We start from the raw sequence: 57,671 nt of genomic DNA on the forward strand, positions 1-57,671 counted from the left end.
TTTTCGGCCGAGCCAAAATGCTCAAGTAGGTCATATTTTTTTAGCGCAAATTGAAAAGATTGATAAAAAATTAGATGCTGCTTTTTTGAATCTTGGGTTTGAAAAGGGCTTCCTACATTTAAAAGACTTGCCTGAATACGTTGCCGCAACGCAAGGCGCACGTTTGCTTGTACAAGTTGTTCGAATGGGGTCGAAAACAAAATTGCCTCTTGTTACGGGGATTGTCGAGGTTTCAAATTCTTATTTGGTTTATATGAAAGGAAAATCATATGTATCGGTTTCAAAGCGCATAACTGAAAATGAGAAAACGAGGTTACGGGACACAGTGACCAATATTTTAAAGCCAGAAGAAGCGGTTATTATCCGTTCTGATGCGGAAAATTTGGCGGAAGCGGAGCTTTTTTCGCACTTGGAAGAATTGCGCGGGGAATTCGCTTTGCTTGAGCAGAAAGCGGCGAAACAAAAGCGTCCGGGACTTATTCATGCATCAGAAGATTTATTTTTTGAAAAAATCACACGTTTTATCGAGGCTTATCAGGTGAAAGAAGTTTTTTCTGATGTTTCCTTTCCGTTTGCTACAAAGTTAGTGGCAGACGATGATATTTTTGATACGTTTAAGCTGAGCGGGAGCCTTGTCAAATTGTTGCAGCCTATCGTTCATCTAAAAAACGGGTCTTCCTTGTTTATTGAAAAAACCGAAGCAATGTGGGTGATTGATGTGAATTCAGGGAGCTTTTCAGGTGATTTCACGAAGGAAAAAACAGTATCAAAAGTGAATTTTGAAGCTATTCCTGAAATTTTACGTCAAATGCGCCTGCGACAAATTAGTGGGTTTATTGTGATTGACTTTATTGGTGGTATGTCTGATGTTGATCATGCAAAACTTTTGGAGGAAATGGAACGTTTGGTGAGAGAAGAACTCGTGACAACACAAGTTGCTGGTTTTTCGAAAACAGGGCTTATGCAACTAACACGGCGAAAAAAAGAGGCCTCTCTTCTTGAAATCACTTCTGATGTATGTCCAAGTTGCAAAGGGATAGGGCATGTGAAATCTGCCAATTCACTTGCGTATGAACTCGAACGAGAGCTTAAAACATATAACCTTAGTTCGCTTAATTTTATTTTAATCATCACAACGGAAGCTGTTTTATCTGCTTTTTTAGATTTAGGCGTTTTAGCTGACGCACCAATTGACTGGGAAATTGCAGATGAAACGGTATCTTTTTATCAAATTGCGCGAGTAGAATAAAGATTGACACTAGAGACTCTGTATGATATTATTTTACTGTTATGTTTGTAGCGCACCACGCTACAACCGCACAGAATTGGGTCAAGTGCATTTTTGCCCCCAACGATGGCGAGTCTGAGTATGAGGAGGTGCAAGTATGTACGCAATTATTGAAACTGGTGGGAAACAAATCAAAGTGGAAGCTGGCCAAGAAATCTATGTTGAGAAATTAGCAGGAGAAGTTGGTGATGTGGTAACTTTTGATAAAGTTCTTTTCGTAGGCGGCGATGCAGCTAAGGTGGGTGTTCCTTTTGTTGAAGGAGCAACTGTTACGGCTAAGCTTACAAAACAAGGTCGCGCTAAGAAACTTACGGTTTATAAATATAAACCTAAGAAGAACTACCACAAAAAACAAGGTCATCGTCAACCTTACACAAAATTAACGATTGATGCAATCAATGCTTAATTTGAAAGGACGAAACCATGATTCAAGTCAATATTAATTGGAAAAATGAACAAATTGTTTCGTTTACAATGAGTGGACATGCTGATTTTGCGGAAAATGGGAGAGATCTTGTTTGTGCAGGGGCGTCATCCATTGTTTTTGGAATGATTGGTGCTTTAGAAGATATGGAAGGTGTTCCCCCGATTTTTGAAGAGGAATCCGGTTATCTTTTTTACACAGTTCCAGAAGAATTTGTAGCAAACAGTAATGTTCAAATCCTATTAAATGGAATGGTGAATCAACTTAGGTCATTAGCGTACAGCTATCCTGATCATATTAAAATAAACTCCAAATAGGAGGTGTATTTCATGTTAAAATTTGATATTCAACATTTTGCCCACAAAAAAGGCGGTGGTTCCACTTCCAATGGTCGTGATTCCGAGTCTAAACGTCTAGGAGCGAAACGTGCAGACGGTCAATTCGTTACTGGCGGTTCCATCCTTTATCGTCAACGTGGAACAAAAATTTATCCAGGAACTAACGTTGGTCGTGGAGGCGATGATACACTTTTCGCTAAAACTGACGGCGTCGTACGTTTTGAACGTATGGGTCGTGACAAGAAAAAAGTTAGTGTTTATCCTGCTGCGCAAGAAGCGTAAAATCAAAACCGAGGTGTTTATCACCTTGGTTTTTTTATGTGAAAATATTTCTGTCATAGCTGAAAATCGTTACATAAGAATGAAATATATCCTTCCCACATGTGAAAAATATAGCAAGTTCATTCGTTGACAGCGCTTTCCTAGTGTGATTTAATAGAACCAAGTTAATCAACTTGTCAGGAGAAGAGATGACAATCAGAACGGCAATTTTCATAATTTGCCAATGTTTTGGTTGTCATTCTTTTTTTGAAATAAAATGAAGTTTGGCTTGTTCGTTAAGGGGAATAAAAGAAAGACGGACCAAACTTAAGGATAAAAAGGAGATGTTCTAAATGATTGACACTAGTTTAGGCACACAGTTCTTAGGAGAGTTACTGGGGACTGCTGTACTGGTACTTTTTGGGGGAGGCGTTGTAGCTGGCGTTTCACTCAAATGGTCTAAAGCTGAGAATGCAGGCTGGGTCGTTGTTGCGATTGCCTGGGGACTCGCCGTTACAATGGGCGTTTATGTTTCCGGTTACATGAGCATGGCGCACTTAAATCCTGCTGTAACCGTTGGAATGGCGCTTGCAGGAGCATTCCCTTGGGACTATGTTCTCCCGTATATTGCCGCTCAGTTTATCGGCGCATTTATTGGGGCAACACTCGTCTGGTTACACTACTACCCGCACTGGAAAAAAACAGAAGATAAAGCGACAAAATTAGGCGTTTTCTCAACTGCACCAGCAATTCGGCATTATACATCTAACTTTTTTGGTGAAGCATTAGGTACTTTTATTTTAGTTTTTGGGTTATTATCTTTAGGAGCGAACCAATTTGCTAACGGCTTGAATCCACTTGCTGTTGGCGGACTAATCGTTGTAATTGGTATGAGTCTAGGTGGAACGACAGGTTATGCCATTAATCCCGCTCGTGATTTAGGACCGCGTATTGCTCACTTTGTTTGGCCAATTTCGGGAAAAGGTGGCTCAGATTGGTCTTATTCTTGGGTCCCAGTCCTTGGACCAATTTTAGGCGGAGGACTTGGAGCACTTGTTTATAACGCTGTCGTAAATAAAGACATGGGTGTCTGGTTATGGGTTTTTGCGGCATTATTCGTACTCGTTTTAATTTTTGCAATGACAATCGACAAGAAAAAAGATTTAGTATAATACACATAAGATAATCTGGGGATGAGCGTATCCCCAAAATACTTAAAGGAGGCAATTGTAGTGGAAAAAAAATACATTTTAGCGCTCGATCAAGGGACAACCAGTTCACGGGCAATGATTATTGATAGTGACGGCGAAGTTATTGGGGTAGAACAAGAAGAATTTGAACAAATTTTCCCAAAGCCAGGTTGGGTGGAACATAATGCAAACGAAATTTGGGCTTCCATACTAGCCGTCATTGCAGGCGTTCTGTTGAAAACGAATATTTCCTCTAAACAAATTGCGGGTATCGGGATTACTAACCAACGTGAAACAGCTGTTGTTTGGGATAAGGAAACTGGAAATCCAATCTATAATGCAATTGTTTGGCAATCGCGCCAAACGGCAGACATTTGTAAGGAGCTAAAAGAAGCAGGCAAGGAAGATATGGTTCGTGAAAAAACGGGTCTTTTAATTGACGCTTATTTTTCAGGTACGAAAGTTCGGTGGATTTTAGACAATGTGGAAGGCGCACAAGAACGCGCTGAAAATGGGGAATTACTATTTGGAACGATTGATAGTTGGCTTGTTTGGAAATTAACTGGCGGAAAAGCTCATGTCACAGATTATTCTAACGCATCACGTACACTGCTCTACAATATTTATGATTTGAAATGGGACGATGAACTACTGGATATGTTAAATATTCCAAAATCGATGCTTCCTGAAGTTCGTCCTTCTTCTGAGGTTTATGAAACAACCGTACCTTACCATTTCTTTGGCGAGGAAGTCCCAGTGGCAGGCATTGCCGGTGACCAGCAATCTGCTTTATTCGGACAAGGTTGTTTTGAAAGTGGTATGGCGAAAAATACGTATGGAACGGGTTGCTTCTTGCTCATGAATACTGGAGAAAAGGCAGTTCGGTCTGAAAATGGCTTGCTGACAACACTTGCATGGGGATTAGATGGAAAAGTGGAGTATGCGCTAGAAGGTAGTATTTTCGTTGCTGGATCAGCTATTCAGTGGTTACGCGATGGTTTACGTATGTTACGTCAATCAAGCGACTCACAAGGCTATGCAGAAAAGATTGAGTCCTCTGATGGTGTTTATGTCGTACCGGCGTTTGTTGGACTAGGCGCACCATATTGGGATTCAGATGTGCGTGGTGCTGTTTTCGGATTAACGCGCGGCACAGAGAAAGAGCAATTTGTTCGGGCGACTCTTGAATCACTGGCGTATCAAACACGTGATGTGCTTCATGCGATGGAGGAAGACTCGAAGATTAAGCTTAAAGCCCTTCGTGTTGATGGAGGTGCTTCCGCAAACGATTTTCTGATGCAGTTCCAGGCGGACATTTTGAATGTTCCAGTTGAGCGGCCAGACAATTTGGAGACGACCGTTTTAGGCGCTGCGTATTTGGCGGGTCTTGCGGTTGGTGTTTGGGAAGACAAAAACGAAATCGTCAAACGTTGGAAACTCGACAAGAAATTTGAAGTTGAAATGAAGGACGATGAACGCGAAACGCTATATGAAGGCTGGCACAAAGCTGTTAAAGCGGCGCAAGCATTTAAATAAGAAAAGAAGAGGTGTTAGGATGTTTCTAGCACCTTTTTTTGTGCGCGTAAATAAAATGTTGTGTGATTGGCAATTTTATTGATATAATGTTAAATAAGACTTTTAAAGAACGGGAGATTAAAACGATATGTTTGTAGATCAGGTTAAGATAAATGTAAAAGCGGGGAATGGCGGCGATGGTATGGTTGCTTTTCGTCGCGAGAAATTCGTTCCAAATGGTGGACCTGCTGGTGGCGACGGTGGCAAAGGGGCCAATGTTGTTTTTCAAGTAGATGAAGGATTGCGTACTTTAGTCGATTTTCGTTTTAAACGCAAATTTAAAGCGGAACACGGAGAAAACGGAATGAGTAAAAGTATGCATGGACGTGGTGCAAGCGATTTAGTTATCCCTGTCCCGCCTGGTACGCTTGTGAAAGATCTTGATACGGACGAAACGATTGCAGATTTAGTGGCACACGGACAGCGTGCTATTATCGCCAAAGGTGGACGCGGGGGACGCGGAAATAAACGTTTTGCAACACCAGCGAATCCTGCACCAGAGCTATCTGAAAACGGAGAACCGGGACAAGAACGCAATATTCAGCTTGAATTAAAAGTGCTTGCTGATGTGGGGCTAGTTGGATTCCCAAGCGTTGGGAAATCAACACTACTTTCAATTGTTTCTGCGGCGCGCCCAAAAATTGCTGCGTATCATTTTACGACGCTTGTTCCAAACTTAGGTATGGTGGATACAGGCGATGGTCGTAGTTTTGTAATGGCTGACTTGCCGGGGCTCATTGAAGGCGCGAGCCAAGGTGTTGGTTTAGGACACCAATTTTTACGCCACATTGAACGGACGCGTGTCATTGTACACGTCGTAGATATGTCTGGTGCGGAAGGCCGCGAACCTTATGAAGATTTCGTGACGATAAATAAGGAGCTTGAAGACTACAATTTACGCCTTTTAGAGCGTCCGCAAATCGTCGTGGCGAACAAGATGGATATGCCGGATGCTGAACTTAATTTGCAAAAATTCAAAGAAAAACTAGACGAGGATATTCCCGTTTTTCCAATCTCAGCTTTAACTAAAACAGGGTTGAATGCTCTCCTACTCGCTATCGCTGACAAGCTGGAAACAACGCCTGAATTCCCGCTCGATGAACTGCTCGAAAAAGAAGAAGAAAATACGGTGTTATATAAATTTGAAGCAGAAGAACCTGATTTTGTCATTTCACGTGACCCAGACGGCGCTTTTGTGTTAAGTGGTGAAAAAGTAGAGCGACTATTTGCGATGACAAACTTCGAAAGAGATGCTTCGATTAATCGCTTTGCAAGACAGCTCCGTGCGATGGGCGTTGATGAGGAACTCCGTAAGCGCGGTGCGGAAGATGGCGACACCGTTCGCCTGCTTGATTTTGAATTCGAATTCCAAGAGTAACCGGCGCCGTTTTGGCGTAGAAAACTAAAATCAGGCTGATAAACATGTTTATCAGCCTGATACTTGGTTAGAAAGGAGCGTTTACCTTATGAAAATTGCTTATCTTGGACCTGCGGCTTCTTTTACGCATAGTGCGGCGAAGAGTGCTTTTCCTACGGCTGATTTAATTCCTGCTGCCTCTATTCCAGAGTGCATTATGACGATTCAAAATAACGAAGTCGATGCGGCTGTCGTTCCTGTTGAAAACACGATTGAAGGTGGCGTAAATATTACGCTTGATTACTTGTTTCACTTTTCAAATGTGCCTATTCAGGCGGAACTTGTTTTGCCCATTGCCCAACATGTTATGGTACATAAAATGAATGCGGCTTCTTGGCAGTCTGTTCAAAAAGTCATGAGTCACCCACAAGGGCTCGCACAATGTGAGACTTTTTTGAAAGAAGAATTATACGGCGCGGTGCGCGAAGCAACTCCTTCTACGGCTTATGCTGCTAAATGGGTGAGTGAACATGAAAATGAACTTGTGGCGGCTATTGCACCGCGTATGGCGGCTTTAGAATACGGACTTCAAATTGTGAAGGAAAATGCGCAAGATATCGAGTTAAACCAAACGCGTTTTGTCGTTTTAAGTAGGGAAAAGATGTCGATTCCTTTAAAAAAAGAAGAGGAAAAAACGTCCGTGAGCGTTCTTCTACCAAACAATATTCCCGGTGCCTTACATAAAATTTTATCGACGTTTGCTTGGCGGAATATTGATATGAGCAAAATCGAATCGCGTCCGCTGAAAACGGCGCTTGGGGAATATTTCTTTTTAATTGACTTGTTATCGGAAGACAAGGCGGAGCTCGTTCAAAATGCACTCGAAGAAATTCGCTTGCTAGGCGGGAAGGCAAGTGTTTTGGGGATTTATAACGTGTATCGGATTTTAAATTGAAGGGAGGCAATGTGAGATGGAAATTTTAATTGAGAAGATGCAGCAAGATGATTATGTAGAGGTTGCGGCCATTCATTTAGAAGGCATTAAATCAAAAAATGCCACGTTTCTCACTGAGCCGCTCACCTTTTATGAATGGGATGCAAAATACCTCAAGGACTGCCGCTTCGTTGCGAAAAAAGCGGGGGAAGTCATTGGCTGGGCAGCACTTTTGCCTTTTTCAAGCATGCCAAGTTACCGTGGTGTTGCTGAAATAAGTATTTATATTGCGAAGGCTGCACAAGGAATGGGCGTTGGCAAGGCGCTTATGAGAAGCTTGATTACGGAGAGTGAAAAAGCGGGCTTTTGGACGCTGACATCGCTTGTTTTTCCGGAAAATCAGGCGAGCATTGCGCTCCATCACAAATTTGGTTTTGAAACACTTTGTATACATAAAAATTTAGGGAAGATGGATGGTGTTTTTCGGGATGTTGCTCTTTTAGAACGCCGAAATCAAGCTTTTTAAGCGAATTTTTGAAGGAAACGGAGAAACAAAAAATGAAAATTTTATTCATAGGTGATTGTGTCGGTTCGATTGGTCGTGAGATGATTACGGAATATTTGCCGAAATTAAAGCAGAAATACAAACCTACTGTGACGATTGTGAATGGTGAAAATTCTGCATCTGGTCGTGGTATCACAGAAAAAATTTATAAAACCTTTTTAGAGCAAGGGGCGAATGCCGTTACGCTTGGCAATCATGGTTTTGATAATCGTGATGTGTTTGAGTTTATTGATGAGGCGAAATATTTAGCGCGCCCAGCAAACTACCCGGCAGGTACGCCTGGAACGGGCATTGTGTATGTGAAAGTAAATGAAACGCTTGTTGCGGTGATTAACTTGCAGGGGCGCACGTTTATGGGGCAAGATTTGAAAGATCCATTTGAAATGATTGATACGCTCGTTACTGAAGCCACTAAAAAAACGAATGTCATTTTTGTTGATTTCCACGCGGAAACAACGAGTGAAAAAGAAGCGATGGGTTGGCATTTAGATGGACGTGTTTCAGCTGTTGTTGGTACACATACGCATGTGCAAACTGCGGATAATCGCATTTTGCCAGAAGGCACGGCCTATTTAACAGATGCGGGAATGACTGGACCGTATGATGCGATTCTTGGTATGAATAAAGAAGCGGTGCTGCGCCGCTTTAAAACACAGCTGCCAACGCGATTTGAAGTACCAAAAGAAGGACGCGGCGTATTATCTGGTTGCTTAATAACTTTAGACGAAAAAACAGGACGTGCTTCCAAAATTGAACGTATTTTAATCAATGATGATCATCCATTTTATGAATAAAAGAGGGGTGTAAGCATGCCGTATAAGAAAGAAGATATTTTGAAAAAAGCTGCGGAATTAAAAGAAGCGCTTGAACATACAGAGGAAATCGAATTTTATAAAAAAGCGGAAGAGCAAATTAATGCGAACCAAAAAGTGCAGGCTAAAATCGCAGAGATTAAACAGCTGCAAAAACAATCCGTCAACCTTGAACATTACGGAAAGTATGAAGCAATGAAACAGTCAGAAGCAAAAATTGAAGAATTAAAAAAAGAAATTGATGATTTGCCTGTTGTGAGGGAATTTAGACGTGCCCAAAGCGACGCCAATGATTTGCTCCAAACGATTACGGATTCGATTTACAGTGAATTGAAAAAAGATCTAGACTGATGACAAAAAACGTCATCAGTCTGTTTATTTTTTAATCGATAAAAAATTTATGGTATAATATAAAGATGAAAAAAACGCGATGAAGTAAGGGATGATGTAGAAAATGACAACGTACACACCAATGATGCAACAATACTTGAGTATTAAGGAGAACTATCAAGATGCTTTCCTTTTCTTTCGCTTAGGTGATTTTTATGAAATGTTTTTTGAAGATGCGTTAAATGCATCGCAAATTTTAGAAATTACACTAACTGGGCGTGAAGGCGGAGGAGAAGGTAAAATCCCAATGTGTGGTGTACCTTATCATTCAGCAAGTGGCTATATTGATACATTGATTGAAAAAGGTTATAAAGTAGCGATATGCGAACAAGTAGAAGACCCAAAAACGACAAAAGGCATGGTAAAACGAGAAGTTGTTCAGCTGATTTCTCCCGGGACCGTGATGGACGAAAAAGGGTTGAAAGAGAAGGAAAACAACTACATCGCGGCTTTTTATTTATACGAGGATAAAGAATTTGGCTTTGCCTACTGTGACCTATCAACCGGGGAACTCAAATCGACCGTTTTAGAATCACGCGAAGATCGTTTATTAAATGAACTCACAACGCTTTCTGCAAAAGAACTTGTGGCTCGTAAAGATGACGCGCTCCTTCTATCTGAGGAACTGACTAAACAAATGGGGCTGCTTATCTCAAATCATGAAGAAACGGAAGGCTGTGAGCTGGCGAATAAACTTATTGACCGCATCACTGCTCTTTCGGAGAAAAAAGCGATTGCCTTATTACTGAACTACCTTTCTGATACACAAAAACGCGATTTAGGGCACCTTCAAAAAGCTGTTCACTACGAAACGAGCCACTTCATGAAAATGGACTACTATTCTAAGCGCAACTTGGAACTCTCGGAATCGATTCGTGGCAAAGGACGCGTGGGGACGCTTTTATGGTTGCTAGACCATACAAAAACAGCAATGGGCGGACGCTTACTCAAACAATGGATTGACCGCCCGCTTATTGATCATGAAATGATTACTGGGCGTCAAAATGATGTAGAAGAATTGATGAAACATTTCTTCGAGCGCGTTGAACTTGTTGAAAACTTAAAAAATGTCTATGACTTGGAACGCTTATCTGGCCGGGTTGCATACGGAAATGTCAATGCTCGCGACCTAGTTCAGCTCCGCAATTCACTGTTTCAAATTCCGAAGATTAAAGCTGTACTTACGAACATGGAAGGCGCCAAACATTTAAATAGTTTAGGTGAAAAACTTGATCCATGTGAGGACCTTACTGACTTACTTGAAAAAGCTGTAATTGATTCCCCGCCGATTTCGATTCGGGAAGGGGGCATTATTCGCGATGGCTACAACGATGAACTTGATACATACCGCGATGCCAGCCGAAACGGGAAGACTTGGATTGCTGAACTGGAACGGAAGGAGCGCGAACTCACGGGGATTAAATCGCTTAAAGTGGGCTTCAATCGGGTGTTCGGCTACTATATTGAAGTGACTCGCGCCAATACCCATTTATTACAAGAGGGGCGTTATGAGCGAAAACAAACGCTGACGAATGCCGAACGTTATATTACTCCAGAGCTAAAAGAGAAGGAAAAACTGATTTTAGATGCGGAAGAAAAAAGTGTTGAGCTTGAGTACAAATTGTTTACGGAAGTTCGGGAAATTGTCAAAGACTACATCGAGCGGCTTCAAGCGCTTGCAAAGGCGGTAAGTGAAATTGATTGCTTGCAAAGCTTTGCTGAAATTAGCGAAAAAAACCGCTTTATTCGCCCGGAGTTAAGCGCAGACGGCAAGCTCGAAATTGTTCAAGGTCGCCATCCGGTCGTTGAAAAAGTAATGGGCGCACAGAGCTATGTCGCCAATGATTGCCTGATGAACGAGAATCGCGAAATCCTGCTCATTACAGGACCGAACATGTCGGGGAAAAGTACGTATATGCGTCAAGTCGCGCTAACGGCAATCTGCGCGCAAATTGGCTGTTTTGTTCCTGCAGAGCGTGCGACACTTCCTATTTTCGATCAAGTCTTCACACGAATTGGGGCGGCAGACGATTTAATCGCTGGCCAGAGTACCTTTATGGTGGAAATGCTTGAAGCGCGCAATGCGATTGTGCATGCAACAGCAAATAGCTTAATTTTATTCGATGAAATTGGTCGCGGGACGGCAACTTACGATGGTATGGCGCTCGCTCAGGCGATTATTGAGTACATTCACAGCGAAGTCCATGCCAAAACGTTATTTTCAACCCACTACCATGAACTGACGGTTTTAGATGACGAATTACCAAAACTGCGCAATATTCATGTTAGTGCGGTAGAGGAAAATGGAAAAGTCGTTTTTCTTCATAAGATTAATGAAGGTCCAGCAGATAAGAGTTACGGGATTCATGTAGCGGAGCTTGCGGAATTGCCGGCCCCTTTAATTAAGCGTGCTTCCGAGATTTTGGCAACGCTTGAAGCGGAAGGGAATCAACTGGTCGCTGCTCCAAAAGAAGAAACTAAGGCTGATGTATCTGACGATATGCAGTTGCCGCTGTTTGAAATGGAAACGCCGGTTAAGCAGCAAGCAGCAAGTAGTTTGGTTGAAAAAGAAATTAAAAAATTGAATTTGATGCAGATGACGCCAATGGACGCAATGAACAAATTGTATGAACTACAAAGCAAATTATAAAGGGTTGTGATTTTATGGCCAAAATTATTGAATTAACAGACGACCTATCGAACAAAATTGCTGCAGGTGAAGTGGTTGAACGACCTGCTTCGGTCATCAAGGAACTCGTAGAAAACGCGATTGATGCGGGAAGCACTGTCATTGACATCTTAATAGAAGAAGCTGGTCTGACAAAAATGACGGTCATCGATAACGGCGCAGGCATTGATCCAGAAGACGTTTCAACAGCCTTTTTGCGCCATGCAACGAGCAAAATAAAAAACGAAAATGATTTATTCCGTGTGCACACGCTAGGGTTTAGAGGAGAAGCTCTTCCGAGTATCGCTTCTGTGGCTCGCGTTGAAATGACAACTTCAACGGGGGAAACTGGGACAAAAATTGTCATCGAAGGTGGTCGCGAAAAAGAAAAGCATAGTGATTCGGCAAGGCGCGGGACGCAAATTGAAGTAAGCGATCTTTTCTACAATACGCCAGCGCGCTTAAAATATTTAAAAAGTTTGCCAACTGAACTCGGAAACATTACAGATGTTGTCAACCGTCTAGCGCTTGCGCATCCTGAAATTAGTTTCCGCCTGAGTCATAATGGCAAGCCACTTTTAAATACGAGCGGCAATAATGATTTACGCCAAGTCATTGCGGCGATTTATGGCGTGCAAATTGCCAAGAAAACTGTGCCGATTTCTGCTGAATCACTCGACTTTAAAGTGAGCGGGTACGGGGTTTTACCGGAAGTCAATCGCTCGAATCGCAATTATATTTCAACGATAATTAACGGACGTTTCATTAAAAATTTCGCACTTGTGAAAGCCATTCAGGAAGGCTACCATACGCTATTGCCAATTGGGCGTTTTCCGATTATTGTTTTGCAAATTGAAATGGATCCGATTATCATTGACGTCAATGTGCACCCCGCAAAATTGGAAGTCCGCCTAAGCAAAGAAAAGGAACTCGGTCAGCTGATTACAGCGGCCATCAAAGAAGCTTTTCATAAGCTACAGCTCATTCCAGACGGGAGCGTGTCCAAACGCGAGAAGCTCATTTCGGAACAAACGCAGATTGACTTTGAAGCAGAAAGCGAACCGAAGCGCCAAGAACCACCCACTTTGTTTGAAAAGCCAAATGTCCCAGACTTTATTCCTGAAGAAAAAGGTGTTGAGAATTGGGATTCGATTTTAAAAGAACCGCCTGAAGAGTACGTAACGGACGCGGCCCCTGTGCCAGAAGAAAAGAAGGAGCGCATTCCAAAAATGTATCCGATTGGGCAAATGCATGCGACGTACATTTTGGCGCAAAACGAAGAGGGGCTCTTTATCATCGATCAACATGCGGCGCAAGAACGCATTAAGTACGAATTTTTCCGTGAGAAAATTGGTGAGGTGGAACGCGAGCTACAAGAATTGCTCGTCCCGATTGTCTTAGAATTTTCCAATGATGAATACATTCGTCTAAGTGCTGAAACGGAGCGGCTTAAAGAAGTCGGCGTTTTCTTAGAGTCTTTCGGCCAAAATAGCTTTATTATTCGCGCTCATCCAACCTGGTTTCCAAAAGGAGAAGAGGAGGAGACGCTTCGGGCAATTGTGGATGAGGCGCTCCATGCTCCAAACATTAGCATTCATAAGCTCCGTGAAGACACTGCGATTATGATGAGTTGTAAAAAATCCATCAAGGCGAATCACTATTTGACGACCGCTGATATGGAAGCACTGCTTGATACGCTCCGCGAGGCTAGTGATCCGTTTACTTGTCCGCACGGGAGACCTGTTATTATTAAATATACGACCTATGAGCTTGAAAAAATGTTTAAGCGGGTCATGTAAGGAGAACAATGTGAAGGAATTATTTGGCGGACAAAAAATTATTCCGGCTGCTCATCATCAACGCGATATTGAAAAAATCGCTGAGCAATCTGTGCAGTATATGGTAATGCTTGAAACACATGTGGCACAAGTGAAATCACTCGTTGATTTTGCGAAGTCTACGGGAAAAAAAGTATTGCTCCATGCGGATTTAATTAATGGTTTGAAGAATGATGACTATGCGGTTGATTTTATTTGCCAGCAAATTCGTCCAGATGGCATTATTTCCACACGTGGAAATGTCATTTTAAAGGCCAAACAACATAAAGTCCTGGCCATTCAGCGTTTATTCATGATTGATTCAAGCGCCTACCAAAAAGGCATGAAATTGGTTGAAAAAGTGCAGCCTGATGCGATTGAACTTTTGCCAGGGATTTTACCTGAACAAATTGCAAACATGCATGAAAAGCTTCAAATTCCCATTATTGCTGGCGGATTGATTGAACGGCAAAGCCAAATTGATGCCGTCTTAGCTGCTGGCGCGACTGCAATTACAACTTCTAATAAAGAATTATGGACGAAACAACTCTAAACTAATGCGTATCGTATCAGACTGATGACAAAGGGAAGCTTTACCTCGTCATCAGTCTGTAGTTGTTTTCATGAAAAACAATTATATGAAACAGAAAGCGGTTTCTAAAACTGTACTATAACAAAAATGGTGCTTTTTACTAATACAGGCAAATTAAAATCATTTTTAAAATAAAAATATTTTTTTCCACTAAAGTTAAAACACCTTTAAAACAAGCGATAATAAAGCCATTTGTGCATTATGTAACATAAATGTAATAGAAAAGATTGAAAAAAGATGCGCAAAACTGTAGCATTTTTTTTATTTTATGTTATGATAACAGTATAAATATAACTAACTTTGCTCACTAACAAACGCTCGAAGATGAGCAAAATAACAGGAGGGTTTCCATAATGACTGAACAATGGTATGAATTTACTGGTGGTAACTGGCAAGAAGAAGTAGACGTACGAGATTTCATTTTGAAAAACTATCGCTTATATGAAGGGGACGACAGCTTTTTAGTTGGCCCAACAGACGCAACAAACAAGTTATGGGATCAAGTTATGGACTTAACAAAGCAAGAACGTGAAAACGGCGGCGTTTTGGATATGGATACAAAAATCGTATCGACCATCACTTCACATGACCCAGGATACTTAAACAAAGACTTAGAAAAAGTTGTTGGTTTCCAAACGGACAAACCATTTAAACGTGGTTTACAACCATTCGGTGGTATCCGTATGGCGGAAGTAGCTGCAGAATCTTATGGCTTTAAAGTTGATGAAGAAATCAGCCATATTTTCTCAGAATATCGTAAAACACATAACCAAGGTGTATTTGATGCTTACACTGCTGAAATGCGTGCTGCTCGTAAATCTGGGGTTATTACTGGTTTACCAGATGCTTATGGCCGTGGTCGTATTATCGGGGACTATCGTCGCGTAGCTCTTTACGGCGTTGACTACTTAATTAGCCAAAAGAAACAAGATTTAAATAACACAGGTCTTCGCACTATGAGCGATGATATCATTCGTTTACGCGAAGAAATCAACGAACAAATTCGTGCTCTTCAAGAACTTAAAGTTTTAGGGGAAAAACACGGTTTTGATATTTCTAAGCCAGCAAAAACTGCTCAAGAAGCGTTCCAATGGTTATACTTGGGCTATCTAGCAGCAATTAAAGAACAAAATGGTGCGGCAATGAGTTTAGGACGTACTTCTACATTCCTAGACATCTATGTAGAGCGTGATTTGCGCAACGGCGTTCTTACTGAAGAAGAAGCACAAGAAATTGTGGATCACTTCATCATGAAACTTCGTCTTGTTAAATTTGCTCGTACACCTGACTATAATGACTTATTCTCTGGAGACCCTACTTGGGTAACTGAATCCATCGCCGGAATTAGCGAAGATGGTTTACCGCTTGTAACGAAAAACTCTTTCCGTTTCTTGCATACATTAGACAACTTAGGACCAGCTCCAGAACCAAACTTAACTGTACTTTGGTCTACTGAACTTCCATCAGGATTTAAAAAATTCTGTGCAAAAATGTCGATTAAAACATCTGCTATTCAATATGAAAATGACGATGTTATGCGTCCTAAATGGGGCGACGACTATGCAATCGCATGTTGTGTATCTGCCATGCGTGTTGGTAAACAAATGCAATTCTTTGGCGCTCGTGCGAACTTAGCGAAAACATTGCTATACGCAATTAACGGTGGCGTTGATGAAAAATCAAAAGCACAAGTTGGCCCAGCTTTCCGTCCAATCGAGAGCGATGTTCTTGAATACGACGAAGTAATGGAAAAATATGATGCGATGATGGAATGGATTGCAGAACTTTACCTTAATACATTAAATGTTATTCACTATATGCATGACAAATATTCTTATGAACGCATTGAAATGGCCTTACATGATACACATGTCTTACGTACAATGGCAACTGGTATTGCCGGCTTATCTGTTGCAGCTGACTCACTTTCTGCAATTAAATATGCTAAAGTAACGCCAATTCGTGACGAAGATGGTATCGTGACAGATTACCAAATCGAAGGTGAATACCCTAAATATGGTAACAATGATGACCGTGTAGATGAAATTGCAGTTGACTTACTAAAACGCTTCATGACAAAAGTTAAAAAACACAAAACTTACCGTGATTCTGTTCATACAACTTCTGTTCTTACAATCACTTCGAACGTTGTTTATGGTAAGAAAACTGGTAATACACCAGACGGACGTCGTGCTGGCGAACCATTTGCACCTGGTGCGAACCCAATGCACGGACGCGACACTAAAGGAGCACTTGCTTCCCTTTCTTCCGTAGCAAAATTACCATATGAATATGGTCAAGATGGTATTTCTAACACATTCTCTATCGTACCAAAAGCACTAGGTCGCGAAGATGAATCTCAAATTAATAACTTAGTTGCGATGTTAGACGGTTATTCTAGTAAAATGGGGCATCATTTAAACATCAACGTATTCAATCGTGATACGTTAATGGATGCAATGGATCACCCAGAAAAATATCCGCAATTAACCATTCGTGTTTCTGGATACGCAGTTAACTTCATCAAACTTACTCGTGAACAACAACTAGACGTTATCCACCGTACAATGCACGAAAGCATGTAATTAAAACATTAGATTTCAAAAAAGGGGATGCTAGGCGAGAAGCAGCATCCCCCTTTTTAAAGCCAATCGAAAGGAAGAGGTTAGTAATGTCAGAAGTAATGGGACGCGTACATTCAGTTGAATCAATGGGGACGGTTGACGGTCCGGGAATCCGTTTTATTGTTTTTATGCAGGGGTGTTTGCTGCGTTGCCAGTTCTGTCACAACCCCGATACTTGGAAAATTGGCACAGGCACAGAACGTTCCGCACAAGACGTGTTTGATGAGGCCATTAAATACCGTGAATTTTGGGAGGCTTCAGACGGCGGTGTTACTGTGAGTGGTGGTGAACCACTTCTGCAAATTGATTTCTTGATTGAGTTCTTTACTTTATGTAAAAAAGCTGGGATTCATACGACCATCGATAGTTGTGGTGGTTGTTTCACACGAGAACCCGAATTCATTGAAAAGTTAGACCGGCTCATGGAAGTGACCGATTTAATCTTGCTTGACATCAAACAAATGAATCCTGAGAAGCACTTAAAACTTACAACGAAATCCAATGCCCCCATTTTAGATTTTGCACATTATTTACGCGATAAAAATCAACCCATATGGGTGCGCCACGTCTTAATCCCAACAAAAACAGATGATCCTGCTGATTTAACTTCTTTACGCGACTTTATCGATACGTTGCCAAACGTAAAACGCGTTGAAGTGTTGGCATATCACACGATGGGCGTCTATAAATGGAAAGAACTTGGTATTCGTTATCCGCTTGAAGGAATTGAACCACCTGATGAGGAAACGATTAAAATGGCCAATGAGATTTTAAAAACGGCCACATACGCATAAAAAATAAGCCTTCGCTATAGGAGGCTTATTTTTTATGTTTTAAAATATCCCGGCACCAATCGATTTCAGCGCGAATTAAGTCGCGTTTTCGCAAATAAATTTGGTAGGACATGTTATTTACAAAATCATTTTTTGTGGCTAATCCTAAAAGTTGCTCGAAATGGACTAAACTATCTTCTGTCAATCGCAGTTGGCCCTCTAAATAGGTCATGCGTTCTTCTAAAAGAATTGCCGTTCGTTCAGGGTTCAGCCAATCCAGTTGCAGTTTAATAATAAATTCATCACGCGTCACTGGTATTTTAAGTGCCGTTTCGGACCATTCTTTTAATAAAAAAATGCCGTTTTCTGTGATGGCGTAAATCTTTTTATTTGGTTTACCTTCTTGCAGCTGCGTGTGAACGGTCAAATAGCCTTCATCTTCGAGCCTTGCGAGCATTGGGTAAATCTGACTGTGATTTGTATTTTGCATGATGCGCAGGCGATTAGCGAGGTCATAGCCGCTTGAAGCTTCACGGGCAATCATCTCAAGCAAAGTATAGCCGAGCAAATTAATATTTGACTTCACAAAATTTACTTCCTTTCTCGTAGCTTTCTTCTTGCTCATTGTAATCTATTTCGCAGATTTGTGCAAAGAATTCGCCAAAAATAACATATGTAAATATTGACATATAAATAAAATAGCGATACACTAATAAAGTCGAAAAAAATAGAAAGAAGTTGAACGAACATGTTAACTGAACAACAGAAAAATACTGGTAAGTGGATTACTTTTGCGGCTTCGCTACTTGCCTTCATGGGGATCGGCATTGTCGATCCAATTTTACCGAGTATCGCTTCAAGTATTGGTGCCACACATTCACAAGTTGAAATGCTGTTTACAGCCTATATTTTCACAATGGCCATCATGATGATTCCAATCGGGATTATTGCCAGTAAAGTAGGAGATAAGAAGCTCATAGTTGGTGGTCTTTTCTTAGTAACAATTTTTGCACTCTTATGTAGTTTTTCAAATAGCATTGGTGCTTTATCCATTTTTAGGGCAGGGTGGGGATTCGGAAATTCGATGTTTCTAGCGACCGCTATGACGCTTTTAATTTCACTTTCTCATACAACCTCACACGCCATTGGCTTATATGAATCGGCGATGGGGCTCGGAATGGCATTTGGTCCATTGCTTGGTGGTGTTTTAGGGAATCTTTCATGGCGTTATCCGTTTTTAGCAACTGCTATTTTAATTTTCATTGCGTGTTTACTCATTTTATTTAAAGTAAAAGCGCCAAAAAACACTACAGCCACGGTGGATAAAAAGCAAGTTCCAATTAAGCAAATGTTGCATTTGTTTACCTATAAACCATTCCTACAAATTTCGTTAAGTGGGATGTTCTATTATTATTGTTTCTTTACGATTCTCGCTTTTTCACCACTTGTCCTTGGATTATCTGCAATCAAAATTGGTTTTGTCTTTTTCGCCTGGGGTTTAGGCCTTGCATTTGGCTCCGCCAAAGTTGCGCACGATTTAGAATCCAAATACAACTCTAAAACCATATTAAAGTTCACATTAATAGCCTGTGCGATCATTTTAATTTTATTAGGCCTTATTAACATTCTATGGGTTAGAATCGTCTTAATCGTCATCTCAGGCTTAATTTTAGGAATAAACAACGCATTGTTTACCACAACCGTTATAGAACATTCACCATATGCACGTAGCGTAACAAGTGGTGCATATAATTTTATTCGCTGGTTAGGCGCTGCATTTGCGCCGCTATGTTCAGGCATCATTAGCGAAGCATTCGGAACAAGTTATCCATTTTTAATTGCTGCCGTCTTAGCAATTGTTGGCATGGGCATTTTATTTTTGAAAGTACAACCTGTAGAACATGCCGTTGAAGCAATGGAATAAACAGTAAAAAACGTTTTCTTTTTAGAAGGCGTTTTTGTTTACAATAATTCTATACTTCCTATAATATATATTATGTAAACTAGAAAATATTTTTATTAGCAAGACAAAAGGTATTCTCTCGTCCTGCTTCAAGAATTTTATTTTTTATTAGGTCTTAATTGAAAATCTCTCACTCTTAGAAATCTTCTAGTGCGGTTTCTTGTTTTTCTAATACATCTGTTACTTTTTTTCCAAAATGCCCTTTGATTGAATCCCGCAAATGATTATTGGTTTTTGAAACAGATGCTTTAGCTATTTTTATTTCTTCTTTCCCTTTTTTCTGCACTTCTTTTTCAGCTGACTTACCTGCTTTAGCACTCATTATCCCTGTTGTTCGAACCTGTATTTTTTGATTGTTTTTCTGGTATTCTTTCAACATGTCATCTAACGCTTCAAACATTCTTCTATCACCTCATTTTTTACTTCTCTCTAAACGCTGTAGTTCATTTCGAAAGTGTTCCTCATTCGCTTCTTCTTTTTGTCCGACTTCCCGTTCTTTTAATCGCAGTCCTTCTTGAAATGCGGTTTCTAAATATTCAATTTCTTGACGAGCAATCCCTAAAACTTCTGTATAGTCCTCTTCTCTTTGACGAACATGGTAACTAATCTCTTCATAGGTTTGTTGCGCTATTTTTTCTCCCTTTTGTCGAAATTGATATATAGCGTTCAATTGTTCTTCCAATTCTTGTCTTTTAGAACGATAGACGCCTCGGAGTTCTTCTTCTGTTTTCATTCATTTTTCACCCCAACTGTTGTGCTAATTCGTAATCTTTTTGCAGTAATGTTTCAATGCTCACCTTGATTTCCTCGGCTAATTTATCAAATTTAACTCCCATTTTTTTTACCTTTTCAATTTTCCTTTGATATTTTTCACAGGGTTCAATGACCAATTTCTGTTCTGTACAACCTACATTTGATAATTCTTCCAAAATTTCACTTTCAGTTAATAAATCTGCCATTTGACGGGATTGCCGCAAAGTTTCTTTCCACAGATTTTCAGCTTCATCCATAGCGTCTTGATAAACCTTAATCACATTGCTTGTAACTGTCCTAAACTCTGCAACCGAAGTTTCTACAACAGCTAGCGATTGGCTATCATCTAAATAGATTTGTTCATTCGCGGAGATTGCTTCGCCACTTGCTTGAAATTTCTTTCGCATTACTTCAATTGCATATAACTTTGCAGTATATTCTGCCATAACATATCGCTCGGCTTGTTGGATAATAGCTTCTTTATTGTATTCATTATTTGGTATTTTCAACTTACCATCCTTGTCAAACTTCCAGTTACTTAATTGATGATAATCTATAGGGTTAAGACGTGCCCCCATTTCCATGCTCACCTTAATTTCCGCACCTGTCCCATTGCTCCCATAATTTCCAATCGTATCTGCACGATTACGATAATTCGTTAACATGCCCGGATTTTCTTCAATCCACATTTTCGCCTCATCTGATAAAATATTCGACGGGTCTGGTCCATTAACCCCTACATTTTGCCACTTATTTTCAGCAGCTACAGTCAAAGCCAAATATTCCCCTAATGAATGTCCAGTAGTCGTGATTTTTGCATTGGGATAGTCAGCTTTCACACCATCAGCAAATTCCCGTGCGGTTATCGCCTGCCCATCAACCTCTTTATTCTTAAAAGGATTTAATGGGTCTTGATCTAATTTTTCCTCCCCTTTTATAACCGTTTCTAAATCTGTATTTCGATCTAACTCATCGGAAAAATTTGTTCCTGCATAAGCAATCACGACTTCTGTTGTATCTATATTTCCATTCTTATCAACAGGTGATACTGCCATTGCTTGCATGCCATTTTTTTGATTATCCTCTGTTTTTAAGATTTTATATGTAGACCCTTTATAGTCAAACGCATTCCCTTGCTTCATATCAGGCGCATAGTTCTCATGCTCGGGGTCTAGCCAATATACTGAATCACTTAAACCTTTGTATTGCTTATCACTTATCATTAAATATCTTCCTCCGTCCCGTCAGAAAATATTGCTCTTATTTTAGTTGAAGTCATCCCTTTTTTCTGTACATTTTCATCAACCAAGCCATAACTACCTAATTCATCATCATTTTCTACAAAACCATATGAAAAATATGCTGATTGTCCTTGTTTGTTGGTCATTGTTACGACCATTCGATAAGAACCTGTCATATTATTATACCCTGTTCGTTCGATTTTCACTTTTGCTACATCTACAAAAGTATTTTTCAAAACTTCAATTGATTGCTTTTCTACTTCCAATGTTTTTTGTTCTTTCTGATTATCCATATACATTTTCCCTCCAACTAATCCTATAACAATTACAATAACTATGCCTAATAGCCACCACCATTTTTTTTTCAACAAACTCCCGCCTTTTAATATATGTATTTATATAACTATATTTTTAATTTACCACAAATATCCATAAAATGATATGGATATATTGTGTAGTTTTCATTTAATTATGTGCACATGAAAGCCAATAGGCAAAACTAGATATATACTAAAAATGCATTGGAAAAGGTATGCTCAACTAGAGGAGGAAAAACTAATCTAAAATAACGATTGCCATATTCACTCCACACTCTAACAACGATTAAAGGTGATTTCTTTGCTTCAACCATTGATTGTGCAAAGTTTTACAGGCGAATCGCTCGACGTATTATAATCCATTCAACGAAAATCCTCAAAGCGCAAGAAAGAAAATCATGCGTTTGACTAAGATGCATGATTTTCACCTCCAAAAAAGATTAGTTCTTAGTTGAACTAATCTAAAATAAATTCTTTATAAAAATTTTCTCAAGTTATATATTATGTAAACTAGAAAACTTGATATTAAAAGCTTGGAATGGTTATCTTTTTTCATTACCTGAAAATGACACACCACTCCAAGCCTATATGATAAGTCATGCTGAACATCTTATTTGATTAAAAAGTAAAAATAAATTTGTACTTCAATACTGCAATAATTCTTGCTCACTAGTTACGTTTACGATATAAGCGCCGCTATGCAATTTTTGTAAAACTGTTGCCATTTGACTTGTTGGTATAGCGACACAGCCAGCAGTTGGCGCACCATTGCTACAATGCAAGAAAAAACCTGATCCTGCGCCTTTTGTTCGGCTTGTATTATAGTTAATCACAACGCCATAACGATATTGCGCCGGATAGCTTGCCATATGTTCATCAGCATTGCTAGATGAATTTCGTTCTTGCCAAGTGTTGTACTGATTATCCTTTACATTTGAAATCCAGTAACTTTGATTGGTAATTTGTCTGAATGCTAAAGATGTACCCGGATTGCTTGTTCCAAAAGCAAAACCAAGGGAGTAAGCCCCTTTAGGTGTCCTGCTATGGTATTCATCCGCAGAACCAACGCCTTGCGAACCGACTTGGCCATAAGTAGAAAATACTTGCTTCCATGTTTCGCCTGATTTTTCCCAAAATTTCACATTTGCACTCGTTCCACTGGCTACGACAGTAATAATCTGATTCGTTTGTGAAGCAAGCTTCATTTTTGCAACACTCGGTATGTTCGTGCTTGATGCTGATGGTGCACCGGAAGAATTATTGGAATTCGATTTACTTGATTTCGATTCCGGACTTTCTTGGACACTTGTAGCAGACTCTTTGGCCGAAGATTGAACATCATTCGAATTTTTGTCTACCTGGCTTTCAGCTGAACTACTTGTAGCTGCTTTTTGCAATTCTTCGTTCCGAATAAGTAAATCATACGCTTTTTGTACATCTGCCAGCTGTTCTTTTTTTGATTTAGTCTGTAAAGTCCCATTAGTCACAGCTTTTTTCACACTATTAATGTCTTCACGAGTTACATTTTGCGCTAATGTTTTCTTCTGCTCATTTGAAAATAACGCATTCACTTTCAATTGGTTTGCAGAAATCTGGCTGACAAACTTATCTACGCGAGTTAATTTTCCTTTTAAATTGGCTTTCATTTTTTTATTAGCCAATTGTTGCACAAGTTGTTCAGCCTTCGTTTTAAGATCTTCGGAATACGTGTCACTCAATAATTCTTCAGTTTCAGATGCAAATAAGCGTTCCACTGCAGAAGTCGCATTTTTTTCTAATGCCATTTCTTGCTCCAATGCCACTTTTCTTGCCTCTTCTTTTTCTTCTACTGCCTGCACAGCTTCTTGATGTTTTACTAATACGACTGAAACTAAAACAACTAGCATCAAAAAGCCGCTAACAACGAACCAGATTATCTTCTTCCCCTTCATTCTTTCAACTCCTCGCCTAATATGTAAATTATTCCACTAATACTTATAAATAAAACAAATTATTTAATGTAACAATAGAAAAACCGACTTCTAATGTAAGAAGTCGGTTTTTCGTGACAGAAATGAGTTGGTAACTGTCTTGCAACGCCTGGTGAATACTTATATAATAGCATATTTTATATCGTAAAAGCTGTGAACAAAATACGAAAATTGCACATTAATTAGGTATAAAAATGGGTGTTTTACACATGAATTAATAAAGAGCATCTAGAATTGCTTTTCTAGATGCTCCAAATTGTTTAACTTCGCAACCCGCGCCCTTTTTCAATCAAATACCAGCAAATCGAGTAAAGTACGGCGATAAAGAGCACAAGAATGCCCACTGAAACCCAAAGTGATACATCGGTTTTTCCAAGAAAACCATATCTAAATCCTGAAATCATGTAAACAATGGGATTGATTTTTGAAACTGCTTGCCAAAACGGTGGTAGCATAGCAACGGAATAAAATACCCCGCCAAGATATGTTAATGGCTGCAAGACGAAGGTTGGTACAATAGATACATCATCAAAAGATTGAGCGAAAATACCATTTAATAAGCCTGCCAATGAGAATAAAATAACCGTCATCAGAAGTGAAATGATAATAATAGACCAAGAATACACTTGTAAAGGTACGAAGAAAAGGGAAATCATGGTAACGAGTGCGCTCACAAGGATGCTTCGCCCTAAGCCGCCAATAACAAAGCCCCAAATGATAACATGTGTGGGCACTGGCGCGATTAGCAATTCTTCAATATTTTTTTGAAATTTTTGTGAGAAAAAGGAAGATGACACGTTTGAATAGGAACTTGTGATGGCTGACATCATGATTAGGCCAGGCACGATAAATTCCATGTAGGAGAATCCCCCCATCTCCCCGATTCTTCCACCGATTAAATTGCCGAAAATGACAAAGTAAAGCGATGTCGTAATGACTGGTGGTACTAAGGTTTGCACCCAAATACGCATATAACGGTTCGTTTCTTTTACGGCTAAGCTTTTTAAGGCTGTATAATATAGATTAAACATGTTTCTCCTCCACTCGGTGCTCTTCTTCTGTGATTTTCAAAAACAGTTCTTCCAAGCGATTGGATTTATTTCGCATCGAAAGAACATTTATCCCTTGTTTCGAGAGCTGTTCAAATATTTCGTTGATTCCTTGATTGCGTTCCACTTCAACAGCGAGTGTTAACTCGTCTTCGAAAAAACTTTTATAGCCAGCAATTTCAGGCTTTTTATCATAAGGTGCCAGATCAAAAAGGAACGTTTCAAATTGGAGTTTCGCGAGTAGCGATTTCATGCTGGTGTTCTCGATTAGTTCGCCTGTCTGAATGATCCCGATGTTACGGCAAAGCATCTCTGCTTCTTCCAAATAGTGTGTCGTTAAAATAATCGTTGTTCCCTGCTCGTTCAGCTCTTTCAGGAACTTCCACATCTCACGTCGAAGTTCGATATCCACACCGGCAGTTGGTTCATCTAAAATAAGCAAGCGAGGCTCATGCATGAGTGCACGGGCAATCATTAGGCGACGTTTCATACCACCTGATAACATACGGGCGCGTACATTGCGTTTTTCCCATAAATCGGATTGTTTTAAATATTTTTCACTGCGTTTAAGCGCTTCTTTGCGGGAAACTCCGTAGTAACCAGCTTGGTTTACGACAATTTGTTGCACCGTTTCAAACGGATTAAAGTTGAATTCCTGTGGAACTAGACCGATTTGTTGCTTGGCACGAACTAATTCTGTATCTAAATCATAACCGAATACATTCACTTTGCCTGATGATTTATTGACAAGTGATGTAATAATCCCAATTGTTGTTGATTTTCCGGCACCATTTGGACCTAGTAGAGCGTAAAAATCACCTTCTTCTACAACTAAATTAATTCCACGTAAAGCTTCTACGCCAGTTGCGTATACTTTTCTTAAGTCTTTTATTTCAAGTGCATGTGTCATTTAGTGTTGATCTCTCCTTATTTTAAACAGCTCGCCCTGTTTTGGGCACTTTGCTATTATACCACATCATTTACGTAATTTTACAATAATGGAACCCCAAAAAGAGCCCCTTCCAAAAGGCTCTCTTTGAGTTTGTTTTCATCATCCCAAAAGATGATAAATTGATTCACCGTGATGTTGATGAATCATGTTCACTATATCACAAATTAAGTGTCAAAAACGTAAACTTCCCCAGAAACCCCATTTTTCGTCTTAAACGACCACATATACAGTGAATTTATACACTTTTTATGTATTTTTCTGAAAAGTAATTGCTAAAAAGCGTATGACTCTCGATTAACGACAGTCATACGCTTGCTTAGTTTATTTAAAATAAAATCCTTTAAAATCATACTTATACACGCGATAAGAGGTTACTCCGTTTCCGCTTAATTGATAAGTACGAATAACTTGATGATTTTTGTCATATTCAGTAAATATACCTTGTAAGCCTGGATTCACGAGTAGATTATCCCCCATTTCTTGAACGCTACTCACAAAGGCAGAGTACGGGACTTCTAATGAGTCGACCAGTTCATACGTGCCTTTATTCTCGTCAACTAAATATTTAGAATAGCGACTGTAATCACCATCAGTACTTTGGTCAGAGAAGCTATCAGGATATGCCGACCAATCGAAATTTGTTCGGGAATCCATTATTTTTGAATTATTGTTAAACATATATAAATAATACTGCCCCTCTTCCAATGTGGCATCTTCAACATATGTCACCGAATGTTGACCGAGTTGTGAAACAAAATCGCTTTCTTTTTCCAGTACAAAGTTAGAATAATTCCCTACACCTTTCCAAACACTCTCATCTGAAATAAAGTAATCGATTGACAAGGCGTCCTCGATATTACTGAGCTTCATAATTGTAGAAGTTTCTCGTGAGCTAACAATAATGCTACCATCTTCAACATATTGAATTGTATTTAAATGAATGGGATCCCATTTACCTGCATAGCTTGTGATAGTCTCAATTCCGGTTGCCAGTTGGTATAAATCAGGTAGCAACGCTTTAAAATCAGCAATTTGTTTGACCTTACCTGTTTTAGTGTTGATTTGAACAATTCTGTCCTCTACCAAATTGTCTTTTTCTTCTGCTTCTTCACTTGTTGCAAGCGCTAATAAATTGCCTTCTTTATCCAAAGTAAAGTCGTGGTGTAAGTTATAGCCCGCGCTTCCTACATCATAAACTTGTTCAACTTGCCCTAACTGATTAATACGAGCGATTTTTTCTGCTGAAATTCCGTAATACATGGACTGCTCATCAAACACAAAACGCATAGAGTTGTAAGAAAGAATGGGATATTCGCCTCTTATGATACCATCGTTATCCACTAAGTAAGTGGCTCTTTGTGATACATTTTTATCACCAAACACCGTGTACAAACCGCTTGTTAAGGCTTTTTCGCTTGTCCCATCAGTGACTTTTAATGTGTTTTTATCTTTACTTACTAATTTTGGAGGTGTATAGGTTAATGTTTTTGTCGTTTCATTTCCCTCCTTATCTGTTACTGTTAAGGTAATGGTATTTTTAACACCTGCTACAAAGCCAATCGCTTGGAATTCATGTTTTGTTTCGTATTCATTTTCTGAACTATTTGCCTCTCCTGCAAAATCGGGATAACCTGCTGCAGATATTTGGTAACTTACTTTACTGACTTTCTCAGTTTCAAAATATATGTATACACTCGTTGTATTCGTTAAATACGGATTTGATAATGCTAAAATTTGAGGGAATTTATAGTGACCTGCTGCTTTTTTTGCTGCAATTAATTGAGCAATTTGTGCTTGTTTAGCCGTATTGAAAATATCTTGATAGGCGTTTATTCCGATATTACTATAATCAAGTACTTCTACATCTTTTGAAGTTGCAACCGATAAACTAAATTTTGTTTTTTTATCTTCATTTTGATCAGCTTCTGCTTTAAGACTTTGGGAAAAGAGATAGGCGCAAACGATGCTACTTAGCCCTATTAACATGATAATTGTCCAAATAAGCGATTTTTTCCTCATTATAATTCCTCCTTGCCACTTCAGTATTTTTAGCTTAGCGTATAGATTTTAAAATTCTATGACAATATAGTGAATTTATTCATAAAAAAAACCATTCCAATTGGAATGGTTTTTCTTACGATTTAATTATACTTTCCGATAAACTCTCATACCTGCGATGTAAGAAATAACAAGTAAACCAGCAATCCAAGCAAGTGATAGCCAAGCATCGCTCGTAAGCGGCTGGGCGTTAAATAGGTCACGCAACGTCTGAATAATTGGTGTCATCGGCTGATTTTCTGCAAAAATCCGTACAAACTTGTTCATTCCTTCAACTGGAACGAATGCTGAACTAACGAATAAGAGCATTAAGATGACATAAGAGAATGCGCCTGCGCCTTCAATACTCCCTGCCATTAAGCCAAACGGGACTGAGAGCCATGTTAACATAAAAGCGAATAAAACAAGGAGTAAAATAATGAGTAGCCATTCTCCGAAGTTTGCATCTGAACGGAAACCAATTAGTAGTCCTACTAAAAGAACTGCTGCACAGGAAATCATCATAAAAATAACAGATGCTAACACGTGTCCACCTAAAACTGCTGACTTCGCGATTGGCATTGATTTAAAACGTTCAAACATTCCTGCCGATTTATCGAGATTTATTCGAAGCGATGTATAGGCTGAGCTTGACGCAATTGTAATAAGCAGAATCCCTGGCATAATGTAATCCACATAATCTTGATGGGATAAACCTTGAATCTGCACGGAACCACCGAAAATATATACCATACCTAGCATAATCATAATTGGCATAATCACAACTGTAATCATCGTATCAATACTACGTAAGTTGTGTTTAATAATGCGCCCTGATAGCGCGAAAATATCACTGAAATACTCTTTCATTATTGTTCACCCTTTCGTCAGTGTCACGAATACATCGTCAAGCGTAGGACGGATTGTCTCAAAATCAGTCGGCTCAAGGTGATGGTCGTTCAACACTTTTAAAATATTCAAAATCGTTGTCATTTCTTCAGTCAGTTCAATAGAAATTAGTTCAGGGGCAAGCACTTTTGGTTCGAAATCTATCAAAACTTCTTTTGCTTGCTTTAAATCCTCTGGGGAGAAAGTCAAATGTAGTCTGTTCTCACCCGCCAAGCGTTTCATTTCTTTAGGCGTTCCGGTTGCAATAATCTTTCCATCTTTCAAAAAGCCTATGGTGTCTGCCAATTGATCGGCTTCTTCCAAATATTGCGTCGTTAAGAAAATGGTTTTCCCACTACTTTGGAGTTTCCGAATTACTTTCCACAAATCAAGGCGGCTACTTGGATCAAGACCTGTTGTAGGTTCATCTAAAAATAAAATTTTAGCATCTCCTACTAAACTCATAGCCAAGTCGAGTCTTCGTTTCATTCCCCCTGAATACGTGGAAACAATTTTGTCTTTCGCATCTAACAAGCCAAATTGCTCTAAAAGGGAGAGTGCAACGGCTTTAGGATTTGAAACGTGTCGTAGCTTACCAATCAGTACTAAATTTTCTAGACCGCTTAATACCTCGTCAACACTTGCATGCTGGGCATTGTAACTAAACACTTTTTGTGCTTCGCGCGGGTCTTTATCAACTGGTAGTTGGTCAATTTCAACTTTCCCTCCGTCGCTATTTAAAAGCCCCGTCACAATTTTAAGCAATGTGCTTTTTCCAGCACCATTTGCACCAAGCAATGTATAAATACTACCTGCTTCTACTTGAATGCTCACATCTTCTAAAACTGTTTGTTTTTTGAAATTTTTCTTAATATTCCGAATATCGATAATAGGCATCATAGCCTCTCCTTTCTATTTAAGCGTTTTTCTAAGTGCATTCCGTTGTTTTTCCATCCAAGTTTCTTCTGGAAATTCATTTAATAAATTGTCTGCAAACTCTGCCAAATCATCACCAACAACATCGCGTACATCTAGCTGGTCCTCTACGGCACTTTCAAACATTTCAAGAACACTCGTTAAAATATCCATCATGCCTGAGCCTTTTGCGAAATTCCATAAATACGTTTGAATGCCCTCCATGACACGGCGATACTCAGTTGGTAAGGCAGCAACACGTTTTTTATAAGCTTTATAGGCACGCTTTTCCTCGCGGTATTTTTTATACCAATTCATCATTTCGTTCCCCTCCTTCGACCTCTACCATTTTAGCTGCAATAAAATCCCAACGTTTCCAAAAACTTGCTAATTCTTCTTTACCCGTATCATTTAACGTGTAAAACTTTCTAGCAGGTCCTACATCGGATTTTTTCTTTTCAACTTCTACAAGGCCTTTCTTTTCTACACGCATTAAAATCGTATACACAGTACCTTCGACAATTTCATCAAAACCTAAATCATTCAAATACTTAGTGATTTCATAACCGTATGTTTCTCCTTTAGAAATTTTCTGGAGGATCATGCCTTCTAAGACACCTTTTAACAGTTCTGTCAATCCTTTCATAAGGTCCACCTCTCTACTTTGTATTACTAGGTACAACTATATAGTAATACAAAGTAGTGGATTCGTCAACACTTTTTGTTTAAATTTTTTTATAAAAAAGAGCACTCTCACGAAAAAGGGGCTTCTTATGCCATTTATACGCAAAAAAAAGCCAATAGTTTCATTGACTTTTTATGATTTTCTTTTTCATTGTCATAAATACTTTTAAACGAATTAATGAATATCCAGTCATAATGCCTAACACATTTAAAAAGATATCCCCTGTATCAAAAAAACCGACGGCGAGTATAAATTGAGTGCTTTCGACTAACGTAATTAAGATGATGGCTGTTAGTAAAGTGCTAATAAAGTTCCATTTATAAAATAAAAAGCCGATTGGAATAAAAGCTAAAATATTCCCTGTCGTAATGACGCGTAAATTCCCTTCTAAAAATGGAAAAATAAAATCAAAAGTTTCAAAAGAAAAGCCTTGAACATGACTAGCTTTACCAAATAATAGGACAATCAAGCTAGCAAAATATAACATATAGGCTAAAATCGTTAACTTCTTATTAAATTTCCATTCGATCAGCTGTACGCCGATGAGATAAATAAAAAGTGCCGTTAGTCCAATCACGATGTAATCTACAAAACTATATATTTCCATAATGTGATGTAAGTAAAATAATAGCCAGCCTTTAAAATAATAGACGTAAAGATAAAGCGCTAGCGCTACGGAAACAAAAGGTAAGATTCCGATAGAAGCTATTTTTTTCATTTTGTTTCCTCCTAACTTGAATGGTTTATATTAGTATAGCGCTAACTTATAAACAATTCGTTAAAAGGATTTAAAGAAAATTTAAATTCGTTCCTCACGTACAAATAAAAATAAAATCCCGCCAATTAAAAATAGTACGATTAAGCTGGCAACACCATAAGAGGTATTTCCAGTCAGTTGTGTGATGATACCCATTAGTGCAGGGCCAATGATCGCGGAGAATTTACCAAATATATTGTAGAAACCGTAAAATTCATTTGACCGCTCTTTTGGAATAATTTTCCCGAAAAAAGAACGACTCAGTGCTTGAATGCCGCCTTGACTTGTTCCTACAAGCACTGCTAAAATCCAAAAATCAAGCGTTGTTTTCATGAACACTGCATAAACACAAATGATAAGGTAGACAAAAATGGCGACGAGAATCAACTTTTTCGCCCCAAAGTGCTTGGCTAAAAAGCCGTAAAAAATAGTGAACGGGAAAGCAATCAGTTGCGTGACCAACAAAATGATGATTAACGTTGTGTCCGTAATCCCTAAATCAATACCGTATGATGTCGCCATTCGAAAAATGGTATCCACACCATCAATATAAAAGAAGTAAGCGATTAGAAATAGCGCTATCGTGCGGTATTGGCTAATTTGCCGAAGTGTCGTAAATAAACGCTTAAAACTCGTGCGTACTGGATTTTTCACTCGCTCCAGAAAATGCTTTTGATGAACATTTCTAAAGAAAGGAACCGTAAAACCAAGCCACCAAATCGCTGTAAGTAGAAAACCGATGTTCACTAAAGCCACTTCGCTGATGGGCAGTATTCCTGTTGCTTTTAAAATGATAAAAATCACAAATGGAATCGAACTTCCCAAATAGCCAAACGCATAGCCTGCTGACGAAATCCGGTCCATCCGGTCATTCGTCGTCACATCAACTAAAAAACTATCATAAAAAATATTCGCACCCGAAAAACCAATTAGAGATAGCGCATAAAGCCCAAGCAAAATAAGCCAGCCATCGTTTGGCACAAAAACGAATGAAACCGTACATAAAACCCCTAAAAGCGTAAAAATATTAAAGAATCTTTTTTTGAAAAACTGGTAATCCGCAATCGTCCCAAGAATCGGTGCCAAACAAGAAATGAGCAAAGTCCCAATTGAATTCGCATACCCCCAGTAAGCCGTTGACATATGATCGCTTACTCCAGCACTAGATGCTAAACTTTTAAAATAAATCGGCAAAATCGCCGTCGTAATCATAATGGAATAGGCGGAATTCGCCCAATCTTGAAGTATCCAACTTTTCTCCTCTTTTGTAAACATTCACTTATTCTCCCTCAAAAATGTCTGTGATGACTTGCCCTTCGACTTTTGGCATCTTAAAGCCCAAAATTCTTGCAAAGGTTGGCGCCTCGTCAATTAAACTGGCTTGCTCCACTTCTTTTCCGCGTTTTATTCCCGGACCGCTTAGAAGTAAAGTCGTTTCGTAATCTTTTTTCTGCGGGTGATACCCATGCACAGCGTTGTAGTAATCTGGCTGCCCGATTTTCTCTGGTGTCACTTCTTCAACGAGTGGGCCGTCGATGTTATCCATGAAATAACAGCCAGGGATCCCTTCTACCATAAATGTCGCTTCCGCGTCTGCACCTAAGCGAATGATTTCCGTTGAATTGTATACTTTCTCAATCCCTGGTAAACTTTGCAGTACTTCGAAAACTTGACTTTCAAGTTCAGGATTTTTTATGTAAATATAAGCAGATCCATCACAACTTTTCGCATATACTTGCCACGTCTCTATTTTATTGTCATTGCCAGCGCTAAGCCAGTTATACTCCGCGAACAAAATATTAAGGCGCAAAATCGTGTCGACGTCAATTTGATAGTGGTCACCTAAAACCGCAAAAACACTTTTTTCAAAAATACCAGCCTCTTTGGTAGCTTCAATGATTTCCCCTAATCGTTTATCGTGTCTTTGTAACGCTGATTTCGCCTCATCTGAAGTCACCCCGTAGCGATGCCGCATGCTGTCCATGTCAACAAAGTGCGCCATTAAAAGACCCGGTTTCTTCGTTTGAATCGTATCAATGACTGAAGCCGTTATGAAATCATCCAATTGCGGCTGTTCAATCCCATTTCGCAAATGACCGTATTTTTTATTCATATTTAAAAGAAAAAGTGGCGAGCTCCCCCAAAGAGAGACCATCACTTGATTTAACCAAAAACGATTTGGGAAAATTTCCGCGATGTTATAATCGATACCGCTATGTGCAGCAACAGGCCATAAAAAAGAAGCCGTCTTATATCCTTTCGCTTTCGCCAGTTCATATAATGTCGGAACTTTAATAGCATCTTTGTACCAATACCAATCAGGCGAAGCTTTATCAGGCTGAATTTTTGTATTATTTACAATGCCATGAGCGAGCGGATAATGCCCCGTTATAATTGAGGTATGAGCTGGATATGTAAGTGAAGGATAAACTGAGCGAACTTTTTTAACGTGAGCGCCTTGTTCCTTTATCTTTTTAAAATTTGGTAAACTTTCAATATCTTCCAAATCTTTTGCGCCTAAAGCATCAAAAGAAATTATAAACAAATGTCTATCCAATACTACGCACCTCTTTCTTTTCCCATTGTATCAAAAACAAATAAAAAAACCTAGACACATAGCCTAGGTTTTATCCGCTTTTTTCGGTTTCTTCTCAAGTAAATGTTCAGCTTGGTCGGTAACCCCTAATACGTCTAGGAAAAACATCACGACAGGAATCCCAACAATTAGTCCCCAAACGCCAAAGAAGTGCTCTCCAAAAATCAAAATGATGAATGTATAAAACACCGGTAAATCCGTTTTAGCAGACATTAATTTAGGGTTTAAAACGTAAGATTCAAGCGCATGAATAATCACAACCACAATTAAAATATAAAAGACGTATTGGAAACCACCAACTGTATAAGCAATAATGGTGAGCGGAATCATCGAAATAATGACACCGGCAACCGGAATTAAGCCCAATAAGAACACCATAATCGAAAGCGTTAATAGTTGTGGGAATCCCATAATCCATAAAGCAATTGTCGTCAGGACACAATTCACAACGGCAATCAAAAATTGTGCTTCAATCACCTTACCAAAAGTGCCAACAAATTTTGTACCAAAGTACTTTATCTCATCATACACGAACGAAATTTTACTGGTCGCAAATTGATTGGTGAAGGTGATTAATTGATCTTTTCCTAAAGAGAAAAACAGACTTAAAATAAGGGCAATGAATACGTTAAAGGCAACCACGCTTATATTCGTTAAATACGTGACAACCATTTGAACGCCTTGCTCTGTATATTTCATAATATCAATTTGATTCGCCATCGTAACGATATAGTTAATGAAATCATTGTTTGAATCCTGTGTAAAGAAAGTATTAGCAAATTTCACCAGTTGCCCAATTTGTTCGGTTAGAACTGGTATGTATTTGACTACAACAAATGTTAGCCCGAGCGCAATTAAGGCATATAAAATGAGCACAATAATTTGTCGGTAAATGGAAATCCGTTTTAAAATAAAGTTCTCTAGTCTTGTAATTAAGAATGAAAAGATGAATGTTAATAGGATAATATCCATCATACTGCGGAGCAAATACAAAACAAAAACGACTAACATAAAAACTAACACACGTCGCGTGCTTTTTTTGCTGAAAAAATCAAATAAACTTTCCAAATATAGTCCTCCCATACAATAGTAACAATCCCATTGTAACAAATAACTTCCCCGCAAACAGCCATCTTTTTAAAAGATACATCGCAAGTCTGACACTTTAATCTTCCCCAATGATTCGGACTTCTGTTTCTAAATCGACGTCAAAATTGCGTTTTACAGTTGCTTGTACGTGTTTGATGACCTTCATATAGTCTGTTGCGGTTGCCTCGCCAACATTTACGATAAAGCCGGCATGCTTTTTAGAAACTTGTGCACCACCAATTTGAAACCCTTGCAACTGACTATCCTGAATAAGTTTACCGGCAAAATATCCTGGTGGCCGTTTAAATACGCTGCCACATGAAGGATACTCAAGTGGCTGTTTGGATTCACGTGCCTCGGTTAATTCGGCCATTTTCGTTTCAATTGGCTGTTTTTCCGAGAGCGCCAGTTTAAACTCAGCTTCAAGCACAATCAATTTCTTTTCTGCAATGGTACTATGGCGATATTTCGCCGCTAATTCTGAACGTTCTAAGTGGAGCAATTCGCCAGCCATTGTTAAAACTGTTGCGCCTTCTAAACAATCGCTAATTTCGCCACCATATGCCCCAGCATTCATATAAAGTGCACCGCCAACTGAACCAGGAATCCCGCAAGCAAATTCAAGTCCTGTCAGACTCTCATCGCGTGCAAAACGTGATACGTCAATTAGTTTGGCACCGCTCCCCGCATAAATCGTTGTTTCCCGTCGCTCCACTTTATTTAATAAATCTAAATACAAGACGATACCTCGGATACCGCCATCTTTTACAATTAAATTCGAACCGTTACCTAAAATTGTGAGTGCCACATGTTCATCATGACAAAATTTCACAACGGTTTGCGCTTCTTCTTTTGTTTTTGGCATCACAAATAAGTCTGCATGACCACCAGTTTTTGTATATGTATAGTTAGCAAGACTTTCCTGTTTTTTAATGATTAATTCTGGTAAGACTTCACTTAAATTTTTCGCTACTTTTTCCATTTTATAAACCTTCCATTCACGTTGTAAGTTTCACTTCTTCTATTTTACCACGAAGCCTGTTTTTTACAAAATAATGTAAAATAATTGTTTTTCATAAAAAAAAATGGTAAATTGTAGGAACAAATATTCGCTTTTTTGTTTTAAAAGATTGGAGGCCCTTATGATACGCTTTAAAGATGTCACTAAAAACTATACTGACGATAACGTTGCTGTTAATAAACTTAACTTAGATATAAAAGACGGTGAATTTTTTGTCTTCATTGGACCGAGTGGTTGTGGAAAAACAACAACACTTAAAATGATTAATCGTCTCATTCCACTTACTACTGGAACGATTTACATCGACGAAAAACGTATTAGTGACTACAATATTCATGAGCTTCGCTTTGATATTGGCTATGTATTACAACAAATTGCCCTTTTCCCGCATATGACGATTGCTGAAAATATCGCGATTGTACCAGAACTTAAAAAATGGGACAAAGAAAAGATTTATAACCGTACAACAGAACTACTTGAAATGGTTGGCCTTGATCCAGCATCTTATCGCGACCGTAAACCGAAAGAACTTTCAGGCGGCGAACAGCAGCGTGTTGGTGTTGTGCGAGCACTAGCAGCCGACCCAAGTATCATTTTAATGGATGAACCATTTAGCGCGCTTGATCCTATCACTCGTCAAAAATTACAACAAGATATTTCTCTCCTTCAAAAGAAAATTAAAAAGACGATTGTTTTCGTGACACACGACATGCAAGAAGCGCTGGCACTTGGTGACCGAATTTGCCTCATGCAAGACGGAGAAATCGTTCAATGTGATACGCCGTCTAATATTCTCAAAAACCCGAAAAATGATTTTGTTAGACATTTCCTTGATTCTGGAAATATTGCGAAGCCTCATCTATTGCCTGAAAATAAAAAAGCCAAAGATATTATAGAGCTTTTAACTATAGAGGAAAAAAATACGCCAAATTTACCTGTTTTAAAAAGCGATGCGGCGATTAGCGAAATGATTGTGGCACTTTCAGGGAACAATGCGGTGCAAATTCAAAATGATGACGGGAAAACTTATGTTGTGACACATCAAGATTTGACGAAGTTTTTAGCTAGTCAATTAGAACAGGTTGGTGATGCGAAATGAATACGCTCATTAATACGTTCGTTGAAAGAAAAGATGTTCTTTGGACGGCGCTCGTTCAGCACATTCAAATTTCATTCATTTCCCTTTTCATTGCGGTTTTAATTGCCCTCCCGCTTGGCATCTACTTAACTCGACATAAGCGAATAGCTGAACCGATTATCCAAGTCGCGGCTATTTTTCAAACCATACCGTCTTTAGCTCTTCTTGGTCTTTTGATTCCGCTTGTTGGAATTGGGATTGTTCCAGCGATTATCGCGCTTGTTATTTATGCGCTTCTCCCGATTTTGCGAAATACATACACGGGGATCAATGAAGTCGACCCGGCTCTCGTTGAAGCATCTCGTGCAATGGGAATGAACAAATGGCGTCGCCTTTACAAAGTTCAGCTGCCGCTTGCCATGCCTGTTATTATGGCCGGCATTCGCACGGCGATGGTACTAATTATTGGAACTGCAACGCTTGCTGCGCTAATTGGTGCTGGTGGACTCGGGGATTTAATCCTGCTCGGAATCGACCGCAACAACAATAGTTTAATCTTGCTCGGAGCCATTCCCGCAGCGCTTCTCGCGATTTTATTTGATGTCCTCTTACGCTTCTTGGAAAAAGCCAGTTTCAGAAGCACAATTATAACGGTGTCTATCGGCGTCCTGCTGACTGCTGCCCTAATTATTGTCCCGCTCTTCACGACCGACAAAAAGGAAATTACCATTGCAGGTAAACTTGGTGCAGAGCCAGAAATACTCATCAATATGTATAAGCTAGTCATTGAAGATGAAACGGACTTAACGGTGAATTTAAAGCCAAATATGGGGAAAACCAGTTTCTTGTTTAACGCGCTTAAATCCGGCAATATCGATATCTATCCTGAGTTTACTGGCACCGTTTTAGAAACCTTTACAAACGACCCTGCTAAATCGCATGACGCGAATCAAGTGTACGAACAAGCACGGGACGGACTTGCTAAGCAATTTAACATGACTTACTTAAAACCGATGCAATACAACAATACGTATGCCCTCGCGGTATCAAATGATTTCGCGAAACAAAATGATTTGCAGAAAATTTCCGATTTACCTGGCGTCCAAAATCTTGTTAAAGCTGGTTTTACGTTGGAATTCAATGACCGTGATGATGGCTATAAAGGCATTCAAAAAACGTACGGCCTACAATTTGATAATGTCAAAACGATGGAACCAAAACTGCGCTACAATGCTATTTTAGCGAATGATATTAATTTGCTTGATGCGTATTCAACAGATAGTGAGCTCGCGCAGTATAAATTGAAAGTTTTAGAAGATGATAAACAATTTTTCCCGCCTTATCAAGGTGCTCCGCTAATGCTAACTAAAACGATTGAGAAGTACCCAGAAATTAGGGCGCCACTCAATAAGCTTGCTGGCAAAATTACGGATGCCGAAATGCGGAAAATGAACTATGAAGTTAATGTAAATGGAAAATCTGCCGAAGAAGTCGCACGTGCCTTTTTAATCAAAGAAAACATTCTTAAAAAATAAAAAAACGGATACTAAGAGCTCATTGCTTTTAGTATCCGTTTTTCTCATTCATTTCGAATAAGTTCTATGATTTTATTCGTATTTGGTTTATAGAAGCGACAATGTGCTTCGTATTCCATATTAAACTCTTGTGCACGTTTTGGCAGCGGGTTTGTTTTATCAATTAATAGCCCTTCTTCTACAAGTGGAAGTAGCGAAATAATTTGATCAAAGACTAAACCGCCATTTGTATCGCTTAAAACGGTTACCATTTTAGCAAGCGCTTTTCGTTCTTCAGAAGGGAGTTGTTTTTGATGGCTATGATACCATTTAGCAAGTGCCACCCGATTTTCTCTTGTTGCTTCTAAATAAATGGTTTGTGCATATGCAGCCTTCATGAAAGCAATCGATAAATCTTCTGCTGATTTCCAGTCTTCTGGTTTAATAAGCCCTTGTTCTTTAATTTTTTCATTAAGTAACGCAATATCTTCTTGATAAATATCCATTTTATGTTGCTGTTGTTTGTATACTTCAAGAGCCAAACTAAGTTGGTCGATTGTCGGCTGAAGTTCTTCTCCAAACAGAACGTTATTGTTTAAAATGAGTTGAGCTTGTTCAATTCGTTCGGCCACAATACTGTCCCGCTCTTTCACAATACTTGCCCGCTTTGTCAAATATTCAAAATAAAAATTGTACTTCTGTAATTTTTGAACAACCGCTAGAGCCTCTTCTCGGCTGGCTAATTCATCTTCACTTCTTAGCACTGTGATGCCGGAGATCTTTCCTAGTTTTGTAAAAATGACAACTTGAAATAATTGATCTTGTGCATCTATTTTATAAGGTAACACATGGTCTTGCTCTAAAAGTTTTTTCTGTGGTTTCAACATTTTGCTAGCCATTATAATCAACACCTTTACTACGCTTATTCTGATAATTTAATTATAACGAATCTAGGTGAAAAATTCGAGGGAAAATATTAAGATGTTTCTAATTTATAGTTTACATAATATTATTATCGTTAAACAAATGTATGAATGAGGAGGTAAATATTCAGCAATGCAATGAAAATGGCCACTGTCCATGATAGTATTTGCAACCATTTGGCATTCACAAATACTCCCATTTTCTTTTTATTTCCTGTAAATAAAACGAGTGGGATAACAGCAAATGATAATTGCATAGATAAAATAACTTGGCTCAAAATGAGTAAATCATTGGTTCCTTCTATTCCGTAAAGCGCCGTTACTATGACGGCTGGAATAATGGCTAATAGTCTCGTAAGCAGTCTTCGTAGCCATGGTTTTAAACGTATATTCAGAAAGCCTTCCATCACAATTTGTCCTGCTAGCGTTCCTGTAAGTGTCGAATTTTGCCCAGATGCGAGTAGCGCCACTGCGAAAAGCGTACTCGCAATGCTGCTTCCAAGTGTTGGATCAAGCAATTTATATGCATCTTCTATCCCAGCAACTTCCCTATGCCCAGTATAATAAAACGCGGCCGCCGATAAAATTAAAATAGCGGCATTAATGAAAAGAGCCATTGTTAACGAAAAAGTAGAATCGATAAATGAAAATTTAATGGCTTCTTTCCGGCCTTTTAAGTTTCGTTCATACTGTCTTGTTTGCACAATAGAGGAATGTAAATAAAGATTATGCGGCATGACGGTTGCACCTAGAATTCCAAGCGCGATATAGAGCATTGCTGGATTCGTAACGATTTCTTTTTGAGGGACAAACCCTTTCGCAACTGCGGCCATATCTGGATGGCTCATGATAAGTTCAATGCCAAAACAAACTAAAATGGTTACCATCAGCGTAATGACGATAATTTCGATGTATCTAAAACCACGATGTTGTAAGAGTAAAACAAGAAAGATGTCGAGCGATGTAATGCAGACGCCCCAAATGAGTGGAATCCCAAAAAGGAGATTTAATGCGATGGCACTCCCAATGACTTCTGCTATATCGGTTGCAATGATGGCTAATTCTGCTAAAATCCATAAAACGAATGACACGCCTTTTGGAAAGCTATCTCGTGAGGCTTGGGCTAAATCGCGGCCGGTGACAATGCCAAGTTTGGAGGCAAGTGACTGTAATAAAATCGCCATGAGGTTTGAAATGAGGATGACTGACAGGAGTGTGTAGCCAAACTCAGATCCGCCGGCAATGCTCGTTGCCCAGTTCCCTGGGTCTACGTAGCCGACGGCAATCAGTGCCCCTGGGCCCATAAACGCAAGAAGTTTTCTGAAAAAAGTGGCATTTTGAGGTACTTTAACGGTGTTGTTCACTTCGCTTAGTGACGAGTCTGATTCTTTGCGGCGCCAAGCTTGCTTTTCCTTTTTCAAAAGCATCCCTCCTCTTTTTGTACCAAAAAGGCAAATGTAGCTAGACGTACACCACATTTGCCAGTTTGTTTCTAAAGTGCTTCTGTAAGTTTTTTCTTTTTATTTTTAACAGGATTTAGCGAACGTTCGATAAATCCGAGTACGAGGTCGACGATGATAGCCATGAGCGCGGTTGGAATAGCGCCAGCCAAAATAATGGCTGTTCCATTGGTCGCATTTGTCCCCCGAACGATAATATCGCCTAGTCCCCCAGCGCCTACGAATGTTCCGATGGCTGCAACGCCAATCGCGATAACGAGTGCGTTACGAATGCCGGCCATAATGACGGAAAGTGCGAGTGGCAACTCAATCATGCGTAAAACTTGCCATTTTGTCATCCCCATGGCTTTGCCTGATTCGAGCAAAGCGCCATCTACATTTTGTATACCCGTATACGTATTTTTTAAAATAGGTAATAGTGAATATAAAAAGAGTGAGAGTACGACGGTGTTTGTGCCAAGTCCCATAATCAGCATTAAGACAGCGAGCATTGCAAGCGCTGGAATGGTTTGAATGATGTTCGCAATTTGAATGACCCAATTGGCAAGACGGCGTTTACGCGCGATATAGATGCCAAGTGGAATCGCCACGATACTTGCGAAAAGCACACCGTAGATGCTCATCAAAAAGTGTCGCCAAAAAGCTTCTGCCACATATGCCCCATTGGTCGCATAATAGTCGATTAATTGATTAAACGTATTCATTTGCCTTCATCCTCAAAATAGTTATTTTTTTGAAGAAACTCTTCTGCAACAACAGACGGTTCTTTCAATTTACCGTCAGCCTGATAGTTTAACTTCTGCATTTCTTCTGTCGAAATTTTTCCAACCAGTTTGTTTAAAGTTGTTTTAAGTTCTGGGTGTTCTTTTAAAATCTCGTCTGTAGCTACAGGTGACGCGTCATATGGCGGGAAGAATTTTTTGTCGTCCTCTAAAATCTTCAAATCATAGGTTGGAATCCGTCCATCTGTGGAGTAACCGAGCGCCACGTCCATCTGGTCATTTTTAAGCGCCGTATAAATCAAACCAATTTGCATCGGGAATATTTTTTTGAAGTCGATGTTGTATTCCTTTGAAAAAGCTTTATACCCGTCACCGGCACGTTCCATCCAAGAATTATCTACCCCAGCTGTAAGCTCGTTTTGAACCGGACGCATATCGCTAATCGTGTTTAAATTATATTTTTTAGCGGTGTCTTGTCGCACCATAAATGCGTATGTGTTCGCGAATCCATATGAATCGAACCAAGTTTGCTGAAATTTATCTTCGAAGCCTTTTTGAACTGCCGCAAGCGCTTTTTCTGGATCTTTAATCGGCTCTTCGCCAAGTGGGCCAACTAAATCCGTGCCCGTGTATCTTGTCGCGGTAATATCCACATCTCCGTTCATCATCGCCTGGTGTTGCACGACAGATGAGCCTAAATTATTTACCATTTCTACTTTTAAATCCGTGTCATGTTCAATCATTTGTTTCACGATATTTGCAACAATTTGCGATTCTGTTGTCGACATCGAACCAATTCGAATGGTATCGCTTGAACCCCCGCCTAAACCAGGTAATGAACAGCCTGTTAAAAGGACGAAAGACGCACATAAAACAGCTATTAAAGTTGTAATTTTTTTCATTTTCCGTCCCTCCTAACCGTTGTTTCTCGCATCGCGAAGTGGTTTTGGTGTTAACACATTTTCGAGCTTACCGAGGAAATATTCAACGAGCAGCGCCAAAATCGTAACTGGAATTGCACCGCCTAAAATTAAATCTGGGCGATACAAATTTAAACCGTTAAAAATAAAATCGCCTAGCCCACCGGCACCAATATATGATGCGAGCGTTGCCCATGCAATGATATACACAGCCGATAGCCGAATGCCCGCCATAATGACGGAAATCGAATTGGGAATTTCCACATTTATAATAAGCTGGAAACTTGTCATACCCATGCCGCGCCCTGATTCAATTAAGTTTTTATCCACACCACGCACGCCAATAAACGTGTTCCGTAAAATTGGCAAGAGCGCATAAATGAATAGTGCGATAATCGCAGGGAATGTTCCAACACCTAAAATTGGAATAATAAACGCAAGAATCGCGAGCGAAGGGACAGTCTGCAAGACACTCACAACGCCGATTACAAAATCCGCCACTTTCGGTGAACGCGTCAGCAAGATGCCGACAGGAACAGCCACAATGATGCCTAAAATAACAGCGGCAAGCGATATGTAAAGATGCTGCCAAGTTTGAACAAGCAAGTTATGCCCATTTTCTTGGAAAAATTGCGTAATCGCATCCATTATTCTCCCCCCTGACTACTGTGCGCAAGTTCTTCGCCTTTCTTTTCCTCCGAAGTAGAAGCCATATCATCATCGCCCCAGATAGAATCGTAAACCATATCAACAAGACTTGCTCGCGTTACAATCCCAACGAGTTTCTTATCGTTATCTACAACGGGCACATATTTATAGCCACGTTTTAAAATCCGTTGCACGGTGTCACGAAGCAGCGCGTCTTCCTTCACGTAAAATACATTTTTTTCCAAAATATCCACAACAGATGTTGCTGTTCGTCGGTTAGAATCAATTTGCTCGACATCGATAAAACCTTTCAAAATATTGCGTTCGTCAACAACAAGAAGCGTATCTACTCGGCGCTCCTTCATAAGTTGAATCGCAGCTTGTAAAGATTTATCTGCCGTAATGGAAACTGGTTTTGGATTCATAATTTGACTAACGATTGTTACATTCGGTTGTGCCTCAATCAAGCGATCCTTTCCAATGAAATCTTCAACAAACGAATCAGCAGGATTACGCAAAATTTCATCTGGTGTATCAAATTGTACAACTTTTCCGTCACGCATAATGACAATTCGGTCCGCTAGTTTGATAGCTTCGTCCATATCATGCGTCACAAAAATAATTGTCTTTCCAAGTTCCTGCTGCAAGCTTTTAAATTCCTCTTGAAGTGCATCACGCGTAATCGGGTCAAGTGCCCCAAACGGTTCATCCATTAAAATGAGCGTTTGGTCAGCTGCTAAGGCACGAAGTACGCCAATACGCTGTTGCTGTCCACCGCTAAGCTCATATGGATATCTGTCTAAATATTCTTCTGGCAAGTCGACCAGTTTAATCAATTCCTTAGCGCGTTCATGTTTCTTTTCATCCGACCACTTCAAAAGCTTTGGGACTAAAACGATGTTATCGCGAATCGTCATATGCGGCATTAAACCAATTTGTTGAATCACATACCCAATTGAACGGCGAAGTTTTACTGGATCTTCTTGTAAAATATCCTTATCGTTAATGAAAATTTTACCTTCAGAAGGTTCAATCAAACGATTTATCATTTTCATCGTAGTCGTTTTCCCACAACCACTTGGTCCGATAAAACAAATAAATTCACCCTTTTCAATATTCAGGTTTAAGTCACTAACCGCCTTTTTCCCACCTTTATACGTCTTCGTAACGTGTTCAAACTTTAACACGAAGAACACCTCCATATGTATTTCTATTTTAACCAATCTTTAGTCAAGTTCCCTATTTTCTAGGCGTCTAAACAAAAAATCCTTATAGAACTATCTATAAGGAGACTATATAAAAAGTATATACTTGTGCCTAGCAAAACGCAACATATCTAACTTCTAAGCACTATAAAACTCCTTGTAGATGGCGCTACAAAGAGTTTCCTAATTTATTTCGGCAGAAACAACTGCGGTTTCATTTTCATCATCACGGTGATCACCAAGCCACAAACAACTATTGTCGCAAGGCAGCTTAGTCCGTTCATTACAATGGAGAAAAGTTGGGCACTCCAACCAGCGAATGCATACGCTCCCCAAAATAGAACACCAGCAAGGTAATGCCAGAAATACCTAGCAATACCTCCCGCAAACATCGCCACCCACGCAAAAGTGATGGCTTTTTTAAAGTTTTTCTCAGTTAAAAAGGCTCTGATTTTTTTAGAATAAATTCCAGAAAAAGCAATGAAAGCGAAAGCAAGCACATACTCAATGAGCGCCTGATTCCACATTAAAATATAAGCTTTTCCTGTTAAAAAATGAAGCAACCCCCATAGAAGTCCAGCAAATCCAGCAGCTAAAAAGCCCCTTCGAATTGCTACTACATACATGGGAATCATGCCGAGCGAAATCGAAAAGCTCGAACCGATATCAAGTGGTATAAAACTTAATATCATCGCAATCGCTGCAAAAATTGCACATTCCAGTAACACAATTAAACGTTTGTTTGCCATAAAAAATAAACTCCCTTCTTCTTTTGGACATACACGCACCGCAGAAGAAAGCAGTTTTCAATATGAAAAATGCAATCGCCACAATCCCTACGCTCGTATTAACGAACAGGTTCAAAGGGTCAGAGTGAAACACTCAATCTCAGCTTAAAGCCCCCCCTGTGGTAACGTAATATGAAATTCTTAATAAAACCTATTATACCATGCCAAGAAAAAAAGTAAACCCTATTCTTCTCCTGAAAAAAGCACCGCGTTTTGTTTTCGCTTACTAAGCTTCGCAAAAACCAGCTTATAGCTATTTTCCAAGATGGCAGAAAGCAGTTCATCTGGCACATCGCAATCGCTAGAAATCATCACCGAAATCCAGTGCGTCTTATTCAAATGATAGCCCGGTACAATCGCCTGATACTCTTCCTTTAGACGTTCAGCCCGTTCAGGCTCACATTTTGCGCTAATGAACAGAATATCTTGGTGACGATGAATAAGCGCAAACATCTTATCGCCAACTTTCATTACGCTTGCTTCTTTTCCAAACGGGAAAGTCAGTTTTGCTCCTTGTAAGGACTCGCAAAAGGCAACCCATTTTATTCGTTCTAATTCAAATTCCATTTGCCCCACCTCTTTTTTTAGTATAACACGTGAAAAGCTTTATTTACGAGCGGTAGCATGGTAAAATAGGGATAATGTGCTTTTTTATAGGAGGAAAATAATGTTAACAGTGAATAACGTCGCACTTCGATATGGCGATAAAAAGCTATTTGAAGATGTATCGATTAAATTTACACCAGGTAATTGTTACGGTTTAATTGGCGCAAACGGGGCCGGTAAATCGACATTTTTGAAAGTTCTATCAGGTGAAGTGGATTCGCAATCAGGAAATGTGCATATCACGCCTGGCGAGCGCCTTGCTGTGCTTCAACAAGACCATTTCCAATATGATAATGAACTCGTTTTAAACACCGTCATTATGGGTCATAAAACGCTTTATGACATCATGGAAGAGAAAAACGCAATTTATATGAAACCGGATTTCAGCGATGCAGATGGTATCCGTGCGGCTGAACTCGAAGGCGAATTTGGTGAGCTTGGCGGTTGGGAAGCTGAGCCAGATGCAGCTGTCCTTTTAAACGGTCTTGGCATTCCATCTGAACTTCACGGTAAAATGATGAAAGACTTAACAGGTTCTGAAAAAGTGAAAGTGTTACTTGCACAAGCCTTATTTGGTAAACCTGACATTTTGCTACTCGATGAGCCAACAAACCACTTGGATATTCGGGCGATTCATTGGTTAGAGGAGTTTCTAATCAACTTTGAGAACACGGTTATTGTCGTATCGCATGACCGTCACTTTTTAAACAAAGTATGTACGCATATTGCCGATCTTGATTTCAGCAAAATTAAACTCTATGTCGGAAACTACGATTTCTGGTATGAGTCGAGCCAACTGGCGCAAACAATGATGAGCGACCGCAACAAGAAAAAAGAAGAGAAAATGAAAGAACTTCAGGACTTCATTGCGCGTTTCAGTGCGAATGCCTCCAAATCAAAACAGGCGACTAGCCGTAAGAAAATGCTTGAAAAGATTACGCTAGAAGATATTCAGCCATCAAGTCGGCGCTATCCATTCATTCAATTTAAGCCTGACCGGGATGTCGGCAATGACCTCCTAACCGTAGAAAATTTAACCAAAGAGATTGACGGGGTTAAGGTTTTAGATAATGTTTCCTTCACGATTAATCGCGATGACAAAGTGGCGCTCGTTGGTGACGATGAAGTTGCGAAAACGACGCTATTCCAGATTTTAGCTGGTGAAATGGAGCCGGATTCCGGGACTTTCCGCTGGGGCGTGACAACAAGCCAAAGCTACTTCCCGAAAGATAACTCTGAGTTTTTCACAGAAAACAATCTAAATCTCGTGGAATGGCTGCGCCAATATTCTCCGCAAGACGATTCCGAAGCGTTCCTGCGCGGCTTCCTTGGACGCATGCTCTTTAGCGGTGACGAAGTGCTAAAAAAAGTGAAAGTACTTTCTGGGGGCGAAAAGGTACGCTGTATGTTGTCGAAAATGATGCTTTCAGGTTCCAACGTACTACTGCTTGATGAGCCTACTAACCACTTGGACTTGGAGTCGATTACCGCTCTAAATAACGGCCTACTTGGCTTTAAAGGCGCGATGATTTTAGCTTCACATGACCATCAACTACTTGAAAGTATAGCAACGCGAATTGTGAACCTTTCTAAAGATAATTTCTACAATAAAGAAATTAGTTATGACGGCTATTTAGCAGAAGTCATGCAAGTGAATGACTGATAAAAAAGCGTGAATCCAACTGGATTCACGCTTTTTTAAAGTAATCTTCAATAATTTCCATATGCGTTGGATTGAAAAGCGGCGGAATCTCGTTTTGTCCCACCCATTTCAGTTCCAACGTTTCTTCATTGTTAAAGCTTAAATCAACGTTTTCTGATACAACAACTTGATAGACTAAATCGATGCACTGCGCAACATCACCATTTGGATAGTGCTGTTCAAGCGTCGTATAAACACCTTGAAAGTCCCTAACCGAAAACTTTTCGATACTTGTTTCTTCAAAAATCTCACGTCGAAGTGTATCTTCAGGTTTCTCAGAAAGTTCCATTGCCCCACCCGTTAATCCCCAAAGGTTGCTATCTCCGCGGCGTTGCATTAAAATCTGACCTTTCCCGTTCCCAATAACGCCTACAACGAATGTCAAAATAATTTTTTCATGCCCTACTTTTGAACGAATCCAATTGATATAATCCATCATCTGCCCCGTTTCTTATTTTAAAGTAATTTGACCCGTATCTATCGTAATAGGCGAAAGCGAATCACCCACATAAGAAAGCCATGATAAAGAAATCCACTTGATATCACTGACTTTATCAATTTTGCTAATCGGGAAAACTAGCTCACCAGAAATCGTTTTTCCTTTTTCGATTTCACTATCATCGAAAGTTGAAAGGAGCATATCGCCGCCGTTCACACTTTCTTTCGGTGTCTTCAATTCCCCTTGATTCGGATATGTGGTCACTTTCTTGTCCCCATGATTCGTGATTTCAAGCGCTACCGTCACACTTCCCGGCAATTCTTTGTCTTCAAGCGAAGAATAAATCGCTTTTTTCTCCACTTTGATACTCGTAATCTTGCTTTCAATTTGGTTGTCCGTCTGCTTAAAATTCACAGGATATGTTTTCGATTCCGTTGCCGAGCTTTCCCCTGAATCATTGGTCATTGAGAAATTGCGCACGCTATCTTGCACGTCTTGGAAATTCTTAAACGCCACAATAATCCCAATTATCGAAGCAATCATCAAAACTGTGCTGCTTCCAAGAATAATGGCACCCACTTTTCTTTTTTTCGGGAAAAAGAGGATGACCACTCCTATAATGAATAAGATAAAGGAGATGACTCCACCAAAAATCCAAAATACCATATTATGTCTCCTTTTTTAATGAAATATTGTGTTTATCATATCATTTATTGAACAGGGAGGCAAAAAACTGCAAAACCATCGCTGGCTTTGCAGTTTTGTTAAACTTCCATAATAATCGGTAAAATCATCGGTCTACGTTTAGTCTGCTCAAACAAATAACGATTTAATTTATCACGAATATCTTGTTTTAGTTTCGCCCATTCAAATTCATTTTCTTGTAAGTTGTCTAAAACAATTTTGCTCACCACTTTGGCCGATTCCTCAATCAAATGTTCCGATTCGCGCACATAAATGAAGCCACGCGAAATAATTTCAGGACCCGACACAATTGTTTTCGATTTGCGGTTTAATGTTACAACCACAATGAAAATACCATCTTCTGAAAGCAATTTGCGGTCGCGCAAGACAATGTTACCAACATCGCCAACACCTAAACCGTCAATGAGCGTATTGCCAGCATAAACACGATTGCCCATTGTCATTTTGCCTGCTTTATATTCTACCACATCGCCTTTCCCAGCGACAAAAACGTTCGTTTTCGGAATGCCGACACTATAAGCTAATTTAGCATGACTAATGAGCATCCGATACTCTCCGTGAACGGGAATAAAATACGTCGGTTTCAACAAGTTTAAGACCAATTTTAAATCATCTTGACTCCCGTGACCAGAAATGAATAAATTGCGACTCATTGTCAGAACACGAGCGCCCGCCCGGTAAAGCATATCCATTGTTTTCGCCATCATCGTTTCAAGCGAAGGACTTGGTGTCGTAGTGACATAAACCGTATCGCCCGCTTTAATGTTAAGCTGCGGATGGTTACCTTTTGTCATTTGTTGCAGCGACTGAATGGGCTCGCCTAGATTCCCAGTTTCAATCACCGTAATTTCATGATCTTTGTATTTCTTCATGTCTTTATGAGAAATAATCAAATCATCTTCGACAATAAGTTTATCAAGGCGTCTTGTTATCTCTACTACTCGTTCCAATTCCTTTCCAACAATAACGACTTTACGCTTTGTTGCGGCAGAAGCATCTAAAACTTGCTGCAAGCGAATGACGTTTGAGGCTACGCATGCCACAATGATTCGTCCTTCTGCTGTGCGGAAAGCGTGACGCACTTCTTCCTCAATGTCGCTATCGCTAGAAGTTGTCCCAGGATGTTCCGCTTCAGAACTGTCGGAAAGAAGCGCGAGAACGCCCGACTCTCCAATATCAGCAATGGCACTCAAACTTGTTTCATAGCCATCTTTCGCCGATTGATCAATTTTAAAGTCTCCTGTGTAAACAATCGCGCCTTCACTAGTATCAACAACGATTGCAACGGAATCAGGAATCGTATGTGTTGTCCGGAAGAAACGAATATTTGCTTTTTTAAATTCAATGACACTATCTTCATCAATCACGTGGAAATTTTTAAAGCGCACTTTTTTATACTCTTTTACAGAAGCTTTCGCAAGTTCAATCGTAAGCTCCGTCCCGTAAACTGGCGCTTTTACTTTTTGAAGTAAGTACGGTAAGGCGCCAATCGCATCTTCATGTCCGTGCGATAGTACAATCGCTTTAACACGGTCCTTATTTTCCTCCAAATAGCGGAAATCGGGAATGACCACATCGATGCCGAGCAATTCATCTTCTGGGAACATCAGCCCCGCATCAAGGACGAAAAGTTCATCGTCCACTTCTACCACATACATGTTTTTTCCGCTTTCAGCCACTCCACCAAGAGGAATGATTTTTATCTGTTTCGCTTTTTTAATTGTCAAAGCGGAAACCTCCTTTAGCTTTTTTTCGCTTGTTTATAAATAGATTGTAATTTTTCCGCTTGCACAGCATTCAAATCGACAAGAGGAAGTCTAACAGGGCCAACATCAACCCCTAATTCTCGTAGTAAAAACTTCGTTGGAGCTGGGTTTGGAACGGCAAAAATACCAGTCATGAGCGGAAGCAACTTCCGATGAATCGCGGCCGCCTTTCTCACTTCCCCATTTTCAAACGAATGAATCATTTCTTGCATTTCAGGACCCGCTACATGGCTAAGAACAGATACCACGCCGTGCCCGCCAACAGCTAAAATAGGCAACGTCAAGCTATCATCTCCGCTATAAACGGAGAAATCAGCTGCTGTTTCTTCAATAATTTTGGAAATATTATCTAAGTTCCCGCTGGATTCCTTAACAGAAACGATATTGTCTAATTTCGCGAGTTCAATGATGGTTTCTGGCTCGATATTAACGACAGAACGACCCGGAATATTATAAATCATCACCGGCAACGGCGAATTTTCAGCAACTGCTTTAAAATGCGCATAAAGCCCATCTTGATTTGGCTTATTGTAGTACGGCGCCACAATTAGTGCAGCGTCATAGCCGCCAAGGTCGGCCACTTCTTTTGTGAACCGAATTGTTTCGTCGGTATTATTTGATCCTGTACCTGCAATTAGTTTCGCGCGGCCATCATTTGCTTTCGCCACTTCTGTAAACAATTTGATTTTTTCATCGTGGCTTAAAGTTGGTGACTCGCCCGTTGTTCCTGAAACGACAAGCGCGTCCGTTCCATTTTCAATCAAGTAATTCACTAAAGCATGAATTCGTTTGCGGCAGACTACATTTTTTTCTGGATGAATCGGCGTTACCATCGCCGTAATCACTTTCCCAAAGTTCATTTTTATTCCTCCTAAATAGTAGGGAATTACTCAAAATCAAGACAAAATTCATCATGTAAAGCATTAACTGCTGGAATTAAATCGTCTTCGCTGACTAAAACCCAGATGGTCGTATGGCTATCTGCGGATTGTAAAATTTGAATGCCTTTTTGGGCAAGTGCGCGTACAATTTTCGCTGTGACACCTGGTACTCCTGTGATGCCCGCGCCAACAATTGAAACTTTCGCGCACTCCGTTTTAGACATAACCGAAAAATCTTTTGCTTTTAAAAGTTTTTCAACGGTTTCTTTTTTTTCTTCTGGAACGGTAAACACGATATTCGTGGCCGAAATATTGATAAAATCAAGGCTAATTCCGCCGTCTGCTAAAAGTGCAAAAGCTGATTCCTGCGTTCTTTTGGCATCTGTTTGCACGGAAACTTGTACTAAATCCGTTACGTGAGCAATGCCTGTTACGAGGCGCTCCTTCACATCAAAGTGCCCTGCTTCTCCGCTAGCGACCAGCGTGCCTTCTCCGTCCAAATAAGTGGAGCGAATGCGCATCGGAATTTTTGCTGTCATCGCAATCTCAACAGCTCTCGGGTGAATCACCTTCGCCCCTTGATATGCCATGTTGGACACTTCATTGTAGCTCACCTGCCGTAAGCTTTTCGCGTGTTCGACAATGCGCGGGTCTGCTGTCATCATGCCATCGACGTCCGTAAAGATATCGACATATTCCGCATGAAGCGCAACACCAAGAGCCGCAGCAGACGTATCACTACCGCCGCGACCAAGCGTCGTCACATCATGATGCTCATCAACGCCTTGAAAACCTGCAACTACGACAACATCATTTTTTTCTAAAGCAGCTGTAATTCGTTCGGTGTCCACTTCCAAGATTTTCGCATTCAAATGATTAGGCGTCGTGCGAATACCAGCCTGCCCACCTGAAAACCCTTCTGCCAACACACCAGATTCCTTCAACATGTTCGTAAAAACTGCACAGGAAATTGTTTCCCCAACAGAAAGCAGCATATCTTGTTCACGTTTTGAAAGCTTCGTCTTTTTAGCGCCAATCAATTCAAGTAGCGTATCAGTCGCATAAGGATCACCGTAACGCCCAATTGCTGACACAACCACAACGACCTTGTAGCCGTCAGAAACGGCACGTTTAATGTGCTTAAATGCCATTTCGCGTGTTTCCGGACTTTGCACCGACGTCCCGCCAAATTTCTGAACTATCATTTTCATTCCTTGCACCTCTAAATAATTTCTAATTTAACTAGGCTCTCTGCAATTTGAATGGAGTTCCAAGCCGCTCCTTTGAGTAAATTATCCGATACAATCCATAAGTGGAAACCTAGCGGATTATCTAAATCGCGACGAATTCGTCCAACAAAAACTTCCTTTTTCCCAGCCGCATTTGCCGCTTGCGGATAAAGTTGCGTTTCTGGATCATCTTCTAAAACAACGCCTGGAGCCTCTTTCAAACAAGCTTTAATTTTCGCCACGTCTGTTTCTTTTTCAACTTCAATATAAACGGATTCAGAATGTCCAGAAACAACGGGAATTCGCACACACGTTGCGGCTACTTTGATAGAAGCATCTTCCATGATTTTCTTCGTTTCATTGATCATTTTCATCTCTTCGTATGTATAGTCATTTTCGGTGAAAACATCAATTTGCGGTAGCGCGTTAAACGCGATTTGATAATGCTTTTTGTCACCTTTGACGGGCATAATTTCAGGCGTAAAATGTTTGTCATCTAACACCGCGCGTGATTGTTCGTTCAGTTCTTGAATGGCAGAAACGCCAGAACCAGAAACCGCTTGATACGTGGACACAATAATCCGATTTAAGCCCCATTCTTTGCGAATAGGTTCAAGTGCCGCCACCATTTGAATGGTCGAACAATTTGGGTTGGCAATAATACCTTGATGTTTTTTTAGCGCTCTTTCGTTCACTTCTGGGACAACGAGTGGAACATTTTCATCCATGCGATATGCACTTGTATTGTCAATCACAATAGCGCCACGCTTCACGGCTTCCTCGGCAAACTTTTTCGAAACCGAGCCACCTGCGCTAAATAAAGCTATATCAACACCATTAAAAGACTCAGGTGTAGCTTCTTGCACGATAACTTCTTTTCCTTTAAAAGTAAGTTTTTGTCCTGCAGAACGTGCGGAAGATAAGAAAGAAATTTGCTTAATCTTAAACGTCGCCGCCTCTTCTAATAACTGAATCATTTGTGTTCCTACTGCGCCAGTCGCACCGACAACGGCAACATGATAGCTTTTTGTCATTCATTATTCCTCCTTCATTTTTGCTTTCATCAAAGTGATCGTTCACTTTAAACTCTATTTATCATATCATAAAACGCACTATTTCGCAGTTCTTTTCCACTTTTTTTGAAAAAAAGACCTCGCCTGATTTTCAGACAAGGCCTTACCTATTATTTTTCCGTTTGTTTCGATTGTGCCGCTCGTGCTGCTTGCAGATTATTAATAGGTTGGTCAACATTTGAAGTTTCTTTTTTCTGTTCCGAACGTTTCTTCTTCAGTTCGAAATATTTATCTAAGACTTCCTTTGAAATACTCATATTGATTTTGCTGTCACTATATCCATCACGATATTCCCACGGGACAACAACGGCAATAGCAATTTCTGGTTTTTTGGCAGGTGCATAGCCAACAAAAGTCGTATTCCAAACTTCGGCCATTTTTGATGCTGTTTTAGGTCCATCATAGAAACCTTGTGCCGTACCAGTTTTTCCTGCTACATCATAGTCCGCAGAACCGAAAACAGTACGCGCTGTACCATTTGGTCCGTGTGTTACTTGGTAAAAACCATTTTGTACTGTTTTAATATCCGCCTCCGTAACACCTAAACGGTTTAACACTTTTGGTTCGTTGCTAGATGCAACCGTTCCAACGGTGTCGCCTGAAGTACTTGGATTGCGGATTTCCTTCACCATAGATGGCTGAATACGTGAACCGCCGTTTGCAATCGTTGACGCATATTGCGCAAGTTGAAGCGGCGTATAAGAATCATACTGTCCAATTGCAAAGTCAAGAATTTTACCGATTGTATCATCTTGACCTTTATACCCAACTTGTTCGCCCGGCAAATCAATGCCTGTTCGGACGCCTAAGCCAAATTGATTGTAATAATAACGCATTTCATCGAAAGTTGAAAGCGGCGCACGAAGCGGACCGTTTGGCACGTATTTCGCGCCCCCCATTTTCATGGAAACTTGATACATGTAGGAGTTTGATGAAATTTCAAGTGCGCCAACTGGGTTAAGCGCAAGCGAGCGCTCCCCGTTTCTATTAAACCAAGAACTTTTTGGTTTCGTACCTTTGAAAACAATTGGCTGATCGACAAAAACTGTATCTTTTGTGATGGCGTCGCTCATAATCCCACTTAAAACCGTGGCACCTTTTACAGCTGACCCCATATTATAGGCGGTTGTAAACGTTCCAAGGGAATAATCTTCAAATTCGCCTTTGTCGTTTATTTTTTGTCCAGCTAAACTTAAAACTTCACCACTGTATGGATCCATCGCAACGACAAATGCGCGATCAAGCAAATCAGATCCACCAGAAGACTTACCTTTTTTAATATTATTTCGCAAAATTTCTTCTACAGCATTTTGGAATTCAACGTCTACGGATAAAACGAGGTCTTTTCCTTTTGAGCCCTCATTTTTTTGTACCGTTTCGATAATATTTCCTTGACTGTCAAGTACGCTTTCTGATTGCGATTTTTGTCCAGCGAGAACGTTTTGGTATTCTGCTTCTAGATAGCTTTTTCCGACACGATCATTTCGGCTATAGCCTTGCGATAAGTAATATTCTGCTTTTTCTTTTGGAAGCCCTTCTTTTGCTGATGAAACCGATCCTAAAATTGAGCGGAGTGTTTCATCATACGTATAAAAGCGATTCCAGTCTGTGGTTGTATCAACGCCTGGCAAGCTTTCTAAATTTTCACTAACTCTAGCGATTTCTTGATCTGTGACATCTTTGCTTTTCACAACCGCTTCGGTCATCGCATAACCGCTTGTCATTTTTTTATAAATCGTAGCGATACGTTTATCATCTGCTGTTAAGCTCGCTAAATCTTTATCTGTTACTTTTTCAACTTGGATTTTATAAGATTTAGAAGCATCAAGTGCTTGTTCTTTGGCTGTTAATCGGCTAAGCGATTCTTGTTCATTTGTTAAAATCCAATAATCTTGCAAATCGCGTTCTGTTAATTTTTCAGGTTCAACTTTTATCATCTTATCGAGCTTTTGCGCAACTTGCAAAGTTTCAGATGGTTTTGTTTGTTGACTTCTTGTATACGTAATCGATTTTACTGCTGTATTTCCAACTAAAAGATTATAATTGCGGTCATAAATAACACCACGTGGTACATTTTTTGAGACTGTAACATTTTCAGTTTCTTCTAGTTGTCTTTTATACGTATCCCCTTGAACAATTTGGACAATGCCAAGGCGTAGAATGAGTACAGAAAACAAAATAAAGATGACGAAGAAAAGAATATTGAGTCGGAGTGGTATGACGGCACGCTTTTTTTTCTTTGATTTATCTTTCTTTTTTCTAAAATTCAGTTTCACCTATCACAAACCCTCTCTTAAAAGATAATGCCTCTTTACATTGTAGCCGAAAACTAACAAACTTTCCACCTTCTGCAAGTTAGAATTTAATTAAAAATAGTATAAGAAAAAATAAAGAACCGTGACTGGTCACTAACCAATCACGGTTTAAAAGTTTAGATATTAAACTTATTTAGCAGCTGCAAAGCGTTTTGCAACTTCATCCCAATTTACTACGTTCCAGAAAGTATCGATGTATTCTGGGCGGCGATTTTGGAATTTAAGGTAGTAAGCGTGTTCCCAAACATCTAAGCCAAGAACTGGTGTGTAGCCATCGCTTAATGGGGAATCTTGGTTTGGTAGGCTGATAATTTCAAGCTCACCATTTTTAACAACGAGCCAAGCCCAGCCAGAGCCAAAGCGAGTAGTTGCGGCATCAGCAAATTTTGCTTTGAAATCAGCAAAGTTTCCAAATTTAGCATCGATAGCTGCTTTTAATTCGCCAGCAGGTTCGCCGCCGCCATTTGGGCTTAAAATGGACCAGAATAATGTATGGTTTGCATGACCGCCGCCATTATTACGGACAGCCGTGCGGATATTTTCAGGTACAGTATCTAATTTAGCAACTAATTCTTCTACAGGAAGGCTCGCTAAATCGTCGTGACCTTTTAAAGCGTCGTTTAATTTTGTAACATACGTATTATGATGCTTTGAGTAATGGATTTCCATTGTTTCCTTGTCAAAGTTAGGTTCTAACGCATCGTAAGTATATGGTAGTTTTGGTAATTCATAAGTCATTTAAAATTCCTCCTTGAAAATAATTTTGATTGTGCGTAAACAAATCAGACTATGCCAATAGACTTAGCTTTCTTCCAAAAAACAGCTTCACCCGTACCATTTTATCCTCTCGCTTACATCTTTTAGACTAGCACTTTCCGAAATCACATGCAATTTTTCTGCTTGAATTGATTTTCAGTTCAAATAAAGCTATGATGAAATAGCGAAAGAAGTTGAGAATATGTACACACAGTTCTCTCTTCCCTTTTCGAAAAATTTAAAACAAGCTGTGAGGTGCTTACGAAAAAAATGAATATTTTTAAACGTTTTTGGAAAAGCCTTTTTTCTCCTGCAGATATTGCTTCCTTCCGAAAAGATAAAGTAGGTTCAAGTATTTTCTACATCATCGTTTTAACTTTCGTCATGTTTCTCCCGCTCGCCTATTTCACAACAACGACTATAAACAATGGGCTCAAAGTTGGCGAAAGCACGTTAAAAAATGAAATTCCTGATTTTACAATTGAAGGTGGTAAACTTGTTACGAAAGATCCTTCCAAAGACGACCTGCCGATTTCAATTGATGAAGGGAACTTGCATGTTTATTTTGATGCGAGTGGAACACTAGATGAAGATGCTGTCGATAATAAAATCGGCTCTTATGACGGAGCATTTGCTTTCTTGTCTAAAGAAATTTATGTGACGGCTGCTGGCACTTCACAATCTGTCAGCTATGACACACTTGGGATTAAAGATAAAGATGATGTTTTAAGTCTGTATGCGTCAATCACTGATATGTCCAAAGTTTTCATCCCGATTATTTTATTGATTATCTTTTTATTTGCACTTGGATCAACATTTTTCCGAGTTGGTCTTTACGGATTGTTTGGATACATTTTAACTGGCTTTGGCCGAAACGGCATTTCTTACAAGGAAAACTGGATGATGGCGACTTATGCAATTACGCTTTCTGCAACGTTTACGATGATTATGGAATGGCTTCAAATAGCGGTTCCTTATGGTATGGAAATCAATTTGGTTGTTACGTTAATTGTTCTCTTTCTCGCGATTAGATCGCTGCCCCAAAAAACGAAAGAGCAGGAATAAAACGCAGCAAGTCGCATTTTTCTTATCAAATTCTC

Annotated in this window: 55 protein-coding genes, 1 riboswitch and 1 other annotated feature (1 of these 57 only partly in view); of the genes, 21 read left to right on the plus strand and 34 right to left on the minus strand. The window is 39.7% G+C overall.

Translation table 11 applies throughout. From position 1 onward, the window contains the following. The 16 genes from CFS60_RS01935 to pflA form a co-directional block, all read left to right on the plus strand. A protein-coding gene (locus CFS60_RS01935) for a ribonuclease E/G (RefSeq protein ID WP_088808907.1) crosses the window boundary here: on the plus strand, window positions 1-1,249 show its 3' portion. Its footprint begins 83 nt before the window's first position; only the last 1,249 of its 1,332 coding nucleotides appear in the window; its start codon lies beyond the left edge, outside the window; it ends in the stop codon at window positions 1,247-1,249. 54 nt (window positions 1,250-1,303) lie between these two features. Beyond that, window positions 1,304-1,375, plus strand: a sequence feature (ribosomal protein L21 leader region). A gap of 10 nt (window positions 1,376-1,385) precedes the next feature. Then, entirely contained in the window at window positions 1,386-1,694 is a 309-nt protein-coding gene (rplU, locus tag CFS60_RS01940) for a 50S ribosomal protein L21 (RefSeq protein ID WP_088808908.1), read from the plus strand. A gap of 17 nt (window positions 1,695-1,711) precedes the next feature. Beyond that, window positions 1,712-2,029 carry a ribosomal-processing cysteine protease Prp gene (locus CFS60_RS01945; protein WP_088808909.1) on the plus strand — a complete coding sequence of 106 codons (318 nt, stop codon included), beginning with the start codon at window positions 1,712-1,714 and terminating at the stop codon, window positions 2,027-2,029. 12 nt (window positions 2,030-2,041) lie between these two features. Continuing rightward, entirely contained in the window at window positions 2,042-2,332 is a 291-nt protein-coding gene (rpmA, locus tag CFS60_RS01950) for a 50S ribosomal protein L27 (protein WP_007475125.1), read from the plus strand. A 332-nt stretch (window positions 2,333-2,664) separates the two neighbouring features. Continuing rightward, on the plus strand, window positions 2,665-3,483 hold the full coding sequence (locus CFS60_RS01955) for an MIP/aquaporin family protein (RefSeq protein ID WP_088808910.1): 819 nt from the start codon (window positions 2,665-2,667) through the stop codon (window positions 3,481-3,483). 60 nt (window positions 3,484-3,543) lie between these two features. After that, window positions 3,544-5,037, plus strand: coding sequence for a glycerol kinase GlpK (glpK, locus tag CFS60_RS01960; protein ID WP_088808911.1), 1,494 nt, complete (start codon window positions 3,544-3,546; stop codon window positions 5,035-5,037). Window positions 5,038-5,164: 127 nt separating this feature from the next. Beyond that, on the plus strand, window positions 5,165-6,454 hold the full coding sequence (gene obgE / locus CFS60_RS01965; RefSeq protein WP_088825199.1) for a GTPase ObgE: 1,290 nt from the start codon (window positions 5,165-5,167) through the stop codon (window positions 6,452-6,454). Between the two features lie 88 nt (window positions 6,455-6,542). Next, a complete protein-coding gene (pheA, locus tag CFS60_RS01970) occupies window positions 6,543-7,388 on the plus strand; it encodes a prephenate dehydratase (RefSeq protein ID WP_088838758.1) in 846 nt (281 codons plus the stop codon). A 16-nt stretch (window positions 7,389-7,404) separates the two neighbouring features. After that, on the plus strand, window positions 7,405-7,893 hold the full coding sequence (locus tag CFS60_RS01975) for a GNAT family N-acetyltransferase (RefSeq protein ID WP_240310276.1): 489 nt from the start codon (window positions 7,405-7,407) through the stop codon (window positions 7,891-7,893). Window positions 7,894-7,925: 32 nt separating this feature from the next. After that, window positions 7,926-8,726, plus strand: a complete 801-nt coding sequence (locus tag CFS60_RS01980) for a TIGR00282 family metallophosphoesterase (protein WP_088808914.1) — start codon at window positions 7,926-7,928, stop codon at window positions 8,724-8,726. A 15-nt stretch (window positions 8,727-8,741) separates the two neighbouring features. Next, a complete protein-coding gene (locus tag CFS60_RS01985) occupies window positions 8,742-9,095 on the plus strand; it encodes a RicAFT regulatory complex protein RicA family protein (RefSeq protein WP_088808915.1) in 354 nt (117 codons plus the stop codon). Window positions 9,096-9,198: 103 nt separating this feature from the next. Next, window positions 9,199-11,784: a DNA mismatch repair protein MutS gene (gene mutS / locus CFS60_RS01990; protein ID WP_088838759.1), complete on the plus strand. Its 2,586-nt coding sequence runs from the start codon at window positions 9,199-9,201 to the stop codon at window positions 11,782-11,784. 14 nt (window positions 11,785-11,798) lie between these two features. Further along, complete coding sequence (gene mutL / locus CFS60_RS01995; RefSeq protein WP_088808917.1) at window positions 11,799-13,601, plus strand: DNA mismatch repair endonuclease MutL; 1,803 nt, start codon at window positions 11,799-11,801, stop codon at window positions 13,599-13,601. A 10-nt stretch (window positions 13,602-13,611) separates the two neighbouring features. Beyond that, entirely contained in the window at window positions 13,612-14,172 is a 561-nt protein-coding gene (locus tag CFS60_RS02000) for a glycerol-3-phosphate responsive antiterminator (RefSeq protein ID WP_088808918.1), read from the plus strand. A gap of 392 nt (window positions 14,173-14,564) precedes the next feature. Further along, window positions 14,565-16,796: a formate C-acetyltransferase gene (gene pflB / locus CFS60_RS02005; protein WP_088808919.1), complete on the plus strand. Its 2,232-nt coding sequence runs from the start codon at window positions 14,565-14,567 to the stop codon at window positions 16,794-16,796. Between the two features lie 86 nt (window positions 16,797-16,882). Continuing rightward, the gene (gene pflA, locus CFS60_RS02010; protein WP_088808920.1) at window positions 16,883-17,629 is read left to right on the plus strand and encodes a pyruvate formate-lyase-activating protein; all 747 of its coding nucleotides are present in this window, start codon (window positions 16,883-16,885) and stop codon (window positions 17,627-17,629) included. Window positions 17,630-17,654: 25 nt separating this feature from the next. On the opposite strand, the gene CFS60_RS02015 is transcribed toward pflA, so the two are convergent. Further along, window positions 17,655-18,152 (minus strand): PadR family transcriptional regulator, encoded by a 498-nt coding sequence (locus tag CFS60_RS02015; protein ID WP_341864823.1) that lies wholly within the window; start codon window positions 18,150-18,152, stop codon window positions 17,655-17,657. A 204-nt stretch (window positions 18,153-18,356) separates the two neighbouring features. Between CFS60_RS02015 and CFS60_RS02020 the strand changes: the two genes are divergently transcribed. Then, a complete protein-coding gene (locus tag CFS60_RS02020) occupies window positions 18,357-19,532 on the plus strand; it encodes an MFS transporter (RefSeq protein ID WP_088838760.1) in 1,176 nt (391 codons plus the stop codon). A gap of 175 nt (window positions 19,533-19,707) precedes the next feature. Here the strand turns inward: CFS60_RS02020 and CFS60_RS02025 are convergent, their stop codons facing one another. The 17 genes from CFS60_RS02025 to murB all read right to left on the minus strand — a co-directional run bounded on the left by CFS60_RS02025 (window position 19,708) and on the right by murB (window position 35,802). Then, window positions 19,708-19,971 carry a hypothetical protein gene (locus CFS60_RS02025; RefSeq protein ID WP_088825194.1) on the minus strand — a complete coding sequence of 88 codons (264 nt, stop codon included), beginning with the start codon at window positions 19,969-19,971 and terminating at the stop codon, window positions 19,708-19,710. A gap of 12 nt (window positions 19,972-19,983) precedes the next feature. Beyond that, window positions 19,984-20,304 (minus strand): hypothetical protein, encoded by a 321-nt coding sequence (locus CFS60_RS02030; protein WP_088838761.1) that lies wholly within the window; start codon window positions 20,302-20,304, stop codon window positions 19,984-19,986. A gap of 7 nt (window positions 20,305-20,311) precedes the next feature. Further along, a complete protein-coding gene (locus CFS60_RS02035; RefSeq protein WP_088838762.1) occupies window positions 20,312-21,547 on the minus strand; it encodes a lipase in 1,236 nt (411 codons plus the stop codon). Continuing rightward, the gene (locus CFS60_RS14010) at window positions 21,547-21,933 is read right to left on the minus strand and encodes a hypothetical protein (RefSeq protein ID WP_240310275.1); all 387 of its coding nucleotides are present in this window, start codon (window positions 21,931-21,933) and stop codon (window positions 21,547-21,549) included. Before CFS60_RS14010 ends, CFS60_RS02035 begins: the two co-directional genes overlap by 1 nt. 593 nt (window positions 21,934-22,526) lie before the next feature. Beyond that, the gene (locus CFS60_RS02045; protein ID WP_088838763.1) at window positions 22,527-23,813 is read right to left on the minus strand and encodes a toxin Cry1Ac domain D-VI-related protein; all 1,287 of its coding nucleotides are present in this window, start codon (window positions 23,811-23,813) and stop codon (window positions 22,527-22,529) included. A gap of 299 nt (window positions 23,814-24,112) precedes the next feature. Beyond that, complete coding sequence (locus CFS60_RS02050; RefSeq protein WP_088808944.1) at window positions 24,113-24,883, minus strand: ABC transporter permease; 771 nt, start codon at window positions 24,881-24,883, stop codon at window positions 24,113-24,115. After that, window positions 24,876-25,811: an ABC transporter ATP-binding protein gene (locus CFS60_RS02055; protein ID WP_088808945.1), complete on the minus strand. Its 936-nt coding sequence runs from the start codon at window positions 25,809-25,811 to the stop codon at window positions 24,876-24,878. Before CFS60_RS02055 ends, CFS60_RS02050 begins: the two co-directional genes overlap by 8 nt. A gap of 363 nt (window positions 25,812-26,174) precedes the next feature. Beyond that, the gene (locus CFS60_RS02060; protein ID WP_088808946.1) at window positions 26,175-27,872 is read right to left on the minus strand and encodes an aryl-sulfate sulfotransferase; all 1,698 of its coding nucleotides are present in this window, start codon (window positions 27,870-27,872) and stop codon (window positions 26,175-26,177) included. 126 nt (window positions 27,873-27,998) lie between these two features. Next, window positions 27,999-28,760 carry an ABC transporter permease gene (locus CFS60_RS02065; protein ID WP_088808947.1) on the minus strand — a complete coding sequence of 254 codons (762 nt, stop codon included), beginning with the start codon at window positions 28,758-28,760 and terminating at the stop codon, window positions 27,999-28,001. Between the two features lie 6 nt (window positions 28,761-28,766). Then, window positions 28,767-29,675 (minus strand): ABC transporter ATP-binding protein, encoded by a 909-nt coding sequence (locus CFS60_RS02070; protein WP_088838764.1) that lies wholly within the window; start codon window positions 29,673-29,675, stop codon window positions 28,767-28,769. Window positions 29,676-29,690: 15 nt separating this feature from the next. Then, window positions 29,691-30,014, minus strand: coding sequence for a DUF1048 domain-containing protein (locus CFS60_RS02075; protein WP_088808949.1), 324 nt, complete (start codon window positions 30,012-30,014; stop codon window positions 29,691-29,693). Beyond that, window positions 29,998-30,339, minus strand: coding sequence for a PadR family transcriptional regulator (locus tag CFS60_RS02080; RefSeq protein WP_088825188.1), 342 nt, complete (start codon window positions 30,337-30,339; stop codon window positions 29,998-30,000). The genes CFS60_RS02075 and CFS60_RS02080 overlap by 17 nt, the downstream gene beginning before the upstream one ends. Before the next feature lie 160 nt (window positions 30,340-30,499). Next, window positions 30,500-31,096, minus strand: a complete 597-nt coding sequence (locus tag CFS60_RS02085; RefSeq protein WP_088808951.1) for a VanZ family protein — start codon at window positions 31,094-31,096, stop codon at window positions 30,500-30,502. An 81-nt stretch (window positions 31,097-31,177) separates the two neighbouring features. Further along, window positions 31,178-32,410: an MFS transporter gene (locus CFS60_RS02090; protein ID WP_088815263.1), complete on the minus strand. Its 1,233-nt coding sequence runs from the start codon at window positions 32,408-32,410 to the stop codon at window positions 31,178-31,180. Between the two features lie 4 nt (window positions 32,411-32,414). Beyond that, entirely contained in the window at window positions 32,415-33,692 is a 1,278-nt protein-coding gene (locus CFS60_RS02095) for an ectonucleotide pyrophosphatase/phosphodiesterase (protein WP_088815264.1), read from the minus strand. A 63-nt stretch (window positions 33,693-33,755) separates the two neighbouring features. Then, window positions 33,756-34,799, minus strand: a complete 1,044-nt coding sequence (locus CFS60_RS02100; RefSeq protein WP_255377273.1) for an AI-2E family transporter — start codon at window positions 34,797-34,799, stop codon at window positions 33,756-33,758. A 97-nt stretch (window positions 34,800-34,896) separates the two neighbouring features. After that, the gene (murB, locus tag CFS60_RS02105; RefSeq protein ID WP_088808955.1) at window positions 34,897-35,802 is read right to left on the minus strand and encodes a UDP-N-acetylmuramate dehydrogenase; all 906 of its coding nucleotides are present in this window, start codon (window positions 35,800-35,802) and stop codon (window positions 34,897-34,899) included. A 160-nt stretch (window positions 35,803-35,962) separates the two neighbouring features. Here murB and CFS60_RS02110 point away from each other — a divergent pair, with 160 nt between their 5' ends. Both CFS60_RS02110 and CFS60_RS02115 read left to right on the plus strand, forming a co-directional pair. Further along, window positions 35,963-36,940: an ABC transporter ATP-binding protein gene (locus CFS60_RS02110; RefSeq protein WP_088808956.1), complete on the plus strand. Its 978-nt coding sequence runs from the start codon at window positions 35,963-35,965 to the stop codon at window positions 36,938-36,940. Further along, window positions 36,937-38,454, plus strand: coding sequence for an ABC transporter permease/substrate-binding protein (locus tag CFS60_RS02115; protein WP_088815266.1), 1,518 nt, complete (start codon window positions 36,937-36,939; stop codon window positions 38,452-38,454). The genes CFS60_RS02110 and CFS60_RS02115 overlap by 4 nt, the downstream gene beginning before the upstream one ends. 44 nt (window positions 38,455-38,498) lie before the next feature. Here the strand turns inward: CFS60_RS02115 and CFS60_RS02120 are convergent, their stop codons facing one another. From CFS60_RS02120 to CFS60_RS02155, 8 genes are all read right to left on the minus strand, one after another. Next, window positions 38,499-39,332, minus strand: a complete 834-nt coding sequence (locus CFS60_RS02120) for a hypothetical protein (protein ID WP_088808958.1) — start codon at window positions 39,330-39,332, stop codon at window positions 38,499-38,501. 119 nt (window positions 39,333-39,451) lie between these two features. Next, complete coding sequence (locus CFS60_RS02125; RefSeq protein ID WP_088808959.1) at window positions 39,452-40,783, minus strand: Nramp family divalent metal transporter; 1,332 nt, start codon at window positions 40,781-40,783, stop codon at window positions 39,452-39,454. A 65-nt stretch (window positions 40,784-40,848) separates the two neighbouring features. Next, on the minus strand, window positions 40,849-41,520 hold the full coding sequence (locus CFS60_RS02130) for an ABC transporter permease (protein WP_088808960.1): 672 nt from the start codon (window positions 41,518-41,520) through the stop codon (window positions 40,849-40,851). Further along, the gene (locus tag CFS60_RS02135) at window positions 41,517-42,440 is read right to left on the minus strand and encodes an osmoprotectant ABC transporter substrate-binding protein (protein WP_088808961.1); all 924 of its coding nucleotides are present in this window, start codon (window positions 42,438-42,440) and stop codon (window positions 41,517-41,519) included. Before CFS60_RS02135 ends, CFS60_RS02130 begins: the two co-directional genes overlap by 4 nt. Before the next feature lie 12 nt (window positions 42,441-42,452). Continuing rightward, on the minus strand, window positions 42,453-43,106 hold the full coding sequence (locus CFS60_RS02140) for an ABC transporter permease (protein WP_088808962.1): 654 nt from the start codon (window positions 43,104-43,106) through the stop codon (window positions 42,453-42,455). Beyond that, window positions 43,106-44,293, minus strand: coding sequence for a betaine/proline/choline family ABC transporter ATP-binding protein (locus tag CFS60_RS02145; protein WP_088808963.1), 1,188 nt, complete (start codon window positions 44,291-44,293; stop codon window positions 43,106-43,108). Before CFS60_RS02145 ends, CFS60_RS02140 begins: the two co-directional genes overlap by 1 nt. 206 nt (window positions 44,294-44,499) lie before the next feature. After that, the gene (gene thiT, locus CFS60_RS02150; protein ID WP_088808964.1) at window positions 44,500-45,060 is read right to left on the minus strand and encodes an energy-coupled thiamine transporter ThiT; all 561 of its coding nucleotides are present in this window, start codon (window positions 45,058-45,060) and stop codon (window positions 44,500-44,502) included. A gap of 66 nt (window positions 45,061-45,126) precedes the next feature. Next, window positions 45,127-45,227: riboswitch (TPP riboswitch) on the minus strand. Between the two features lie 55 nt (window positions 45,228-45,282). Next, window positions 45,283-45,666, minus strand: a complete 384-nt coding sequence (locus CFS60_RS02155) for an MmcQ/YjbR family DNA-binding protein (protein WP_088808965.1) — start codon at window positions 45,664-45,666, stop codon at window positions 45,283-45,285. A 100-nt stretch (window positions 45,667-45,766) separates the two neighbouring features. Here CFS60_RS02155 and CFS60_RS02160 point away from each other — a divergent pair, with 100 nt between their 5' ends. Further along, window positions 45,767-47,368: an ABC-F family ATP-binding cassette domain-containing protein gene (locus CFS60_RS02160; RefSeq protein ID WP_088808966.1), complete on the plus strand. Its 1,602-nt coding sequence runs from the start codon at window positions 45,767-45,769 to the stop codon at window positions 47,366-47,368. A gap of 25 nt (window positions 47,369-47,393) precedes the next feature. Here the strand turns inward: CFS60_RS02160 and CFS60_RS02165 are convergent, their stop codons facing one another. The 8 genes from CFS60_RS02165 to CFS60_RS02200 all read right to left on the minus strand — a co-directional run bounded on the left by CFS60_RS02165 (window position 47,394) and on the right by CFS60_RS02200 (window position 56,553). Beyond that, window positions 47,394-47,843, minus strand: coding sequence for an NUDIX hydrolase (locus CFS60_RS02165; protein WP_088838765.1), 450 nt, complete (start codon window positions 47,841-47,843; stop codon window positions 47,394-47,396). Between the two features lie 15 nt (window positions 47,844-47,858). Then, window positions 47,859-48,512: a DUF4352 domain-containing protein gene (locus CFS60_RS02170; RefSeq protein ID WP_088808968.1), complete on the minus strand. Its 654-nt coding sequence runs from the start codon at window positions 48,510-48,512 to the stop codon at window positions 47,859-47,861. Between the two features lie 98 nt (window positions 48,513-48,610). Next, window positions 48,611-50,278 (minus strand): ribonuclease J, encoded by a 1,668-nt coding sequence (locus tag CFS60_RS02175; protein ID WP_088825182.1) that lies wholly within the window; start codon window positions 50,276-50,278, stop codon window positions 48,611-48,613. Between the two features lie 14 nt (window positions 50,279-50,292). After that, entirely contained in the window at window positions 50,293-51,177 is an 885-nt protein-coding gene (gene dapA, locus CFS60_RS02180; RefSeq protein ID WP_088808970.1) for a 4-hydroxy-tetrahydrodipicolinate synthase, read from the minus strand. Between the two features lie 26 nt (window positions 51,178-51,203). Further along, complete coding sequence (gene dapG, locus CFS60_RS02185; protein WP_088815268.1) at window positions 51,204-52,409, minus strand: aspartate kinase; 1,206 nt, start codon at window positions 52,407-52,409, stop codon at window positions 51,204-51,206. A gap of 11 nt (window positions 52,410-52,420) precedes the next feature. Beyond that, window positions 52,421-53,461: an aspartate-semialdehyde dehydrogenase gene (locus tag CFS60_RS02190; RefSeq protein WP_088838766.1), complete on the minus strand. Its 1,041-nt coding sequence runs from the start codon at window positions 53,459-53,461 to the stop codon at window positions 52,421-52,423. Window positions 53,462-53,610: 149 nt separating this feature from the next. After that, window positions 53,611-55,776 (minus strand): penicillin-binding protein 2, encoded by a 2,166-nt coding sequence (locus CFS60_RS02195; protein ID WP_088808973.1) that lies wholly within the window; start codon window positions 55,774-55,776, stop codon window positions 53,611-53,613. Window positions 55,777-55,944: 168 nt separating this feature from the next. Next, window positions 55,945-56,553, minus strand: a complete 609-nt coding sequence (locus CFS60_RS02200; protein WP_088825181.1) for a superoxide dismutase — start codon at window positions 56,551-56,553, stop codon at window positions 55,945-55,947. 288 nt (window positions 56,554-56,841) lie between these two features. Here CFS60_RS02200 and CFS60_RS02205 point away from each other — a divergent pair, with 288 nt between their 5' ends. Then, window positions 56,842-57,636, plus strand: coding sequence for a DUF1189 domain-containing protein (locus CFS60_RS02205; protein WP_088808975.1), 795 nt, complete (start codon window positions 56,842-56,844; stop codon window positions 57,634-57,636). The last annotated feature ends 35 nt before the right edge of the window (window positions 57,637-57,671 follow it).

Origin of the sequence: Listeria sp. ILCC792 (assembly GCF_900186135.1) — a bacterium.
Classification (GTDB): domain Bacteria; phylum Bacillota; class Bacilli; order Lactobacillales; family Listeriaceae; genus Listeria; species Listeria goaensis.

What these genes read in the sequence shown, in the direction of transcription:
- murB (WP_088808955.1), bottom strand. Translation starts at nt 35,802, where the DNA reads ATGGAAAAAGTAGCGAAAAATTTAAGTGAAGTCTTACCAGAATTAATC.
- CFS60_RS01945 (WP_088808909.1), top strand. Translation starts at nt 1,712, where the DNA reads ATGATTCAAGTCAATATTAATTGGAAAAATGAACAAATTGTTTCGTTT.
- CFS60_RS02080 (WP_088825188.1), bottom strand. Translation starts at nt 30,339, where the DNA reads ATGAAAGGATTGACAGAACTGTTAAAAGGTGTCTTAGAAGGCATGATC.
- mutL (WP_088808917.1), top strand. Translation starts at nt 11,799, where the DNA reads ATGGCCAAAATTATTGAATTAACAGACGACCTATCGAACAAAATTGCT.
- CFS60_RS02130 (WP_088808960.1), bottom strand. Translation starts at nt 41,520, where the DNA reads ATGAATACGTTTAATCAATTAATCGACTATTATGCGACCAATGGGGCA.
- obgE (WP_088825199.1), top strand. Translation starts at nt 5,165, where the DNA reads ATGTTTGTAGATCAGGTTAAGATAAATGTAAAAGCGGGGAATGGCGGC.
- CFS60_RS01975 (WP_240310276.1), top strand. Translation starts at nt 7,405, where the DNA reads ATGGAAATTTTAATTGAGAAGATGCAGCAAGATGATTATGTAGAGGTT.
- CFS60_RS02110 (WP_088808956.1), top strand. Translation starts at nt 35,963, where the DNA reads ATGATACGCTTTAAAGATGTCACTAAAAACTATACTGACGATAACGTT.
- pflA (WP_088808920.1), top strand. Translation starts at nt 16,883, where the DNA reads ATGTCAGAAGTAATGGGACGCGTACATTCAGTTGAATCAATGGGGACG.
- CFS60_RS02160 (WP_088808966.1), top strand. Translation starts at nt 45,767, where the DNA reads ATGTTAACAGTGAATAACGTCGCACTTCGATATGGCGATAAAAAGCTA.
- CFS60_RS02045 (WP_088838763.1), bottom strand. Translation starts at nt 23,813, where the DNA reads ATGAAGGGGAAGAAGATAATCTGGTTCGTTGTTAGCGGCTTTTTGATG.
- thiT (WP_088808964.1), bottom strand. Translation starts at nt 45,060, where the DNA reads ATGGCAAACAAACGTTTAATTGTGTTACTGGAATGTGCAATTTTTGCA.
- CFS60_RS02060 (WP_088808946.1), bottom strand. Translation starts at nt 27,872, where the DNA reads ATGAGGAAAAAATCGCTTATTTGGACAATTATCATGTTAATAGGGCTA.
- CFS60_RS02015 (WP_341864823.1), bottom strand. Translation starts at nt 18,152, where the DNA reads ATGATTGCCCGTGAAGCTTCAAGCGGCTATGACCTCGCTAATCGCCTG.
- CFS60_RS02070 (WP_088838764.1), bottom strand. Translation starts at nt 29,675, where the DNA reads ATGCCTATTATCGATATTCGGAATATTAAGAAAAATTTCAAAAAACAA.
- CFS60_RS02050 (WP_088808944.1), bottom strand. Translation starts at nt 24,883, where the DNA reads ATGTTTAATCTATATTATACAGCCTTAAAAAGCTTAGCCGTAAAAGAA.
- dapG (WP_088815268.1), bottom strand. Translation starts at nt 52,409, where the DNA reads ATGAAAATGATAGTTCAGAAATTTGGCGGGACGTCGGTGCAAAGTCCG.
- dapA (WP_088808970.1), bottom strand. Translation starts at nt 51,177, where the DNA reads ATGAACTTTGGGAAAGTGATTACGGCGATGGTAACGCCGATTCATCCA.
- rpmA (WP_007475125.1), top strand. Translation starts at nt 2,042, where the DNA reads ATGTTAAAATTTGATATTCAACATTTTGCCCACAAAAAAGGCGGTGGT.
- CFS60_RS01955 (WP_088808910.1), top strand. Translation starts at nt 2,665, where the DNA reads ATGATTGACACTAGTTTAGGCACACAGTTCTTAGGAGAGTTACTGGGG.
- CFS60_RS02170 (WP_088808968.1), bottom strand. Translation starts at nt 48,512, where the DNA reads ATGGTATTTTGGATTTTTGGTGGAGTCATCTCCTTTATCTTATTCATT.
- CFS60_RS02125 (WP_088808959.1), bottom strand. Translation starts at nt 40,783, where the DNA reads ATGCTTTTGAAAAAGGAAAAGCAAGCTTGGCGCCGCAAAGAATCAGAC.
- CFS60_RS02135 (WP_088808961.1), bottom strand. Translation starts at nt 42,440, where the DNA reads ATGAAAAAAATTACAACTTTAATAGCTGTTTTATGTGCGTCTTTCGTC.
- pflB (WP_088808919.1), top strand. Translation starts at nt 14,565, where the DNA reads ATGACTGAACAATGGTATGAATTTACTGGTGGTAACTGGCAAGAAGAA.
- CFS60_RS02085 (WP_088808951.1), bottom strand. Translation starts at nt 31,096, where the DNA reads ATGAAAAAAATAGCTTCTATCGGAATCTTACCTTTTGTTTCCGTAGCG.
- CFS60_RS01980 (WP_088808914.1), top strand. Translation starts at nt 7,926, where the DNA reads ATGAAAATTTTATTCATAGGTGATTGTGTCGGTTCGATTGGTCGTGAG.
- CFS60_RS02065 (WP_088808947.1), bottom strand. Translation starts at nt 28,760, where the DNA reads ATGAAAGAGTATTTCAGTGATATTTTCGCGCTATCAGGGCGCATTATT.
- CFS60_RS02155 (WP_088808965.1), bottom strand. Translation starts at nt 45,666, where the DNA reads ATGGAATTTGAATTAGAACGAATAAAATGGGTTGCCTTTTGCGAGTCC.
- CFS60_RS02120 (WP_088808958.1), bottom strand. Translation starts at nt 39,332, where the DNA reads ATGGCTAGCAAAATGTTGAAACCACAGAAAAAACTTTTAGAGCAAGAC.
- CFS60_RS02115 (WP_088815266.1), top strand. Translation starts at nt 36,937, where the DNA reads ATGAATACGCTCATTAATACGTTCGTTGAAAGAAAAGATGTTCTTTGG.
- CFS60_RS01985 (WP_088808915.1), top strand. Translation starts at nt 8,742, where the DNA reads ATGCCGTATAAGAAAGAAGATATTTTGAAAAAAGCTGCGGAATTAAAA.
- CFS60_RS02025 (WP_088825194.1), bottom strand. Translation starts at nt 19,971, where the DNA reads ATGTTTGAAGCGTTAGATGACATGTTGAAAGAATACCAGAAAAACAAT.
- CFS60_RS02140 (WP_088808962.1), bottom strand. Translation starts at nt 43,106, where the DNA reads ATGGATGCGATTACGCAATTTTTCCAAGAAAATGGGCATAACTTGCTT.
- CFS60_RS02055 (WP_088808945.1), bottom strand. Translation starts at nt 25,811, where the DNA reads ATGACACATGCACTTGAAATAAAAGACTTAAGAAAAGTATACGCAACT.
- CFS60_RS02020 (WP_088838760.1), top strand. Translation starts at nt 18,357, where the DNA reads ATGTTAACTGAACAACAGAAAAATACTGGTAAGTGGATTACTTTTGCG.
- CFS60_RS02030 (WP_088838761.1), bottom strand. Translation starts at nt 20,304, where the DNA reads ATGAAAACAGAAGAAGAACTCCGAGGCGTCTATCGTTCTAAAAGACAA.
- CFS60_RS02075 (WP_088808949.1), bottom strand. Translation starts at nt 30,014, where the DNA reads ATGATGAATTGGTATAAAAAATACCGCGAGGAAAAGCGTGCCTATAAA.
- CFS60_RS02090 (WP_088815263.1), bottom strand. Translation starts at nt 32,410, where the DNA reads ATGTTTACAAAAGAGGAGAAAAGTTGGATACTTCAAGATTGGGCGAAT.
- CFS60_RS02165 (WP_088838765.1), bottom strand. Translation starts at nt 47,843, where the DNA reads ATGGATTATATCAATTGGATTCGTTCAAAAGTAGGGCATGAAAAAATT.
- mutS (WP_088838759.1), top strand. Translation starts at nt 9,199, where the DNA reads ATGACAACGTACACACCAATGATGCAACAATACTTGAGTATTAAGGAG.
- rplU (WP_088808908.1), top strand. Translation starts at nt 1,386, where the DNA reads ATGTACGCAATTATTGAAACTGGTGGGAAACAAATCAAAGTGGAAGCT.
- CFS60_RS02190 (WP_088838766.1), bottom strand. Translation starts at nt 53,461, where the DNA reads ATGACAAAAAGCTATCATGTTGCCGTTGTCGGTGCGACTGGCGCAGTA.
- CFS60_RS02205 (WP_088808975.1), top strand. Translation starts at nt 56,842, where the DNA reads ATGAATATTTTTAAACGTTTTTGGAAAAGCCTTTTTTCTCCTGCAGAT.
- CFS60_RS02035 (WP_088838762.1), bottom strand. Translation starts at nt 21,547, where the DNA reads ATGATAAGTGATAAGCAATACAAAGGTTTAAGTGATTCAGTATATTGG.
- CFS60_RS02200 (WP_088825181.1), bottom strand. Translation starts at nt 56,553, where the DNA reads ATGACTTATGAATTACCAAAACTACCATATACTTACGATGCGTTAGAA.
- pheA (WP_088838758.1), top strand. Translation starts at nt 6,543, where the DNA reads ATGAAAATTGCTTATCTTGGACCTGCGGCTTCTTTTACGCATAGTGCG.